Source organism: Natrinema salsiterrestre (assembly GCF_029502005.1).
Lineage (GTDB): Archaea > Halobacteriota > Halobacteria > Halobacteriales > Natrialbaceae > Natrinema > Natrinema salsiterrestre.
In genome coordinates this window covers 57672-113620 of sequence record NZ_JAMQOT010000001.1, presented here as the reverse complement: position 1 = coordinate 113620, position 55949 = coordinate 57672, and the positions used below count along the sequence as shown (strand labels likewise).

Annotated in this window: 55 protein-coding genes and 2 pseudogenes (2 of these 57 cut by a window edge); 26 read left to right on the top strand and 31 right to left on the bottom strand. The window is 65.5% G+C overall.

The features are described from left to right. Positions 1-99, top strand: partial view of a DUF7282 domain-containing protein gene (locus tag NDI89_RS00505; RefSeq protein ID WP_277519511.1) — the 3' end only. The gene continues 4266 nt to the left of window position 1, outside the view; the window shows 99 of its 4365 coding nt (coding positions 4267-4365); its start codon lies off the left edge, out of view; the stop codon is at positions 97-99. 106 nt (positions 100-205) lie between these two features. Here the strand turns inward: NDI89_RS00505 and NDI89_RS00500 are convergent, their stop codons facing one another. Beyond that, positions 206-496, bottom strand: coding sequence for a DUF7545 family protein (locus NDI89_RS00500; RefSeq protein WP_226007560.1), 291 nt, complete (start codon positions 494-496; stop codon positions 206-208). Between the two features lie 124 nt (positions 497-620). Between NDI89_RS00500 and NDI89_RS00495 the strand changes: the two genes are divergently transcribed. After that, complete coding sequence (locus tag NDI89_RS00495) at positions 621-764, top strand: DUF7557 family protein (protein WP_277519509.1); 144 nt, start codon at positions 621-623, stop codon at positions 762-764. Positions 765-770: 6 nt separating this feature from the next. Here the strand turns inward: NDI89_RS00495 and NDI89_RS00490 are convergent, their stop codons facing one another. After that, the gene (locus tag NDI89_RS00490) at positions 771-1232 is read right to left on the bottom strand and encodes a DUF5799 family protein (RefSeq protein ID WP_277519508.1); all 462 of its coding nucleotides are present in this window, start codon (positions 1230-1232) and stop codon (positions 771-773) included. Between the two features lie 188 nt (positions 1233-1420). Between NDI89_RS00490 and NDI89_RS00485 the strand changes: the two genes are divergently transcribed. Continuing rightward, positions 1421-1897 (top strand): universal stress protein, encoded by a 477-nt coding sequence (locus tag NDI89_RS00485; RefSeq protein ID WP_277520487.1) that lies wholly within the window; start codon positions 1421-1423, stop codon positions 1895-1897. A gap of 169 nt (positions 1898-2066) precedes the next feature. On the opposite strand, the gene NDI89_RS00480 is transcribed toward NDI89_RS00485, so the two are convergent. Then, a complete protein-coding gene (locus tag NDI89_RS00480) occupies positions 2067-2561 on the bottom strand; it encodes a DUF7529 family protein (protein ID WP_277519507.1) in 495 nt (164 codons plus the stop codon). Positions 2562-2642: 81 nt separating this feature from the next. Between NDI89_RS00480 and NDI89_RS00470 the strand changes: the two genes are divergently transcribed. From NDI89_RS00470 to NDI89_RS00450, 5 genes are all read left to right on the top strand, one after another. Beyond that, on the top strand, positions 2643-5369 hold the full coding sequence (locus NDI89_RS00470) for an ABC transporter ATP-binding protein (protein WP_345781960.1): 2727 nt from the start codon (positions 2643-2645) through the stop codon (positions 5367-5369). Positions 5370-5587: 218 nt separating this feature from the next. Then, the gene (locus tag NDI89_RS00465) at positions 5588-7228 is read left to right on the top strand and encodes an ABC transporter substrate-binding protein (RefSeq protein ID WP_277519506.1); all 1641 of its coding nucleotides are present in this window, start codon (positions 5588-5590) and stop codon (positions 7226-7228) included. 52 nt (positions 7229-7280) lie between these two features. Then, positions 7281-8294 carry an ABC transporter permease gene (locus tag NDI89_RS00460; protein ID WP_277519505.1) on the top strand — a complete coding sequence of 338 codons (1014 nt, stop codon included), beginning with the start codon at positions 7281-7283 and terminating at the stop codon, positions 8292-8294. Further along, positions 8291-9208 (top strand): ABC transporter permease, encoded by a 918-nt coding sequence (locus NDI89_RS00455; RefSeq protein WP_277519504.1) that lies wholly within the window; start codon positions 8291-8293, stop codon positions 9206-9208. The genes NDI89_RS00460 and NDI89_RS00455 overlap by 4 nt, the downstream gene beginning before the upstream one ends. Further along, complete coding sequence (locus NDI89_RS00450; RefSeq protein ID WP_277519503.1) at positions 9195-9575, top strand: DUF7268 family protein; 381 nt, start codon at positions 9195-9197, stop codon at positions 9573-9575. The genes NDI89_RS00455 and NDI89_RS00450 overlap by 14 nt, the downstream gene beginning before the upstream one ends. A 61-nt stretch (positions 9576-9636) precedes the next feature. On the opposite strand, the gene NDI89_RS00445 is transcribed toward NDI89_RS00450, so the two are convergent. Then, complete coding sequence (locus NDI89_RS00445; protein ID WP_277519502.1) at positions 9637-10575, bottom strand: biotin--[acetyl-CoA-carboxylase] ligase; 939 nt, start codon at positions 10573-10575, stop codon at positions 9637-9639. A gap of 157 nt (positions 10576-10732) precedes the next feature. Between NDI89_RS00445 and NDI89_RS00440 the strand changes: the two genes are divergently transcribed. Continuing rightward, entirely contained in the window at positions 10733-10903 is a 171-nt protein-coding gene (locus NDI89_RS00440; protein WP_277519501.1) for a hypothetical protein, read from the top strand. A 25-nt stretch (positions 10904-10928) separates the two neighbouring features. On the opposite strand, the gene NDI89_RS00435 is transcribed toward NDI89_RS00440, so the two are convergent. The 5 genes from NDI89_RS00435 to NDI89_RS00415 all read right to left on the bottom strand — a co-directional run bounded on the left by NDI89_RS00435 (position 10929) and on the right by NDI89_RS00415 (position 14662). Next, complete coding sequence (locus tag NDI89_RS00435; protein WP_277519500.1) at positions 10929-12068, bottom strand: acyl-CoA dehydrogenase family protein; 1140 nt, start codon at positions 12066-12068, stop codon at positions 10929-10931. Positions 12069-12158: 90 nt separating this feature from the next. Continuing rightward, complete coding sequence (locus NDI89_RS00430; protein ID WP_277519499.1) at positions 12159-13139, bottom strand: tyrosine--tRNA ligase; 981 nt, start codon at positions 13137-13139, stop codon at positions 12159-12161. Positions 13140-13220: 81 nt separating this feature from the next. Then, positions 13221-13418, bottom strand: a complete 198-nt coding sequence (locus tag NDI89_RS00425) for a hypothetical protein (protein WP_277519498.1) — start codon at positions 13416-13418, stop codon at positions 13221-13223. A gap of 83 nt (positions 13419-13501) precedes the next feature. After that, the gene (locus NDI89_RS00420; protein ID WP_277519497.1) at positions 13502-13789 is read right to left on the bottom strand and encodes a HalOD1 output domain-containing protein; all 288 of its coding nucleotides are present in this window, start codon (positions 13787-13789) and stop codon (positions 13502-13504) included. Between the two features lie 93 nt (positions 13790-13882). After that, complete coding sequence (locus tag NDI89_RS00415) at positions 13883-14662, bottom strand: 4-phosphopantoate--beta-alanine ligase (protein WP_277519496.1); 780 nt, start codon at positions 14660-14662, stop codon at positions 13883-13885. Between the two features lie 201 nt (positions 14663-14863). On the opposite strand from NDI89_RS00415, the gene NDI89_RS00410 reads away from it, so the two are divergent. Then, complete coding sequence (locus tag NDI89_RS00410) at positions 14864-15556, top strand: class I SAM-dependent methyltransferase (RefSeq protein ID WP_277519494.1); 693 nt, start codon at positions 14864-14866, stop codon at positions 15554-15556. Positions 15557-15563: 7 nt separating this feature from the next. Here NDI89_RS00410 and NDI89_RS00405 read toward each other — a convergent pair whose 3' ends face one another. From NDI89_RS00405 to NDI89_RS00395, 3 genes are all read right to left on the bottom strand, one after another. Then, on the bottom strand, positions 15564-16211 hold the full coding sequence (locus NDI89_RS00405) for a helix-turn-helix domain-containing protein (RefSeq protein WP_277519492.1): 648 nt from the start codon (positions 16209-16211) through the stop codon (positions 15564-15566). A gap of 220 nt (positions 16212-16431) precedes the next feature. Beyond that, positions 16432-19338, bottom strand: a complete 2907-nt coding sequence (locus NDI89_RS00400) for a DUF1508 domain-containing protein (RefSeq protein ID WP_277519490.1) — start codon at positions 19336-19338, stop codon at positions 16432-16434. A gap of 326 nt (positions 19339-19664) precedes the next feature. After that, a complete protein-coding gene (locus NDI89_RS00395) occupies positions 19665-20492 on the bottom strand; it encodes a pantoate kinase (protein ID WP_277519487.1) in 828 nt (275 codons plus the stop codon). A 297-nt stretch (positions 20493-20789) separates the two neighbouring features. Here NDI89_RS00395 and NDI89_RS00390 point away from each other — a divergent pair, with 297 nt between their 5' ends. Both NDI89_RS00390 and NDI89_RS00385 read left to right on the top strand, forming a co-directional pair. Continuing rightward, positions 20790-21620 carry an esterase/lipase family protein gene (locus NDI89_RS00390; RefSeq protein ID WP_277519486.1) on the top strand — a complete coding sequence of 277 codons (831 nt, stop codon included), beginning with the start codon at positions 20790-20792 and terminating at the stop codon, positions 21618-21620. A 252-nt stretch (positions 21621-21872) separates the two neighbouring features. Next, a complete protein-coding gene (locus NDI89_RS00385; protein ID WP_277519485.1) occupies positions 21873-24119 on the top strand; it encodes a methyl-accepting chemotaxis protein in 2247 nt (748 codons plus the stop codon). A 189-nt stretch (positions 24120-24308) separates the two neighbouring features. Here the strand turns inward: NDI89_RS00385 and aspS are convergent, their stop codons facing one another. Both aspS and NDI89_RS00375 read right to left on the bottom strand, forming a co-directional pair. Then, the gene (aspS, locus tag NDI89_RS00380; RefSeq protein ID WP_277519484.1) at positions 24309-25613 is read right to left on the bottom strand and encodes an aspartate--tRNA(Asn) ligase; all 1305 of its coding nucleotides are present in this window, start codon (positions 25611-25613) and stop codon (positions 24309-24311) included. Between the two features lie 69 nt (positions 25614-25682). Then, positions 25683-25829 (bottom strand): hypothetical protein, encoded by a 147-nt coding sequence (locus NDI89_RS00375; protein ID WP_277519482.1) that lies wholly within the window; start codon positions 25827-25829, stop codon positions 25683-25685. A gap of 59 nt (positions 25830-25888) precedes the next feature. Here NDI89_RS00375 and NDI89_RS00370 point away from each other — a divergent pair, with 59 nt between their 5' ends. Further along, entirely contained in the window at positions 25889-26674 is a 786-nt protein-coding gene (locus NDI89_RS00370) for an SIR2 family NAD-dependent protein deacylase (RefSeq protein WP_277519480.1), read from the top strand. A gap of 139 nt (positions 26675-26813) precedes the next feature. Here NDI89_RS00370 and NDI89_RS00365 read toward each other — a convergent pair whose 3' ends face one another. From NDI89_RS00365 to NDI89_RS00345, 5 genes are all read right to left on the bottom strand, one after another. Beyond that, positions 26814-27515 (bottom strand): phosphoglycerol geranylgeranyltransferase, encoded by a 702-nt coding sequence (locus NDI89_RS00365; RefSeq protein ID WP_277519479.1) that lies wholly within the window; start codon positions 27513-27515, stop codon positions 26814-26816. A gap of 202 nt (positions 27516-27717) precedes the next feature. Beyond that, complete coding sequence (locus NDI89_RS00360) at positions 27718-27891, bottom strand: hypothetical protein (RefSeq protein ID WP_277519478.1); 174 nt, start codon at positions 27889-27891, stop codon at positions 27718-27720. Positions 27892-28065: 174 nt separating this feature from the next. Then, complete coding sequence (locus NDI89_RS00355; RefSeq protein ID WP_277519477.1) at positions 28066-29256, bottom strand: threonine synthase; 1191 nt, start codon at positions 29254-29256, stop codon at positions 28066-28068. Between the two features lie 140 nt (positions 29257-29396). Next, positions 29397-29573 carry a 50S ribosomal protein L37e gene (locus tag NDI89_RS00350; RefSeq protein ID WP_006179941.1) on the bottom strand — a complete coding sequence of 59 codons (177 nt, stop codon included), beginning with the start codon at positions 29571-29573 and terminating at the stop codon, positions 29397-29399. After that, entirely contained in the window at positions 29570-29797 is a 228-nt protein-coding gene (locus NDI89_RS00345) for an LSM domain-containing protein (protein WP_277519473.1), read from the bottom strand. The genes NDI89_RS00350 and NDI89_RS00345 overlap by 4 nt, the downstream gene beginning before the upstream one ends. A gap of 233 nt (positions 29798-30030) precedes the next feature. Here NDI89_RS00345 and NDI89_RS00340 point away from each other — a divergent pair, with 233 nt between their 5' ends. Next, entirely contained in the window at positions 30031-30345 is a 315-nt protein-coding gene (locus tag NDI89_RS00340) for a hypothetical protein (protein WP_277519472.1), read from the top strand. Positions 30346-30420: 75 nt separating this feature from the next. Continuing rightward, a complete protein-coding gene (locus tag NDI89_RS00335) occupies positions 30421-31377 on the top strand; it encodes a zinc-dependent metalloprotease (protein ID WP_277519471.1) in 957 nt (318 codons plus the stop codon). A 23-nt stretch (positions 31378-31400) separates the two neighbouring features. Here the strand turns inward: NDI89_RS00335 and NDI89_RS00330 are convergent, their stop codons facing one another. From NDI89_RS00330 to NDI89_RS00320, 3 genes are all read right to left on the bottom strand, one after another. Further along, complete coding sequence (locus NDI89_RS00330) at positions 31401-31610, bottom strand: hypothetical protein (RefSeq protein WP_277519470.1); 210 nt, start codon at positions 31608-31610, stop codon at positions 31401-31403. Beyond that, positions 31607-32011, bottom strand: coding sequence for a nuclear transport factor 2 family protein (locus NDI89_RS00325; protein WP_277519469.1), 405 nt, complete (start codon positions 32009-32011; stop codon positions 31607-31609). The genes NDI89_RS00330 and NDI89_RS00325 overlap by 4 nt, the downstream gene beginning before the upstream one ends. Before the next feature lie 87 nt (positions 32012-32098). After that, positions 32099-32650, bottom strand: a complete 552-nt coding sequence (locus NDI89_RS00320; protein ID WP_277519468.1) for a hypothetical protein — start codon at positions 32648-32650, stop codon at positions 32099-32101. 145 nt (positions 32651-32795) lie between these two features. Here NDI89_RS00320 and NDI89_RS00315 point away from each other — a divergent pair, with 145 nt between their 5' ends. Further along, positions 32796-33050: a hypothetical protein gene (locus NDI89_RS00315; protein ID WP_277519467.1), complete on the top strand. Its 255-nt coding sequence runs from the start codon at positions 32796-32798 to the stop codon at positions 33048-33050. On the opposite strand, the gene NDI89_RS00310 is transcribed toward NDI89_RS00315, so the two are convergent. After that, positions 33047-33616 carry an SPW repeat protein gene (locus NDI89_RS00310; protein WP_277519466.1) on the bottom strand — a complete coding sequence of 190 codons (570 nt, stop codon included), beginning with the start codon at positions 33614-33616 and terminating at the stop codon, positions 33047-33049. The two genes, NDI89_RS00315 and NDI89_RS00310, sit on opposite strands and share 4 nt — an antisense overlap. Positions 33617-33835: 219 nt before the next feature. On the opposite strand from NDI89_RS00310, the gene NDI89_RS00305 reads away from it, so the two are divergent. Together NDI89_RS00305 and NDI89_RS00300 are read left to right on the top strand one after the other, a co-directional pair. Then, positions 33836-36571, top strand: a complete 2736-nt coding sequence (locus tag NDI89_RS00305) for an AAA domain-containing protein (RefSeq protein ID WP_277519465.1) — start codon at positions 33836-33838, stop codon at positions 36569-36571. A 163-nt stretch (positions 36572-36734) separates the two neighbouring features. Next, the gene (locus NDI89_RS00300) at positions 36735-37049 is read left to right on the top strand and encodes a HalOD1 output domain-containing protein (RefSeq protein WP_277519464.1); all 315 of its coding nucleotides are present in this window, start codon (positions 36735-36737) and stop codon (positions 37047-37049) included. A 43-nt stretch (positions 37050-37092) separates the two neighbouring features. Here the strand turns inward: NDI89_RS00300 and NDI89_RS00295 are convergent, their stop codons facing one another. From NDI89_RS00295 to NDI89_RS00285, 3 genes are all read right to left on the bottom strand, one after another. Continuing rightward, positions 37093-37806, bottom strand: coding sequence for a helix-turn-helix domain-containing protein (locus tag NDI89_RS00295; RefSeq protein ID WP_277519463.1), 714 nt, complete (start codon positions 37804-37806; stop codon positions 37093-37095). Positions 37807-37940: 134 nt separating this feature from the next. Then, entirely contained in the window at positions 37941-38963 is a 1023-nt protein-coding gene (locus tag NDI89_RS00290) for an AIR synthase family protein (RefSeq protein WP_277519462.1), read from the bottom strand. Between the two features lie 197 nt (positions 38964-39160). Continuing rightward, positions 39161-40162: a TIGR04024 family LLM class F420-dependent oxidoreductase gene (locus NDI89_RS00285; RefSeq protein WP_277519460.1), complete on the bottom strand. Its 1002-nt coding sequence runs from the start codon at positions 40160-40162 to the stop codon at positions 39161-39163. A gap of 293 nt (positions 40163-40455) precedes the next feature. Between NDI89_RS00285 and NDI89_RS00280 the strand changes: the two genes are divergently transcribed. After that, positions 40456-40860, top strand: coding sequence for a carboxymuconolactone decarboxylase family protein (locus tag NDI89_RS00280; RefSeq protein WP_277519458.1), 405 nt, complete (start codon positions 40456-40458; stop codon positions 40858-40860). Positions 40861-41349: 489 nt separating this feature from the next. Here the strand turns inward: NDI89_RS00280 and NDI89_RS00275 are convergent, their stop codons facing one another. Beyond that, a complete protein-coding gene (locus tag NDI89_RS00275; RefSeq protein WP_277519457.1) occupies positions 41350-42126 on the bottom strand; it encodes an SDR family NAD(P)-dependent oxidoreductase in 777 nt (258 codons plus the stop codon). Positions 42127-42305: 179 nt separating this feature from the next. Here NDI89_RS00275 and NDI89_RS00270 point away from each other — a divergent pair, with 179 nt between their 5' ends. The 6 genes from NDI89_RS00270 to NDI89_RS00245 all read left to right on the top strand — a co-directional run bounded on the left by NDI89_RS00270 (position 42306) and on the right by NDI89_RS00245 (position 48878). Further along, entirely contained in the window at positions 42306-43511 is a 1206-nt protein-coding gene (locus NDI89_RS00270; RefSeq protein WP_277519456.1) for an alpha-hydroxy-acid oxidizing protein, read from the top strand. Further along, positions 43508-44230, top strand: coding sequence for an HAD family hydrolase (locus NDI89_RS00265; RefSeq protein WP_277519455.1), 723 nt, complete (start codon positions 43508-43510; stop codon positions 44228-44230). The genes NDI89_RS00270 and NDI89_RS00265 overlap by 4 nt, the downstream gene beginning before the upstream one ends. Before the next feature lie 232 nt (positions 44231-44462). Then, positions 44463-45524 (top strand): phosphotransferase family protein, encoded by a 1062-nt coding sequence (locus NDI89_RS00260; protein WP_277519454.1) that lies wholly within the window; start codon positions 44463-44465, stop codon positions 45522-45524. A gap of 504 nt (positions 45525-46028) precedes the next feature. Continuing rightward, positions 46029-47981 (top strand): 3-hydroxyacyl-CoA dehydrogenase/enoyl-CoA hydratase family protein, encoded by a 1953-nt coding sequence (locus NDI89_RS00255; protein ID WP_277519453.1) that lies wholly within the window; start codon positions 46029-46031, stop codon positions 47979-47981. A gap of 1 nt (position 47982) precedes the next feature. Then, complete coding sequence (locus NDI89_RS00250) at positions 47983-48438, top strand: PaaI family thioesterase (protein WP_226007514.1); 456 nt, start codon at positions 47983-47985, stop codon at positions 48436-48438. Further along, entirely contained in the window at positions 48435-48878 is a 444-nt protein-coding gene (locus NDI89_RS00245) for a MaoC/PaaZ C-terminal domain-containing protein (RefSeq protein ID WP_425607739.1), read from the top strand. The genes NDI89_RS00250 and NDI89_RS00245 overlap by 4 nt, the downstream gene beginning before the upstream one ends. Positions 48879-48897: 19 nt before the next feature. On the opposite strand, the gene NDI89_RS00240 is transcribed toward NDI89_RS00245, so the two are convergent. From NDI89_RS00240 to NDI89_RS24025, 4 genes and pseudogenes are all read right to left on the bottom strand, one after another. Further along, complete coding sequence (locus NDI89_RS00240) at positions 48898-49422, bottom strand: Lrp/AsnC family transcriptional regulator (protein WP_277519450.1); 525 nt, start codon at positions 49420-49422, stop codon at positions 48898-48900. 30 nt (positions 49423-49452) lie between these two features. Next, the gene (locus tag NDI89_RS00235; protein WP_277519449.1) at positions 49453-50307 is read right to left on the bottom strand and encodes an alpha/beta fold hydrolase; all 855 of its coding nucleotides are present in this window, start codon (positions 50305-50307) and stop codon (positions 49453-49455) included. Positions 50308-50567: 260 nt separating this feature from the next. Next, positions 50568-53213, bottom strand: a pseudogene (locus tag NDI89_RS24030) (ATP-dependent helicase); the annotation flags it as partial. A gap of 12 nt (positions 53214-53225) precedes the next feature. Next, positions 53226-55154, bottom strand: a pseudogene (locus tag NDI89_RS24025) (ATP-dependent helicase); the annotation flags it as partial. A 173-nt stretch (positions 55155-55327) separates the two neighbouring features. Between NDI89_RS24025 and NDI89_RS00225 the strand changes: the two are divergent. Beyond that, positions 55328-55949, top strand: the 5' portion of a protein-coding gene (locus NDI89_RS00225) for a zinc metalloprotease (protein WP_277519447.1). It continues 536 nt past the right edge of the window; only the first 622 of its 1158 coding nucleotides appear in the window; the start codon lies at positions 55328-55330; its stop codon lies off the right edge, out of view.

Genomic DNA, 55949 nt, shown 5'->3' with positions numbered 1-55949 from the left:
GAACAGCCCGAACAGCCCGAACAGCCCAATCAGTCAGGTGCGGCCGACGAAAACGGCGAATCGCCACCGGGCGTCTCGACCGGTGGCGCTGGTGAATAACCGGTACCGATGCACTGGGTACCGGTCGCTCGCCGGTTCGCGTTCCCTGCTCTCGCTCGGTGGATCGGCGACGAAAAATTCCGGCCGTATCGGTGTGCCGGAGTCGTCAGTGCTGGTGGCCGGTCGCTTCGCCGAACGTGACGCCGAAGCGCTCCTCGAAGAGGTCCATTACTTGCTCTTCCTGAGCCTCGAGTTCCTCGTCGGCGTCTTCGCCGTGGTGGACGATGTGGTGTGCGCGGCTGGCGAAGGACAGCAGCATGACGTCGCCGACCGTTTCGGCGTCGGTCTGGTCGCCCTCGGCGACGAGGTCGACGAGGCCGGAGGGAATCGTGATGTCGTCGGTCGCGCCGTCTTCGGAGCTGATCGAGAACGTCGTCGTCTGGACTTCGTCGGACATACTCCTACGGTCGGGAACCGTCCGTAAAGATGCTGTGGCTTGCACCGGGCGGACGCTCGCCGCCGGATCACGTCGGGACGAACCTCCCGTGGTGCTTTTGCTGATCGGCGACGTACTATCGCGTATGCCATCCGTCGAACTCGAGCAAGAGACGATCGAGCGGCTGGATGCACTGCGCGTCGAGGACGAGTCCTACGACGAGCTCGTCACCGAGCTGATCAACATCTACGAGACGAGCGAGTACACGCTCTTTCACGCCGGCGATTGAACGCTCTCACTCGTCGCCGGCAGTGCGTCGGACCGTCTCCCACTTCCCCTTCGACTCGAGATGTGACTGGAGTTCGTCCGCGTACTCCTGCGTGAGCCGCTCGGCGGCCTCGCGCTGGTCTTTCTCGGAGGGGCCGCTGCTCCCGCCCATGCCGAGTGCGCCCATGATCGAATCGAAAATCCCGCCGCCCGAGGAGCTCGAGCCGCCGCCCCCTCCCTGCCCGGCCATCGCTCCCATGCCGGCGTCGACGTTCTCGAGTTCGGGGATGATGCCGTCGATCTTGTCCGTGTTGGCGACGATCCGCGCCCGGTCGGGGTCGTCGGAATGTTCGATCTCGAACTCCGTGGCGGTCATGATCAGACTCCACTGCTGGTTCGAAAATTCGGATCCCTCGATTCGCGTCGCGAACTCCTGATCGACGGTCATTCGCTCCCCGACGATCCGGTCCGTCCACGGGTTGTCGCTCATGGCCGCCGGTTGGGCCGGTGGCTGTATCAGCGTTTCCCCTCTCCGTCCCGGAACTCGGCAGTTCTGGCTCTCCGTCCCGACGGGCTGGTGCCAGTGGATCGCCCCGGGAAACCGTCAGCCCGATTGACGGTCTCCCGCGTCTGGAAAACGCTCATATAGGTGTTCGATGTATGGTAACACGTATCGCAATGTACGACTGCATCCTCGTCCCGACCGACGGCTCGCGGGAAGTCGAACGCGCACTCGAGCACGCGTTCGACCTCGCGCGCATGCATAACGCGACGATCCGTGCCCTCTACGTCGTCAACGCAGCGGGCTACGGCGGGCTCCCGATGGAAGCAGCGCTTGAAGGCGTCAGCGATGCGCTTCGCGACGAGGGCCGGTCGGCGGTCGGTCGAGTCGAGGAGCTCGCACCGGACGACGTGACGGTCGAAACGGCGGTTCTCGAGGGATCACCGAGTCAGGTGATCGTCGACGAGGCCGATCCGACCGAGTGCGATCTGATCGTGATGGGAACGCACGGCCGCGGCGGGATCGATCGGCTGTTGCTCGGCAGCGTCACGGAGCGGGTCGTTCGACGGGCTTCGGTGCCCGTGCTGACGGTGCAAGTCGATCCCGACGAGGTCGACGAGCGGTCCGACGAACGACAGCTCGCGGCCGAGTGACGGAACCGGGGTCGGCTGTGAGAGCGGCGGCGGCAGGCGTTGGTAACGGAGTCCGGCATTGATTTTCCGGATAGCGGGTGTCGAAATCGGGAGTCGCGGGATATCGATCCGATCGACTCGGCTGAGAGACGACCGGTCGCGACACGGTGGGCGGATCGACCGTCGACACCTACCCGTCGCCCCGCATCGCTTCGGGGAGGAACGGGGCGACGTCGTCGTGGGCGAACTCGACGTAGTCGTCGTCGAGGCGCCTGCAGAACAATCGGAAGTCGCCGTCCGACCGGATGGACTCGAGTTTCGACTGGCCGGACCCGGGGTCGTAGTAGGCGGGAACCAGGACGGCCGTCTCGCTGTCCGGATCCGCCTCGACGACGAGGAGGTAGATCATGTTGGCCGTCTCCGCGCGGAACACGTCTACGTCTACGAACGCACAGTCCTCGGTCAGCGATTCGAGGTCCTCGTACTCTGGCCCCGGGAGGACCACGTCGAGACCCGTGCGCCTCTCGGAGTCCACGAGCACGGAGTCTCCGGGGTGGAGTTCGAGAGCCGTCCAGCCGCGCTCGCGGTACTCGTCGGCGGTCGCCGCCATGTCGTCGATGACGGACTGCCATCCAGATTGGGCTGGATCACCGCTCGATGTACCGTCTGGTGGGTTCTCGCTCATGTCTCCACCCCGTGCACCGCCGGAGATAAATGTTCTCAAGTCACGTAAGGTATTTTATGACTGCGGCGAGAACTGTCGCCGGTGACCGACTTCCTGTCCCTCTCCGGGCTCCGCACGCAGTTCGACACCACCCGCGGTGCGGTGAAGGCCGTCGACGGTATCGACCTCACTATCGAGGAGGGCGAGACCGTCGGTCTGGTCGGCGAGTCCGGGTCCGGCAAGAGCGTGACCGCACTCTCAGCAATGGACCTCGTAGACGACCCCGGCGACGTCGTCGACGGGCGCGTGTCCGTTCGAAGCGCGGCGCTCGCCGCGGATCTCGCGGCCGAGTTCGACGGTGCCGTCGCCGCGTACCCCTTCGAGCTCGTGGACGCGGTCGAGGAGGTCATCGCGGACCTCCGCGCGGGCGACGGGGTCGGCTCGGTCACGGCCGAGCTGCGGGGCATGGCCGCCGACCTCGCCGATCGCGACGATCCCGCAGCCCTCGAGTCGGCGCTCCGAGACGCGGCCGACCGACTCGAGGACGGAGCGACCCCGCTCGTGGTCGCCGACGCGCTGGCCGAGGCACTGGCGGACGCCGACGACGGGTTCGTCTATCTCGACGAGGCCGCGCGAAAGCGATTCGAGAGCGGTGCAGCCGTCGAATCGATCGCCGTCGAGGACGGCGTCGTCGACCTGACGGCCGCGCCGGAAGAGGCGATGCGGAAGGTCCGCGGCAGCGAGATGGGGATGATCTTCCAGGATCCGATGACGTCCCTGAACCCGGCCGTGACCGTCGGCGAGCAGGTCGCGGAATCGCTGCGACTCCACCGGTACGGCGAACGGAAACGGGACACGTGGCTGAACGCCGTCCGGGAAATCCTCCCGAAAATTGGCGGCCGCGAGCACGACGAGGAAGTCGTGGACGACGTCGTCGAGATCCTCACGGAGGTCGGAATTCCGGAGGCGACCACGCGGCTCGAGGAGTACCCCCACGAGTTCTCCGGCGGCATGCGCCAGCGCGTGCTCATCGCCATCGCGCTCGCCTGTCGGCCGAGCCTCCTCATCGCCGACGAACCGACGACCGCCCTCGACGTGACCATTCAGGCCCAGATACTCGACCTCATCGACGATCTCCAGGCGGAGTTCGGGATGTCGGTACTGATGATCACCCACGACCTCGGCGTGGTCGCGGAGACGTGCGATCGGGTCGCGGTGATGTACGCCGGCGAAATCGTCGAAGAGGGGCCCGTAGAGGAGATTTTCGACAATCCGAGCCATCCCTACACGTACACGCTCCTCGAGTCCATCCCGACGGAGGAGAAGGACCGACTGACGCCCATCGAGGGCAACGTCCCCGACCTCATCGACATGCCCGAGGGGTGCCACTTCGCGGATCGGTGTCCGTGGGCCCGGCCCGAGTGTCGCGACGGCGAGATCCAGTTCCGCCAGCACGGGCCGGAGGACGTCGATCACCGATCGAAATGCGTCCTCGAATCCTTCGACGAGGCGGAGTACGGCAGTGAGGGCGTGGCAGTCGACCGGGAGCACGAGGTCGGCGACCCGCTCGTCGAGATCGACGGGATGCGGAAGTACTACGAGCAGGAGGACGGGATCCTCGATCGATTCGTCGGCGAGCAGCCCAGCGTGAAGGCCGTCGACGGCGTGAGTTTCGACGTTCACGAGGGCGAGACGCTCGGGCTGGTCGGCGAGTCCGGCTGTGGCAAGTCGACGGCCGGTCGCGCCATCCTCCACCTCAATCCGCCGACGGACGGCACGGTGGTCTTCGCCGGTGAGGATCTCGGGGAGCTCTCGAAGACGGAACTCCGAGAAAAGCGCAAGGACATGCAGATGGTGTTTCAGGACCCGATGTCGAGTCTCGATCCCCGAATGACCGTCGGGCAGACCGTCATGGAGCCGCTGAAGATTCACGACCTCGCGCAGGGGAACCGCCGGCAGCGGGTCCTCGAGCTCCTCGAGGAGGTCGGCCTCGACGAGAGCCAGTACGGCCGCTACCCCCACGAACTCTCGGGCGGGCAGCGCCAGCGCGTCGGCATCGCCCGCGCGCTCGCGGTGGATCCCGACTTCATCGTCGCCGACGAGCCGGTGTCGGCGCTGGACGTCTCCGTGCAAGCGCAGATCATCAACCTCATGGAGGACCTGCAAGACGAGTTCGGGCTGACGTACCTGTTCATCGCCCACGACCTCTCGGTCGTCCGCCACATCTCGGACCGCGTCGCAGTGATGTACCTCGGCGAAATCGTCGAAGTCGCGGACACCGACGACCTGTTCGCGGACCCGAAACATCCCTACACGAACGCCTTGCTGTCGGCGATTCCCGAGCCGGACCCCTTCGCGGACACCGCCGACCGGACTATCCTGAAAGGTGACGTGCCGTCTCCGATCGATCCGCCCTCGGGCTGTCACTTCCGGACCCGGTGCCCGTCGATCATCCCGCCCGAAGAGCTGGACATCGACCAGGAGCGCTACCGCGAGGTCATGTTCTACCGACAGCGCGTGGAATCCCGCGACATCGATCTCGAGGCGGTCAGAGAGGAAGCCGTCGGCGACGCGACGGAAGCCCGCGCGGTCGCGGACGGCGGCAGCGACCTCGCCGCCGGGCTCGACGCGCAGTTCTTCGACGGACCGCTGTCGGGTCGCGCTCGCGAGGCCGTCGACGAGTCCTACCGGCACCTCGAGGACGGCGACTGGGCCGCCGCCGAGGAGGTCCTCGCGGACGCGTTCGAGAGCGTCTGTGAGCGGGAGGATCCGCAACTCGACGACGGCGATCACCCGACCGCCTGTCACATTTTCACGGACGACCAGTAGGGACACCGTCCGACGCTGTGACGACCGACCGTGCGACGCTGACCCGGTATCGGCCCATCGCCGGTGTGTTTCCGGCCACTTTCGGGCGCATTTCAACAGGTTTCCGCTGTTATTTGGGCCAAAAGAGTGCAATCGAAACCCACAGCGCGCAGTCGATCGGTATCCGTTCCGATATTTCGTCCGATAGTATTATTTATGTTGGCGAAAGGGATAGTCCTATGAACGATAATGACAGTACGGTTTCCAGGCGAAGCTTCCTGAAATCCGCTGGCAGTGCTACCGTCGTCGCGACTGCGGCGGGTTCCGTTTCCGGATGCCTCGGCGGCGGCGGTGGCGGCGGCAGTACGCTCCGCTACGGTCGCAGCTCGCACTCGGACACGCTCGACCCGCAGAACACGACCAGCGGCGAAGTCGCGAAGGTAACGAACCAGATCTACGACGGTCTCATCGACTTCCAGCCCGGCGAGGCGACCATCACCGAGAGCCTCGCGACGGACTGGTCGATGGACGGCGAAGAGGTCACGCTCCAGCTCCGCGAGGACGCGCAGTTCGACGACGGCACCGACTTTACCGCGGACGACTTCGTCGCGACCTACCGGCGGTTCGTCGACGACGAATACGAGTACCACTTCGAGGAGGCGTCCGCGTACGGGCCGTTCACGCTCGGTAACTGGATCGACTCCGTCTCGGCCGACGGCGACTACACCCTGAACGTCACGCTCACGCAGCCGTACGCGCCGTTCCTGCGCAACCTCGCGATGTTCGCCGCCGTCGTCCTTCCACAGGACGGCATCGAGGGCGACCTCGACTTCAATTCGGACGCCAACGGCACCGGCCCGTTCCAGCTCGAGGAACTCGACGACTCGAACGGCCGCATCCTGCTCACTCCCAACGACAACTACTGGGGCGACGGCCCGAACGTGGACGAGCTCCTGTTCATCGAGCGCGGACAGAACTCCACGCGCACCCAGGCCCTCGTCGAAGGGGAACTCGAAATCATCGACAACCTCGCACCGACCAATATCGAGTCCGTCGAGGAGGAAGACGGCGTCGCAATCGAGTCCGGACAGGGTATCAACATCGGGTATATGTCGTTCAACATGTCCCGCGTGGAGGCGTTCCGTGACGCCCGGGTCCGGCAAGCGATCAGTCACGCAATCGATACCGAATCGATCGTCAACGAGGTCTACTCCGGTATCGCGGAGCAGGCCGACCAGCCGTGTCCGCCGGCGCTCTTCGGACACAACGACGATCTCAGTCCGTACGCGTACGACCCGGAGGAGGCTCAGTCTCTGCTGGACGAAACCGAGTACAGTGACGGCTTCTCGTTCGAACTGACGACCTTCCAGAACGCCCGCGGCTACAACCCGGCGCCGCTTCCGACGGCGGAGACCATCCGGACGAACCTCGAGGAGATCGGCATCGAGGTCACTATCGACGAGCGGCAGTTCTCGGACTACCTCACCTACACCTCCGAGGGGAGACACGACGCGTCCCTGGCCGGCTGGTACACGGACAACGCCGACCCGGACAACTTCTACTACGTCCTCCTCCACCCGCAGGTCGACTCCCCCGACGGACAGGACTGGGTCGACTGGGGCACTGAGGGATTCAATACGTCCAACCGGAGCGCGTGGGCGAACCAGGAGTACATGGACCTCGTCGAGGAGGCACAGCGGACGGCAGATGAAGACGAGCGTGCCAGTATTTATGCCGAGGCAGCACAGATCGCCCACGACGAAGCGCCGTGGGTTTACATCGACTACGCCGACGAGATCCGCGGCGTCCGCAACAACGTCAGTAACTACACCGTCTCCGCTATCGGTGGCCCGCACCTCCACCTGGTTGACGTCGAGTAACGCCTCGGATAGATAGAACGGTATTTGGATCTCGAATTTCCACCTTCGAATAATGATATCAAAGCGGTTCGTGGCCAAACGCCTGCTGTTGCTCGGTCCGGTGCTGTTCGGAGTGGCGACAGTGGTCTTCGGTATCCTCCACCTCTCGCCGGGGGACCCTGCGATCGCCATCGCGGGTGACCGCGCGAGTCAGGAGTTCATCGATCAGGTTCGACGCGATCTCGGCCTCGACGACCCGTTGTGGCAACAGTACCTCCGATTCCTCCGGGACACTGCGACGCTCGAGTTCGGACAGTCCTACCAGGTCCGGCGGGGGACCGACGTCAGCGCGATCCTCGCCGACCGACTCCCAATCACGATCGAACTCGCCATTCTCGGGCAGATAGCGGGCCTGCTGTTCGGGCTGCCACTCGGCATCCTGAGTGCCGTCAAGAAGGATACGCTAACCGATCACTTCTCCCGAATCGGGGCGCTCACTGGCATCAGCATCCCGATCTACTGGAGCGGGCCGCTCCTCATCCTGCTGTTCGCACAGATCCTGGGCGTTCTCCCGACGAGCGGCCGTATCGGCTCCTCGCACTTCATCGACTCGAGGACCGGATTCATCCTCGTCGACACCCTGCTCGCCGGTGACATGGCGGCGTTTCAGTCCGCGGTCCGACACCTGTTCATGCCCGTCGTCGTGCTCGGCGTCTACTCGATGGCGTTCATCTCCAGGATGATGCGATCGTCGATGCTGGAGGTCGTCAGACAGGACTACATGCGGACGGCCCGCGCGAAAGGGCAGGGCGCGAAGACGACGATCATGAAACACGGGCTCCGGAACGCGTTCATTCCCGTTATTACGATCATCGGGATTCAGTTCGGCTCGATGCTCGGCGGCACCGTGCTGACCGAGACCGTCTTCGAGATCAACGGGATCGGGACGCTGCTCGTCTCCGCTATCAACCAGAGCGACTACCCGGTCGTGCAGGCGACCGTCCTCGTCTTCGCGTTCATGTACACGCTTGTAAACCTCTTCGTCGACATCACGTACTCCATCCTTGACCCACGGATCGAACAATGAGCACGGAAACGAAATCTACGGACGTCGAGCGCGGTATCACCGAGCGCATCCGCGCCAGCCCGTTCCTCACGGAGCTGCTGTCGAATCGTATCGCCGTCATCGGGCTCAGCATCATCGCCGGAATGGTTCTCGTCGCCGTCTACGCTCGAGTCGCGTACGATCTCGGCGCCATCGTCGCCACCCAGTTCGGGACCAACCCGACCGAGGCGGCTCCGAGCGCCGCGTTCTGGTTCGGAACGGACGGACAGGCCCGCGACATCTTCCCGCGCGTCCTGTACGGCGCGTGGTACGCGCTGAAGTTCGGGACCGCGACGGTCCTCGCGTCCACGGTCCTCGGTATCGCCGCCGGCATCGTCGCGGCGTACTACGGGGACCTCACGGACAACGTGATCATGCGGACGATGGACGTGCTCCTCTCGTTCCCGTCGCTGTTGCTGGCGCTCGCGCTCGTCACCGTCTTCCCCGAGTCGCTCGGGCTGTGGCGCGCGGTCGCCGCGCTCACCCTCGTCTACACGCCGCGGTTCGCCCGCGTCGTCCGCGGCGCGGCGCTGAAAGTCCTCGAGGACGAGTACATCGAGGCGACGCGGGCGCTCGGCGCGACCGATCCGCGGCTGTTGATTCGCCACGTCCTGCCGAACTGTCTGGCACCGATCACCGTCCAGTCGACGCTGAACTACGGGCTGGCGATCATCGACATCGCGGCGCTGTCGTTCCTCGGGTTCGGTGCGAGCCCCGGCGACCCGTCGTGGGGAATGATGCTCGCCGAGGGCGTCGAGCGCGGCCTGTTCTCGGGGTCGTGGTGGTGGTCGTTCTTCCCCGGCCTGTTCCTCGCGCTCACCGTGCTCGGATTCAACCTCCTCGGCGACGGGATGCGAGACGCCCTCGATCCGCGGATGCGAGATGCCGTCGACTGATCGTCCTGTCGCCGTCTCGAAGACCCGGCTCGAGCGGACTCAGCGACTCGTGGCCGCCGCCGCTCGCTGGGCGGCCGTCGGAGCCGTGCTCGGGACGGCCGTCTCGCTGGGGCTACTGACGGTCTGGTCGGCTCGAGGCGCGACCGATACGGCGTTCGCGCTCGGGGCGCTCGTGCTCGGGTTCGGCGTCACCGCGTGGTCGACGGCGGTCGGCCTCGGACGGACCATCGAGGGGATGCAGGACCGCCTCGACGTGAGTTCCGGGTGGACGGAAGCCAGCGCTCGCGAGGCGTTTTTCGTGATCTCGTGGACGGGCGCGGGGTGGGTCGTCGCCGCGGCCGCCTGCTCTATCCTGCTGGGCGTCTGAGAGGGGCGCTCCGCGGGCGAATGCGGGGCTCTGTCCGCGACCCGCTCGAAATCGACTCGGATCAGACGGGGCGCAGGTGCTCGCAGTCGCCCGCCGAAACCGTCACCCGGCCGTCGTCGGTTTCGACCACGAGGGCACCGGACTCCGTGACGTCGACCGCTTCGCCGACGATCTCGCCCGCGGGGCGGTCGACGCGTACGCGCTGCCCGATGGTCAACGCCAGCTCGCGCCACGCGGGGACGACGGAATCGAGGTCGGTCCGGTAGCGATCGAACTCCTCGAGGAGCCGCTGGACGAAGCGGCGACGGTCGACGTCGTCGGCCTCGTCGCGGACGCTGGTCGCACCCTCTGGGAGCCCGTCGGAATCGAGGTTCGCGTTGACGCCGATGCCGGCGACGAGCCAGTCCACTCGATCGGTCTGGCCCTCCATCTCGGTGAGAATCCCGGCGAGTTTTCGGTACGCTCCGTCGTCGCCGACCGGGACGACCACGTCGTTCGGCCACTTGATCCGGGCGTCGACGCCGGCTTCTCGCGCGACCGTCGCGGTCGCGACCGACGCCGCGAGCGTGTACAGCGGTGCCTCCGCGGGTGTGATCGTCGGCCGCGTTACGAGGCTTACCCAGACGCCGCCCGCGGGCGCAGACCACTCGCGCTCGAGGCGGCCGCGACCGCCCGTCTGTTCGTCCGCGACGACGGCGACGTCCGTTTCTCCGTCGGTCGCGAGCTCGCGCGCTCGGTCGTTCGTACTTCCCAGGGAGTCGTGATACTCGATCGAGAACGGGGCCTCGAGTCCGAACTCGATCGCGGGGGCGTTGTACGCGTCGACGCCGGCGAGTTCGTAGCCGTTGGACCCGCTCTCGATCTCGAAGTCGGCCGCCCGAAGCCCGTCGATGTGCTTCCAGACCGCCGCCCGCGAGATACCGAGCTCGTCGGCCAGCGCCGGCCCGGAGACCGGTCCCTCGGCGAGGGCCTCGAGGATCGCTCGTCGCGTTTCGTTCATGGCCCGGTAAGGTGTCCGCTCGTACTTCAATCGGCCGGATCCGTCGATCTCGACCCCGTTTGTTACCACCGTGACGTATCGGTTCGACTGCCGGTCCCTAGGCTTTTGCCGGTCGTGCTCGGACGTTCGTACGGGGTGAAAAGCGCTAGCACAACCCATGAAAATCGGCGAGCGCTGTACGGTCTGCGAAACGCGCATCGGCGAGGGGGAGATTCAGCACTGCGAGACGTGCGGTCGGGGAGTCCACGATCCGTGTGAGGAGTACGAGACGACGTTCGAATGTCGCCACTGCGGGGACGAGACGTGGATCGGGACGGTCGAGTTCTGACCGGGTCGGCCGTATTTCGACGCGTCTAGAGCAACCGATCGGCGATGATGTTCTTCTGAATCTCGCTCGTCCCGTCGTAGATCTTCGTGATCCTGGCGTCACGGTAGAAGCGCTCGACCGGGTGATCCGAGACGTAGCCCGCACCCCCGTGGACCTGTAGCGCCTCGTCGGTGACGTCGACGGCCCGCTCGCTCGCGAACAGTTTCGCCATCGACGCCAGTCTCGTCGCGCGGCCGTCGGCGCCCGACTCGAGTGCGGCCCCCGCGCGATAGGCGAGCGAGCGCGCCGCTTCGACGTTCGTCGCCATCTCGGCGATCTTGTGCCGGATCGCCTGAAACTCCGAAATCTTCCGGTCGAACTGTTCGCGCTCGGTCGCGTAGGCGATGGCTTCCTCGAGCGCGGCCTGTGCCACGCCGGTCGCCTGGGCGGCGACGTCGGCGCGGGCGGGTGCGAAAAAGCCCATGAGCTGGTAGAACCCCTCGTCGACCTCGCCGACGACGTTCTCCTCGGGGACGCGGAGGTCGTCGAGAACGATTTCCGCGGTGTCCTGTGCCCTGATCCCGAGCTTGTTCGTGATCGCCGTGGCCTCGTAGCCGTCGACGTCCGTCGGCGTGAGGAACGCGGTGATGCCGTTGTGGCCTTTTTTTGGCGAGGTTTTCGCCATGACGATCGCGACGTCGGCGACGGTGCCGTTGGTGATCCACATCTTCTGGCCGTCGATCACCCACTCGCTCCCGTCTTTCTCCGCACGTGTTTCCATTCCCGCGACGTTCGACCCGTGTGCGGGCTCGGAGATCCCGGTCGCGATCGGCGTTTCCCCCGCGGTGACCCGCGGGAGCCACTCCTCGCACATCCACTCGTCGCCGTACTCGACGAGCATCCCGGTACCGAAATCCGCCGCGGAGATCGACCCGCCGACCCCGGGATCGGCGCGCCAGAGTTCTTCGGTGACGATGATCGTCGAAATCGGGTCCATTCCCGCGCCGCCGTACGCTTCGGGAACGTGGGGCGCGACGAGGTCGAGATCGGCCGCCGCCGCGAGCAGTTCGGACGGATAGCGGTGGTCGGCTTCGTACTCCGCCGCGACCGGCCGGATCTCGGCGTCCCCGAACTCCCGGACCGCGTCGCGGATCGCCTGCTGCTCCGCAGTGAGCTGAAACGACATACCACGACCTCGAGCGGACGGATCGTCAAACCATCGGCTCCGCCCGAGAAACGTGTGACTCGAGACCTCGTCGGGGAATAGCGTCGGCGTCTACGATCGAAGTTCGCGAAGCTTCTCGCGGCCCGGCGCGATCAGTTCGTCGAGGTAGCTCGCGAGCGTCCCCTTCGCGTCGGCGGGGTGGAGTTCGCCCGAGTCGAGGTCTTCGGCGAGGTCCTCGTAGCCCTCGTAGGTCAGATCGCCGCCGTACTTGTCGGGCCGCTCGACGACGACTTCCTCGAACCGCGGGAAGACGTGGTACTCGAACAGCTCGAGGACGGGGTTCTCGAGGTCGTCCTCCGGCTCCCGCGTCGGCGGACAGAACGCCGAGTTGACCTTCTCTTCGAGCTCCTCGGTCGAGTCCTCCATCGAGATGCTGATCCCCTCGCTCGAGGACATCTTGCCTTCGCCGCTGGTGAGGTCGGCGACGATGGGCGTGTGGATCGCCGGCCGGACGTCGTAGTCGAGTTCCGGCAGCTTCTCGCGGGCGAGCATGTGGACCTTCCGCTGGTCCAACCCGCCGACGGCCAGATCGAGGTCGAGGTACTCGATGTCCAGCGTCTGCATCAGCGGGTAGACGAGGTGGCTCACCTTGGCCGTCTCGTCGCCCTGGATCTCCGCCATCGCGCGCTGGGCGCGGTTCATCGTCGTCTCGCGCTCGAGGTGGTGGAGATCGAGGGTGTACTCTTCCTCGAGCTGGAACTCGGAGCCGTAGACGAACTCCGTCTGTGCCTCGTCGAGCCCGTAGGCGAGGAACTGGGCTTTCATCTGCTCGGCGGTGTCCCGGATCTCCTCGAACGTCCCCTTCTCGTTGAGGTAGGCGTGGACGTCCGCGAGCAGGACGACGACCTCCATGCCCGCGTCCTGGAGATCGATGAGTTTGTTCGCGGTCAGGAGGTGGCCGAGGTGGAGCACGCCCGAGGGCTCGTAGCCGACGTAGGCGCGTTTCCCCGCCGGATCCTCGGCGAGGTCGCGGACCTCCTCGTCGGTGACGACCTCCTCGGCGTTGCGCGTCAGCAGCTCGTAGGCGTCCATGTGGGAGGGAAACCGGAGGAGGAATTTATACCTCCTGAAAAGCGCTCGCTCCGACTCGAGCGAGCGGTCGAACCGGGGCGCTCAGAACGGCTTCAGGACGTTTTCGACGCGATCGCGCGCCGTGCCGGCCAGGTAGCCGGTCGCCGCGCCGACGCCGGCTCCGACGGCACCGCCCGCCGGGCCGGCGACGCCGCCGACTTTGCCGCCGAGTTTCGCTCCCTCGGCCGCGCCGCGGGAGGCGTGCTCCGATCGTAGACACGGTGGCTCGAGCGATGGCATCGGTCGACTGTTCGAACCAGTGATAGATAATAGTTGGTCTCGCGTTACCGACAGCGATGCGACCCCGTCTCGGAACGAGGCCGCTACGCGGAGACCTCGTGAACGGTCGTTCTGCCGTCCCGTTTTATACGGATCCGGTATCCACGATAGGAAAATGCGAGGGTGGCGTCGCCGCGAGACGGCGGTTGCGACCCGAAAAAGTTGGAGACGAGGCTATCGATATCGCGATAGATGGGCGAGAGTTCCGTCGGCTCGACGTCGTCGATATCGGCGATGAGTTCGACGAGCTGAACCATCTGATCGCCCTGATCGGTGTCCAATTGCCGTTGTAGCACGACGTCTTCGTTCGTGGCATCGATCGGCTCGCTCATCAGTGGTGGAGACATCGGACCCAGGGCGCATAACGATTGTACTGGCCCGTGCGTGTCACGCGCCCGCATGGAACACGAGTCGGATACTGCCAGTCAGAGATCGCCCGATCGAATCCGTTCCTCGGCCGCCTCGAGCGCCCGTTCCCGGTCGAAGTCGTCGATGATCGCCTGGAGCTCGTCGTCGTCCGCGTCGGCCAGTTCCCGCGCGTGCTCGGTGATGGCCGGCACGGCGCGAATGATGTTATCGACGATCGGCACGTCGGCCACCTGCGGCGATCGCGACAGCGGGTTGAGGTCGATCACGATCTCGGTCTTTCCCATCTCGTCTAAGGCTTCGGCCCGGTCGCCGTCCTCGAGCGGGACGAGCACGACGTCGGCCTCGTAGATCCCCTCGGCGTCGACTTTCGACCGCTTGTGATCCAGGTTCGGGATCCGCGCGTCGGCCTCGAGTCCCTTCACGTCGTCCGCACCGTGTTCGCGGAGGTGTTCGGCGATGGCCGTGAGTCGCTCCGGCGTGCGGTTGAAGAGGTTGACCTCGAGGTCCGCGCCCGTGGCATCGGCGAGGGCGACCATCTCGGCGGGGACCAGCGCCGCGACGTTGCCGTTGATCGAGAGGACGGGATGATCGGCGAGCAGGAGCTGGGCCGCGGCCGCCCGTTCCGCGTCGTTCGCGCTCGGGATCGTCTCCTCACCGAGCAGGTAGTCGAACGCGCTGCCTCGTCCCTCGGCGTGCATCCCCTGGAGGTGCGTGATTCCCTTCTCGACGCCCTTCTCGATCCGATGGCGGGTGATCAAGTCCTGGTATCTGGGGTGATCCTCCGGGATCTCCTCCTCGTGCTCGACCTCGGCGGAGACGGTGTCGTAATCGCTCACGATCGACCACTGGATTGGGGCGATAAAAAACGGCCCGATCGGTCGCGGAGAAACCGCTCGGCCGACCGACCGCTCGATCGGGATCCGCTGGCTTGGTGACTCTGCCGACCACGAGCTGCCGCACCGGTCGCGATCGTTACAATATAAGTACCCGATAGGTTTCGGGAACAGAGACTCGGCCGAGTCGCACCACGTACCGGTATGGCCACGGAACAGCGGGACCGGACTGCGACCGGGACGTCTCGTTCGGACGGCCAGTACGAGGCGCACCTCGAGCGCAGTCGAACGGTCTGGAACCGATGGAGCGACTACTACGGGCAGAGCGAGCGGGATTTCGAGCCGATTCGCGAGGCGGCCATCGACCGGCTGACCCTCGAACCGGTCGATCGCGTGCTCGAGGTCGGCTGTGGCCCGGGCGTCAACTTCGAGCGGATCCGCGAGGAGATCGGCGCGGACGGCGAACTCGTCGCCGTCGATTACAGCCCGGGCATGGTGGCGAACGCGCGCGAGCGCATCGAGGCCCACGGCTGGGAGAACGTCAGCGTGCGGCAGGCCGACGCGACGGTCGTCGCGTTCGACAAGCCCTTCGACGCGGCGCTCGCATCGCTTTCGCTGTCCGTAATGCCTGACGTCCGACGCGCCGTGGAGAACGTCTACCGCTCACTCGTCCCCGGTGCACGCCTCGCAGTCGTCGACGTTCGGCCGGCTCCGAGCGGCCCCCTTCGGGTACTGAATCCGCTCATCCGGCGGTTCTTCCGCTGGTACGCGAACTGGAATCCCGACGGCGACGTCGCGGGGTCGCTCGAGGCCGTCTTCGATACGTGCGAACTCGCGGACACGCACTTCGCCGGCACCGCGTACACGGCACTCTGCGCGAAACGAGCGGCCGACTGATCGGTGCCTACGGTCCCGCATCGAGCACGCGGTCGACCGCGGTGGCCTCGGCTCGACGGAGGAGTTCCGACGCCGTCGAGACGGCACACTCGAGTTCGTCGGCGACCGCTTCGATTCCGCCCGTTCGCGGAATTTCGTAGTAGCCGACGTCGCGGGCCGCGCGGAGCGCTGCCAGTTGTCGATCGGTCACGGACGGTTCGGTGACCGTTACGTCTTCGCTCACCCAGCGGACGTCCAGTGTCAGTCTCTCTGGGACTTCGTCGAGGACGGCCGTCAGCGCCTTCGAGTGGCCGACGACCGTCAGTCGGATCGTCCGATCGGCTCGAATTTCGATCGGCGGAACGACCACGACGGTCTCTTTGGAAAGCGCGTTCAGCAGCGAGACGCCTTCAGAGTCGAGCTCTCGGCGGAGGTAGCAGAAGAACCCGCCGTCGGCCGGCGTGATATCGTACTCCAAGACGGTTTCCAGGTCGGCCAGTCGCGACTCGTAGGCCTCGGCATCGCCGTAGACGAACGACGTGATCGTCTCGACGCCGTCGACCGCCTGCCCGCCCACGATAACCTCTCGCTCGATGCGGGGCGACTCGCAGATCACCTCGTGGAGCGGTGAAACCGCTTCCGGCGCGTACTCCAGTTCGACGCGCATCGATTTCATGGCTCGAGTATGTCGACCGAAGCAGATAAACCCCGATAGCTATCGGATGAGTTTCCACGTCTCGTCGCGGTAGACACCGATCTGTGCCGACGTTCCGTCCGGCGATAGTTCCGGTACGGATCGATCCCCGAGATTCGAGTTGCCCCGCCTCGAGCGAATGAACCGATCGAAGAAATCAGAAAAGCGGTCAGTCAGCGAGCGATTCGAACCGTTGTCGCGATCACTCCGTGAACGTGATCCAGCCGTCGGGGGCCTGCGCTTTCACGTCGTTCATCGCTTCGCGGGCGGCGGTCCGCGTCTCGTAGGTCTGCGTGCTCTCGGCCATCGTCGTCCCGTACTCGTCGATGAGCTGCCAGACCCAGCCGTCCTCCGCGATGTGGAGTTCGAAGGAGACGCTGTCGATCTCGAGGATGCTCGCCGCCTCGATGAGATCGCGAACGTCCTCGAGGGCCTCGCGGGCGTCTTCGGTCGTCTCGTAGGTCTCGGACCCGGTCGCGACGGTCCGTCCGTCCTCGTCGATGAGCCGCCAGTGCCAGCGGTCGTCCTCGTTGGCGACGAGTTCGAAGGACGCGACGTCGAAGTCGACGCGGCCGGCCTTCGGCGCGAGCTGACGGACTGTGTCGACGTCGTCCATGAGGTCGTCTTTGGTCTCGGCGGTGCCGACCCCGTTGGCCAGCACGTCGCGCTCGCGGTCGACGAGGTCCCAGGACCAGCCGTCCTCCTCGTCGAGCCGGATCGCGGCCTCTTCGATCGCGAAGATCGGTGCGTCGGTCGCGTGTCGCTGGAGATCCTCGACGCCGGCCGTCGCCGCGTCGCGGTCGGCGTAGGAGACGTCCGAGTCGGCGATCTCTTCGCGGTCGCGGTCGAGCAGGCGGAACTGCCAGTCGCCGTTTCCGTAGAGCTGGACCGACACGTTGCCGATCGTGTACTGACGGGCCGACGCGGCGGCCTCGCGCACGTCGTCGAGGCCGTCGACCAGCTCGTCGCGGGTCGGATGGGCCTCGTCGCCGAGCGCGACGGTTTCGCCGTCCGGCATGACGAACCGCCAGTGCCAGTCCTCGGTCGCGTACGTCTGGAAGATCGCATTGTCCATCGTCCGCACGTCGGACTCGAGGTGTTCGAGCAGTCGGTTCATCGCTTCGCGAGCGGCGTCGCGGGTCGGGTGGGTGTTGGGGTCCTCGGCGACGAGCTTCCCGCCCTCGTCGATGAGCCGCCAGCCCCACTCGTCGTCCTCGTTGACGAAGAGCTCGAACGCCGCGGTCTCGATCTCGAGCAGTTCGGCCTCGGGAGCCTGCTCTTTCAGCGTCATCATCGCCTGGGACGCCTCGTTACGGGACGTGTGCTCCGCGCCGCTGTCCGCGAGGACGTTGCCGTCCTCGTCGATGAGCCGCCAGCGCCACTCGCCGGAGTCGGCTTCGTAGACCTGGAACGCCGCGTTCTCGAACTCGATGAGGTCGGCCTCGTTGGCCTGCTGACGGACCCGCTCGATCGCTTCCGTGGCCGAATCGGCGTCGGTGTGGGGTTCCGTACTCGCGGCGATGATGTCGCGGTCGTCCGTCACGAGCCGCCAGTGCCACGGGTCCTCGCCGTCCGGCACCGCGTCGGCGCTCGTCGTTCCACCGTCGGCCGCCGGTTCGGGTTCGTCGATCGTCTCGGCGAGCGTCCCGTCCGACGTAGAGGCCGCGCTTCCGGCGGCGCTTCCGTCGTCGGCCTGGAAGACCTCGTACTCCGCGGGTTCGATCTCGACGACGTCCGCCTCGGCGGCGTTGTCACCGAACTGCCGGGCCCACTGCTCGGAGCTCCCCTTGTCGGCGGTTCCGTCGGGACCGCGCGCGATGACGTGTTCGGCTTCGTCGACGAGTCGGTAGTGCCACTCCTCGTCCGATTCGTAGAGTTCGTAGGTCGGCTCGCCGGAGACGGTGATCGACGCCGACTCGAGGTCGGGCAGGAGCGATTCGGCGGCTTCCTCGGCCGAGCGCCGGGAGCTGAACTCGTGGGTACTGGTCGCGAGGACGTCGTCGGCCGCGTCGACGAACCGCCAGGTCCAGCCGTTCGCCTGCTCGCAGAGTTCCACGCCGATGGTGTCGATGTCGAGGACCCGCGCCTGATCGAACTTTTCGGCGAACTCCCGAGCGTCCTCCTCGGCTGTTTCCTGGGTCGAATGGCCGGACTCGCTCGCGGCGAGCGGGTTTCGATTGTCGTCGACCAGTTGCCAGTGCCACTGATCGCGCCGCTCCTCGTAGGTGAACGCTGCCCCTTCGATCTCGATCACGTCCGCGTCGGGACCGCGGTCTTTCAGGAAGCTCACCGATTCCTCGGCACCGTCGCGCTGGTCGAACTCGCCGGCACAGGAGCCGACGATGGAACCGTCGTCGCGGGCGAGCGTCCACTGCCAGGTGCCGTCGCGGTCCTCGTAGAGTCGGAACGCCGACGTCGTCAGCTCCATCAGCCCCGCGGAGCTGATCTGGGATTTGACGCGCTCGATCCCTTCAGAGGCGTCCGGTCGCGTCACGGCACTCTCGTTGCTCTGGGCCAGCGCCTCGAGGTGGAGGACGTGCCACTTCCAGTCACCGTTCTCGTCGCGGAAGACGGCGAACTGAGCGCCTTCCATCGCGTCGCCCGTCATGATCGGCGGATCTTCGCTCGTCCCTTCCTCTTCGACGAACATCCCCTTTCGTCCCGTCAGGATGGGAACGAGGGCAGTGACCCCCGCGATGATCCCGATACCGACCGTGTAAACCGTAATCACCTGAACGCTGTAGTCGACGCCGAGTTCCCGCCAGTTGTTCGGATACGCCCACCCGAAGAAACCGACGCCCCCCAGCGCGACGAGGAGTCCGACGACACTGGCCTGAATCCCGCGTCGCCGTACCGGTAGCATGAGCACGATACCGAACAGACAGAAGGCGAGTCCCGTCGCGGCCGTCACCCCCGCGATCCTGATCACCGTATAGTTGTACCCCTCACCCGCGTATCCGATTACGAACGTTGCCACCCCGGCAGCGCCGATAATATACCCGACGATGAACAGCCAGTACCCGTAAACGTCTTTGCTCGAGTCGGGTTCGCCGACGTACCGTTCGTACAGCCGAAACAGTCTGTGGTGTATGTCAGTGCGTGAAGCCATTGCCAAACTTGAACGGATAACTTGAACGAATCATAATAAAGTTCTGGCTTCCTATTGTGTTTTTGTCACATATAATCGGCAATATTTTCGGGCTCTTCGTCCGTAAAACGATTGTCGAGAAACAAGAACCGATCCGTGACTCTCTGGACCGAGAACGGTTATCGATAGAACGGTTCCACAGGTCAAACTGACGAACGCGCTTCAGCGATGACGGACGGATGGCGCTTTCGTCAGTGGAGCGGCCATCGAATCACTGTTCACCCCCCGCCGTCTGGTGATCTATTGCTGAGATATCTTCTAATCGACCATATTTCGAACGAATGTGATCACTTGAGCACCGCGCCCGCAGGATGTGTCGTACAGACGGACGGCTCGTAGCCGGCGTCGGAAAGGCCGGTCCCCAGCGCGAAGACGGTTTCGCCGAGCATGGCCATCGACGCCTGTCCCTCCGCGGCCGAGACGTCAGCGATGGTTTCGATGACCCGTTCGGTGAGCAACTCGGCGTCGCGCGCGAACAACCGCGAGGCGTACATGAACGACAGCAGCGTCGGCTCTTCGACGACCCGAGAAAGTGCCTCCTTGCCGGCCGCCGTCAGCTGGTCGGTGTCGCCCGAAAGCACGTCGGCGGTCGAGAGTTCGCCGAATGAGACGTACTCGATGCGCGCCCGCGTCGGGATCGCGTCGAGCTTGTTGTCCTGTGGCCCGCCCGGCTCGAGGCGAATCGGGACGCCCCCGTGGGCCTGCGCCACTACGTCACCGAGCCCGGTGCCGGCCTGTACCTCGGCACCGTGAGCGATGGTGACCAGTTCGTTCATCGAGAGCTTGCGTTCGAACACGCGGTTCACCGCGAGCGCTGTGCCCAGTGTTAGCGCCCCCGAAACACCGAACCCGGCACCGATCGGGAGATCGGAATCGGCCTCAACGCGGGCGCTCGCGTCGAGCGTCTCGAGCACGGTCGTCACCGGATCGACCTCGATTTCCTCCCCGTCGAGCACGATAGTTGACTCCGTCGCCGGTTCGATCGTTACTTCGACACCGTCCGTGAGCGTCAGTCCCGCACCTCGTGAGCCGGCTTTCGTCGGATCCTCGTCCGGGTGAGTGCTGAAAAACCCCGTGACATGTCCGGGAACGAACGCCGTCGCCTCCTCGCGCATTACGACCCCGCTTTCGGCCCGAGCGATATAATCTTGAAGGTTCCGCTCCGGTCCGTCGATCGCTCGATTGCGGGTCCGGTTCGGGCCGGTGATGCGTTTCTCGAGACAGGTGGCGGGGCGATCGATAGCGTTCACGAAAAGGGAACGACCCGGTTCGCGGTCGAGTATCTGCCGAGGATGCGGAGACGGTCTCCCGCTCGCGTCGAGTATCGTGCGGTTCGCTTCGTTCACTTATAAATGTACTTCGTATGGAGAAAGAAACGTCAATGATCGGTACGTGTTTGCATGGGTTGCAGTATGATAACTAACGGCACGCCCGGCGACGGGCCGGCAACGGACGAATCGACGACGAACCGACGAACGCTCCTGAAAGCGACCGGGACGGCGATCGTCGGCGGGACGGGACTGGCGGCAGCGTCCACCTCGGCGTCAGCACAGTGGGGCGGCCCCGACGTGATCTCGGTCGACGACGGCTGGTTCGGCTGGAGCGCCGACGGCAGTCTTCCGGTCACGGACGAACTGCTCGTCTTCATCCACGGCTGGTTCGGCGATACCACCGTCTCGAGCCAGGCCACCGACGTGCTCGACTCGCTCGAGGCGGGCGGCTATTCGCCGAACGCGACCGCCGCGATCGAGTGGCCGGCGACGAATTTCAATTTCTACGGTGCCGAAAGCGACACCGAAGACGTCGGCGAGGTCGTCGCCGGACTCGTCGAAGACTTCTACGACGACGGCGGCGGGAACGTCCGTCTCGTCGGGCACTCGCTCGGCGGTCGATGCGTCCTGTGGACGGCGACGAAACTGAGCTCGGGATACGAGATCGAGACCGTCGCGCCCCTGGGCGCGGCCGCCGACGGGTCGGAAGTCTGTGGCGATCCGTGGAACCCCGGGCTCAGCAACGCCTGCGAGGTCCGAAACTATCACTCACAGAACGACTCGACGGTCGGCTCGGCCTACGGTGGCTTCGGCGACACCGCCCTCGGGACCGAGGGCGCGGGTTGTAACCCGGCCGCGAACTACACCGACGTCGACGTGACCGGCAGCGTCGGGGGCCACCTCGAGTACCTCGGCGACGGAGCGGTCGGCGCGGACCTCGCCGCGGCGATCAACAGCGGTAGCTGCGACTGATCGCCCGCCACGTCAGTCGTGGGCGTTCGCGCGGTTTCCGTGACATACCGACACCGCGGGTATCGTTCTGTGGACCGACGCCGAATCGGAGTATCGTATCCGGAATCTCGAGATACAATTATCGCGACGGCGAAGATAACTGATACCCGTACACGGTTTCAGTTACGGTCGATGCATCAATCATCATGACCCAATGATTTTTATACATATAATGGTTCGAGTGGATATACCATGGGGAATCCGGCCACTATATTGGGGGACCGAATTCGGAGTAGCTATGCGCTGAAGCTTCTTCTCGCACTGTTCGTCGTCGTCGCCGCGGTCGCTGCTATCGGATTCGTGATTTACGTCCAGACGGGGACGAGTCTCGCGGACGAGACGGAGTCGACGATGGTTCAGTCCACCGAACTGCAGTCGGAGTCCGTCGCGGAATGGATCGACCACCGGCGGGGACAAACGAGATTCCTGGCGTCCTCGGACGCAGTGCGGAGCGGCGATACGGATCGCATCCGATCGACGTTCGACGCGGAATACGAGCGAATGGACCCCGCCGTTACGGGCGTTCACTACGTCGACGCGGCCGACTACGAAGTGCTCGCGAGCACGCAGGGAGACGCCGAGGGCAGCAGTCTGGCCGACGCACCGTGGGCGAGTAGCGACCGCAGCGGCGGGGAACCGACGCTCTTCGGTCCGTACGAGTCGGAGACCGCTGACGGACCCGTGGCCGGATTCGTCACCGAAGCTGCCGGCGACGACGATCGGCTCGTCGTCCTCGAGTTCGACCTGGTGACGGTGTCGAACTCCCTCGAGCAGCCGGCGAACGTGAGCGGCTCGTTCACCCACGTGGTCGACTCGAGCGGGACCGTCGTGCTGAGCCACCACAACGACCGCGTCGGGGAGCCGAACGTCGATTCGTCCGGCGAACCCGAATCGATGGCCGTCAAGCGAGGCCTCGACGGCGAGGTCGACTACGTCGAAATGGAGATGGGCGGCGAAACCATGTCGATGGGCTTCGCGCCGGTCGAGGGGACCGACTGGGTCATCATGACGCACATCCCGACCGCTCAGGCGTTCGCCCTGCAACAGGAGATCACGCAGTCGGTGATCGCGCTCGTGCTCGTCTCGCTGGTCGGACTCGGTGTCATCGGCGTCGTCGTCGGCCGATCGACGAGTAACTCGCTCGGTACGCTCGCTGAGAAAGCAGGCGAACTCGAGAAGGGGAACCTCGAGACGGAACTCGAGAGCGATCGACGCGACGAGATCGGGCGACTCTACGATGCGTTCGCGGAGATGCGCGATTCGGTTCGAGAGAACCTCCGGAAGTCCGAGAAGGCCCGGAACCGAGCCGAACGGAAGGGTCGGGAACTGGCGGCGCTCGCGGACCACCTCGAGGCGAAAGCGACCGAGTTCCGCGACGTGATGGAGCAGGCCGCCGACGGCGATCTGACGCGCCGGATGGACGCGGACAGTCAGAACGAAGCGATGAGCGATATCGCGACCGAGTACAACGAGATGATGGCCGAACTCGAGCGAACGACCGACGGCGTCAAACGGTTCGCAGACGAGGTCGCGGCGCACGGCCAGCAAGTCACCGCCAGCGCCGAAGAGGTCCAGCAGGCCGGCGGCGAAGTGAGTCAGGCCGTCCAGCGCATCTCCGACAGTACCGAGCGCCAGCACGAGACGTTCCGCGCCGTCGCCGACGGAATGGAGGAGATTTCGGCGTCGACCGAGGAGATCTCGTCGCTGTCCAACGAAGTGACGACGATCGCCGAGCGGACGGCGGAAGCCGGCCAGGAGGGAACGACCGCAGCGACCGCAGCGATCGAGGCGATGGACGAGATCGACGAGGACGCGGAAGCCGCCGTCGGCGAGATCGAACAGCTCCAGGCGCAGGTCGACCGCGTCGACGAGATCACGGAGTTCATCCAGAAAGTCGCCGAGCAAACGAACATGCTGGCGATGAACGCCAACATCGAGGCCTCCCGTAACGGATCGGACATGGAGGGGTTCACGGCCGTCGCGACCGAGGTCAAGGAGCTCGCAGCCGAGACGAAGGCGTCGGCCGACGAGATCGACCAGCTCGTCGACGACATCACGTCGCAGACGGACACGACCGCGACCGAAGTGCGAAAGACCCGTCAGGGGATCGCCTCGAGCGCCGAGACGGTCGAGCGAGCGGTCGATGCGCTCGACGAGATCGCCGGCTACGCCAAACAGACCTACGACGGGACGAAGGAGATCAAGAACGCCAGCGAGCAACAGGCCGCGTCAACGCAGGAAATCGTCACGATGGTCGACGAGGCGGAGTCCCTCAGCGAGCACGTCGCCGAGGAGGCGAGTACCGCCGCCGCCGCCGCCGAAGAACAGACGTCCGCACTCGCGGAAGTGACCGAGAGCGCGACGCAACTGGCCGAACGAGCGAACAACCTGCAGCGGCACCTCGACGAGTTCGAGACCGGTGGATCATCGACGGCAACGGCGCAGTCGGTAGACGACTGAGCGGTCGGACCGACGGCCGCGTTGCGCGGTAGCCACCCGCTCCGTCTCTGTGCATGAATTCGTGGACTGTTCTGATCGCACCTGTACGCGCTCGAGGACGCTCTTGGCACCGTTCAGCGTCGGGAGAGCTGTCACTGTCCCCTCGATGCGAAAAATGAAAATCGTCTCGTTGGCTCTCAGGTCTGTCGCCTACGGCGACAGACGCTGACGATCCCGCGGGAACAGCACCGCTTCTCGGATGTTGTCGAGTCCGAGGATCGTCATGATGAGCCGTTCGCCGCCGAGGCCGAAGCCGGCGTGGGGCGGCATGCCGTACTTGAACATCTTGGTGTAGTACTCGAACTGGTCGGGATCGAGGCCCTGCTGTTCGAAGCCCTCGATGAGCTTCTCGTGGCGGTGTTCGCGCTGGCCGCCCGAGACCAGTTCCATCCGCGGGTGCATGAGGTCGAAGCCGGTCGAGAGTTCGGGATCGTCGTCGTGATCCTTGATGTAGAACGGCTTGATCTCGCTCGGCCAGTCCGTGATGAAGTAGTGACCGCCGACGTCCCGACCGAGGGCTTCCTCGGCCGGCGTCGGGAGGTCGTCGCCCCAGACGAGTTGCTCGTCGAGCTCGCCCGTCGCGTTGATGCGCTCGATGGCCTCCTCGTAGCTGATACGGGGGAACTCACCCTCCGGGACCTCGAAGTCCTCGGCGAGGTCGAGCACCTCGAGTTCGTCGCCGAAATTCTCCTGCACTGCCTCGTAGGACGCTTTGACGATGCCTTCGGCGACGTCCATGGCGTCGGTGTGATCGCAGAACGCGCCCTCGAAGTCGATCGAAGTGGCCTCGTTCAGGTGCCGGGGCGTGTTGTGTTCCTCGGCGCGGAAGATCGGACCGATCTCGAAGACGCGCTCGACGTTCGAGCCCGCGATCAGCTGCTTGAACAGCTGCGGCGACTGGTTCATGAAGGCCTCCTCGCCGAAGTACGTGATCGGGAAGAGTTCGGTGCCGCCCTCCGTCCCGGTCGCGACGATCTTCGGCGTGTTGATCTCCGTACAGTCGAACTCGCGGAACTGGTCGCGGACGGCCCGCAGCACGTCCGAGCGAATCTCGAAAATCGTCTGAACGTCGTCCTTTCGGAGGTCGAGGGTGCGGTTGTCCAGTCGCGTCGAGAGGTCGGCATCGACCTTCTCCGAGGGATCGAGCGGCAGTTCGGGGTCGGCGGGCGCGATGACCTCGACGGCGTCGGGCGTGACTTCGACGCCCGTCGGCGCGCGCGGCTCTTCCTCGACAGCGCCGGAAACTTTGACGACGCTCTCGCGCGAGGCGTCGAGCCCCGTTTCGACGAGCTCGTCGTCCATCTCGTCCTTTTCGAACTTGATCTGGATCTTGCCCGAGGTGTCCCGGAGAATCAGGAATGCGATGCCCCCGAGATCGCGGATCTCGTGGACCCAGCCGGCGACCGTCACGTGGTCTCCCGGCTCGGCGTCGGCAGTGTAGGTTCTATCCTGCATACCACTCGATTCACGCAGGCGGAACTTAAACGCAGTCGTTCGGAGTCGCGTTCGTCTCGCCGATCGGATTCACTCCCTCTGCTCGAGCGCTCTGGCAGTCCGTTCGCACTCTTCGTCGACGGACCGACGAAACTGCTGCGCTCGCTCTCGGCAGTTCGCGACACGCTCGTCGTCGAGTAGTCCGACGAGCTCGACCAGTGGATCCCGATCAGTCATCGGTGGAAGAACCGTCCTCGTCCTTCGTATTTTTGTCGCCCGATACACTGCTGGGATGTATGAACGACCTCGAGCGACTCGCCGACGACGTCCGACGCGCAGACACGGTCGTCGCCTTCACCGGGGCCGGTATCTCGGCACCCTCGGGCGTGCCGACGTTTCGCGGCGACGACGGCGTCTGGGACAAATTCGACGAAGGACAGTTCGCCTACGGCCGATTCCAGCGCGATCCCGAGGGGTTCTGGGCCGATCGCCTCGAGTTACAGCGGGAGATGTTCGACGGCGAGTTCGAGCCGAACGCGGCCCACGAAGCGCTGGCCGCGATGGGACGGAACGAGAATCTCGAAGCAATTCTGACTCAGAACACCGACGGGTTACACGGCGAGGCGGCGCCGGCCAGTGACGGAACGGGCGGCCCGGATACCGACGACGAGACGACTATCCTCGAACTCCACGGCAATTCCCAGCGGGTTCGCTGTACCGACTGTGGAAAGCGCAGGGACGGCGATCCGATCTTCGAGCGCGCGGCCGGCGGCGAACTGCCGCCGACCTGCGACTGCGGGGGCGTCTTCAAACCGGACGTCGTCCTCTTCGGCGAACAGCTGCCGGGAGCCGTCATTCAACGCGCTCGATCGCTCGCCCGCGAGAGCGACGTCTTCCTCGCGATCGGGTCGTCGCTCGTCGTCGAGCCCGCCGCCTCGCTGCCACGACTCGCCGCGTCGTCGGGCGCGACGGTCGGGATCGTCAATCTCGAGTCGACGCCGTGTGACGGTATCGCGGACGTCGTCTATCGCGAGGACGTGACGGACGCCCTTCCTCGGTTGCGGGACCTCGTCCTCGAGTAACGGGGAATCGGACAGTCGCTTCGCTATCGATGGTGACGACGAGACTCGTGTACTCCCGTAGGAAACGGATCGACAGATCAGTCGAGACCAGTTGAAGCGAGTGGTACCCGGTCGAACGGCCACTGAAGCGGTCAGGACGTCAGACGTCGTTGGCCGCCTCGACCGTTTCCCGAACTGCATCGATGCCCTCGTCGTGTGCGAGGTCCCCGACGACGATGACGTCGGCGTACTGGGCCATCGAGTACGCCGAGTCGTAGTCGTGGATCCCGCCGCCGTAGAACAGCGTCGACTCGTCGGTGGCCTCGGCGGCGGCTTCGACGACCCCTTCGTCGCCGAGCATGCCGGAGTACTCGACGTAGACGATCTCCTGCCCGAACATGTGTTCGGCGACCGTCGCGTACGCGGCGACGTCGTCGGCACCGAGGTCGCAGTCGGCCTCCGTCAGCGTCGCGACGTCGGCCTCCGGGTTCATCACGATGTACGCCTCCGTCGTCGTTCGCTCCCAGTCGAGGTCCCCCTCGAGTCGGACCCACTCCTTGTGGGCTTCGGTGATCCAGAACGGCGAGCCGGCGTTGAACACGGTCGGGATGAGGTAGCCGTCCAGCGCGTCGTCCTCGAGGACGACGTCGGGATTCGACGGTTCCTGATAGAGGGCGACGTCGTGTTCGGCGCAGGCGTCGATGACGGCGCTCATGTTCTCTTCGGTGATACCCATCGTCCCGCCGACTTCGATCGCGTCGGTGCCCGTTGCACAGAGATCACCGTAGGTAACGCCCTCGGGTAACTCCTTGTCCGGGTCGATCTTGAGAATGTGGTTCCAGTCGTCCCACGGGGTAGTCATACCGCGTCGTTTCCCGACAACCAGCAAAAGCGCTACGGAACGACCCCGCCTCGAGGATCGCGTCGTTCAGTTGCTATCAGCCACGGCCTGCCGGTTCGATCGAGTGTCGACCTGATCCGAGCGTATTCGGTCGCGACCACCGGCGCACCGCGCCACGATACACCGGCGGCCTCTGAGAGAGTGTTCGACGAGCTCGCCCGAACTACAATTGTTCGGCGCTGACGGCTCGCATGGAGCTGTCGTTTTCGACTTCCCAGATTCGCAGCACGAGGTGTGCTTTACAGTAGTATTCGGCAGTCTCGAGCCCAGTCTGCCCGTTCTCGAGGACGAGCTGGCACGAGGCCCCGTTCGAACACTCTGGTGAATGTTCACACATTGATGCTCACTCGGTCTACTCGTCTCCCGAACAAGGCTTTGTCGGTGAAAGAGTTCGGGTTCGTCGGCGGCCTGGTCCCTGCTACCGGTTCGTATGGTTCCCCCTCGTTTCCGCCTCGAAGTGCTCTACCCTGCGATATTCCTCGGTATTACACGAATCGAGGTGGAACCGACGCTAGACTCCCTGACTCATCAGGTGGCTGCGCAACACGTCGGCCTCCTTGTTGCCGGAGCCGGTGTTGACGACGACGACCGTCTCGTCGCCGTCGAACGTTCCGCGCTCTGCGAGCTCCCACGCGCCGCTCGCGGCCGCCGCGGCGCTCGGGATGAGTTCGAGTCCGGTCGTCTGGGCTACCTGCACGGCGGCCTCGAGGATGTCCGGGTCCTCCGTCGCGACCGCGCCGCCGTCGGTCTCGCGGATCGCCTCGAGGACGCGCCCTCCGGCCGCGGGATCCGGAATCTCGAGTTCGCCGCAGATGGTGTCGGGGTGTTCGACGGGGTCGTGGTCGTCGCGGCCGTCGTCGAACGCCTCGACGATCGGCGCACAGCCCGATGCCTGGGCGGCGTAGAGGGCGGGCAGGTCGTCGATCAGCCCGAGGTCGCGGTACTCCGTCGCGGCCTTGCCGAGCCCGACGAGACCGGTCCCCGTCCCTGTGGGATAGCAGATCGCGTCGGGAACGGTCCACTCGAGTTGCTCGACGAGTTCGTAGAACAGCGTCTTCGCGCCCTCGTGGCGGTAGGGCGTGTCGAACGACCGCAGGGAGTACCAGTCGTCGTGTTCCTCGAGTCCCTCCTCGAACGCGCCGACGGCATCGCCGAACCGGCCGCCGACGACGTTCATGTCGCCGCCGTGGACGTTGACCATGGCCTTGTTCGTGAAGCCGGATCGCGAGGGGAGATACGCGTGCGACTCGAGTCCCGCGCGGCCGGCGTAGGCCGCGACGGCCTGCCCGCCGTTGCCCGTCGAGGGGAGCGCGACGTCGGTCGCGCCGTGGTGGGCCGCCGCGGTGACGGCGACGGACGCACCGCGGTCCTTGCTCGTTCCCGTCGGATTCCGGCCCTCGTCTTTGATGAGTACCCGTTCGACGCCGAGCTCGTCCGCCAGATCGGGACAGTCGACCAGCGGCGTCGCCCCCTCGTTCGTCGTGACCGCCGACTCGCGGGCGAACGGTAACAGTTCGTCGTAGCGCCACTGCGAGTCCAGCGGCCGCGATCCGAGGGTCTCCCGGTCGAGATCGATCGCGTCGTACTCGTAGGTCGGGTCGAGCGACCCGCCGCAGTCCGGACACCGGTGGGACTCGGTCGCGCCGACGGTGGCTCCGCAGTCGACACACTCGAGGCCGGCGAAGGCGTCTGTCGTCTCCATACGACTCCCTTCGGGGCTCCGAACTAAGGGTTGTTCATCGGCGACCCGGGCAACGGGCGATGGTCGGTCCTCGTATCGAAATTCCCGTCGCTACGTGGTAACTCGAGAACCGGACAGAATCGAAGGGGAGAACGGAGAGATCAGTTGTCGCCGGATTTCGACTGCCACTCGTATCCGCGGCGTTTGGCGGATTTGCCGAAGCCACAGGACGAGCACTCCTTCTTCTTCGTGTGATACGATTTCTCTCCGCAGCGACGACACTTCGTGTGGGTCGTCTTGTTCTTCTTTCCTTGGCTCGGGGTTCCTGCACCAGTCATGGAGTGATCGAAACGACGTTATCGCCGCGTATAATGGTTGTGTCTTCGACCGGCGCTTCCTCCTCGAGCCCGTCGGGGCCGGGAATCGTCACGTCGTCGAGGACGAGGTTCATGTGTTGGTCGTAGCCAGCGAGGTCACCGACGTACTCGTCGCCACTCTTGAGTCGCACTGTCACGCGGTCGCCGAGCGACGCCTCGAGGACGTCCAGCGGTCGTCCACTCATACGCAACACCGCAGGTGATGGACACTTAATCGTACCGGTCCGGATTCCGATTAGGGGCGGACGAACGACGGTATCGGAGAGCGCGGTGGTGGCACGGGACAGCGTACTGACGGAGGGGGTTCGGACCGCTGAACCGATCGGACGGGGACGACTGCTGTCCGACGCCGTACGGCAGGCATCAATAGGATAGACCTAACCAAACGGCTAAGTGAACTCTCGTTGACCGTCCACGTATGAGTGACAAGAAATTCACCCTCATCGAGTTGCACTTCGACGGCGAACCACAGTTCGGCCTCGGTTCGATCGGCAAAGCGCTGCCGATCGGTGGTATCGAGTCGACGTCGGAGGCCGAATCCGAACCCGCGGCCGAAACCGACGAGGACGCGTCGACCGACGAGGAATCCGGCGGTGCGGGCAAGAGCGCCGTCGGCGCACTAGTCGCGCTCGTCGTCCTCGTCGCCATCGCCGCGGCCGCGAAGAAGTTCCGCGGCGGTGAGGAGGAACCGGACCTCGAGACCGAAGAAGAACCGGACGTCATCGTCAACTGATCGGCTGCCGGCGGTCCGCTCGCCGCCCTCGGACCGAGCCGAACGCTTTTGCGCGTCCTCGCCGTACGGACAGTCGTGAATCTCTATCGTAGCGCCCGGGCGGTTGCCGGGGCGTCCGGTGACGACGCGATCGACTGGCGGTCGGCCGCCGACGCCGCCAAAGCGGCGACGGATCCCGGATCGATCGATCTCGAGCCCGGCGAGAGCGAGGCCTACGCTCGCGACGTCCGGGATGCGAGGGCTGCCGTGCGAACCGTCTCCGGCGTCGAGTTCGACGTCCCGGAGACCGTCGAGATCCAGAACCGCCACCACTGGATCGACGCCAACGTCGCCACCTTCGAGCGCGTCATGAGCACGCTCGAGACCCACACCGGTGCGTTCCCCGCGGTCGCGCGGACGATCAACACGGGGACCATGACGGTTCTGCTCTCCTTCCTCGGCCGGAACGTCCTCGGCCAGTACGATCCCCTCCTGCTGGCCGACGCGCCGACGGACGAGCACGCGCTGTACTTCGTCCGGCCGAACATCCTCAACGCCGCCGACAAACTCGACGTCGACGCCGACCGGTTCCGCCGCTGGATCGCCTTCCACGAGGTGACCCACGCCGCCGAGTTCGGGGCCGCGCCGTGGCTCTCCGACCACCTCGAGACCCGGATGGAAGACGGGATCGCGAAGCTCTCGGAGGGCTCGTTCGACCGGGACGCGTTCCGGGATCTCGACGCGGCGATGACCGTCGTCGAGGGGTACGCCGAACTCCTGATGGACCACGCGTTTGACGAGGAGTACGAGGACCTGCGGCGCAAACTCGACGAGCGCCGGCAGGGGCGAGGCCCCCTCCAGAAGCTCTTCCGTCGCCTGCTCGGCCTCGGGCTCAAGGAACGTCAGTACGAGCGCGGCAAGAACTTCTTCGAACACGTCGTCGCCGTCCGCGACCTCGAGACGGCGAGCCTGGTCTGGGACGGGCCGGAGTACCTCCCCAGCCACGACGAACTCGACGCGCCGGGGACGTGGATCCAGCGCGTCGACCGCTGAGCGACACCGCGTCCCGATTCGAATTACGTCGTGATCCAGATCAGATACCAGAGCAACGCGCCACCCGCGACGATACCGCCGAGTATCGCCGCGGCGATCACCGGCAACGAGGCGTCGCTCTGGACGGCGATCAGGCCGCCGGAGAGGCCGACCAGCAGGACGAAGGCGGCCTTGAGCTGGCCGGCAGCGTCGGTCAGGGTGCCCGAGCGCGGGGATCCACGCCCCCGACTCATAGCTCGCGGGGTGCGCTGACGTGCATCGAGACGAACCCCCAGTCGCCCGCGCTCGAGTCGTCCGTCTCCCGTTTCACTAACGCGGCGCTCCAGCGGCTCTCGAACCGGTGTCGTTCTCCTGTCGTCGCGTCCGTCCAGGCCATCGTCACCTCGTCGGCGACCGTCGCGAACCCGTCCCGTTCGGTCGCGACGAGATTGTGGCTTTCGACGCGCCACTCCGCAGTCGTCTCCGTCTGTTCCTCGAGGGCCGCGGCGACCTCGTCGCCGCCGAACAGCGACTCGCTGATACCGAACTTGACGGTCGACTCGTCCGCGAGAAAGTACGGGGTCAGAGGGTCGCCGTCGCGGAGCGCGTCGTAATAGTCGCGGACCACGGCCTCGGGGCTCGTGCTCGGTGACATGGCTCTACGCTCGCAGGCCGATCCCAAAGAGCCACCGGACGCAGACGCAGGCGGCGGCCGCGTGCGCGGCTGTCGATTCCGACGGGCTCACATGAAGCCGCGATCGACCTTGTCCGTTTCGATCAGGTCCTCGAGCTCCGAGTTCAGCAGTTCGTCGGCCTCCTCGAACCGGTCGGCGAGGTCCTCGAGCTCGTCGGGCCGATCGTATTGGTCGTACTCCATCGGCCCGAACGCGGGACTCTCGAGGGCCTCCATGACGTCGTCGAAGAGGTCCTGCGGTCGGGTCGGCGCGTCCGCGTGGGTCTCGAGGACCGTCTCGAGGCGCTTCCCCACCGTCTCGGCCTGATCCTCGTCGTCGGGCGGCGACTGGACCGCGAAACGGCCGCCCGAGTCGCGCTCGGGCATGAACGATCCGATCTCGTCGTCGAGGTTACGGGCGACCCGCGTGCCGACGCCGCGGACCTCGTAGGGGTTCTTCGCGTACGTTTTCAGGAAGAAGACGCCGGCCCGGGGATGCGCGAGGTACATGTCTTCGCCGACGCCGCCGGCGCGGTCACCGGCGACTGCACGCCAGTCCTCCGGATCGACGCTTCGTTCGGTGACGTCCTCGAGCACGTCCTGCCACTCGCGAATCCGCATACGCGGCGGTTGGCGCGCCGGCAGAATGAACGTATCGATTACGACGAAAGTCGCCACGTGACGGTTGTGTGGGGGTGTACGACCCGATTCGAACCAAAAGGGATACGGTGGTTCCCCCGAAGTGACCGTAACCACTGGTTTCCCAATGTCCGGCCGCCACTCACTCTCGATCGTCGAACTGTTTCGCGCTACGCCGGCCACGAGCTCGCTGTTGACGGTGGCACCGTTCGCGCTGGCGCTCGGTCAGGTATTCAATAGTTACGTCAACGGCGTCTCCCCGGCGGTCTCGATCACCTTCGCCGTCGTCATGATCGGGTTCTCGATCGTCGCGATGGGCCACCACGCCGCCGAACACCGCGTCGACCGGCTCGAGACGGAGTACGGCCCGGAGCAGGTCTAAGATTCCACTCCGGAGTCGGTCGCGACCGCCCGCGCTTCGCGGGCCTCGTAGGCGTTGTATCCTGCCACCCCAGCGATCAGGAGGCCGGTCGCGAGCGTGCTCCAGAAGAGGCCCCCCGTCATCCCGAACAGCGCGGCCGAGACGATCAGCCAGATACCGAGGACGGCGACGAGAGTCGCGATACCGGTACTGAGCGGGACGTCGTTGGTCACTCGGTAGTAGTTGTAGCCGGCGGCGAGGGCGACGACGAGTCCGACGAGGACGTCGTTCCAGAGCGGAGCCGCTGTGGTCTCGAAGACGAGCACCGAGAGGGCGACCCACGCGCCGAGGACGGCGACGAGCAGGCTCAGGACCGAAATCTTGCGCCGCCGTTCTTCGGTTGCGACTCGTGTCGGTTCGCCGCGCGGATCGCGGCTGCCGGAGCGCTCGCCGTCTCCGACCCCGGTGCCGGAGTCGATATCGGCCGCCGCCCGTTCAGGTCGGTCGGTCGGTCCGTCGGTCCCGGTATCGGCTCCGGTTTCGGACTCGTCGCTCGTCCGACGGTCGTCGCCGTTCGGGTCACTCATGGCACCGAGCGTACGGTTCCGGATTGCAAAAGCGCCCCGCCCGTTCCAGTGGCCGCGGCGATCCAACGAGTCCGAGACCGTCGGTAACTCGATGTTACCGGGATCGAAGCCGGAACGGAACGATCCTCCCGGCGGACGAAACGGGCCGAAACGAACGCGGCACTCTCGGCCGTACGCCGACCGATAGCGTTTTTGATCGCTCGACCGTTGACGATAGCTGTGCACGTACGCGGAACCGTCGCGGGCGAGGTCGACGTGCGGTCGGTATCGACGAGTTACGGCGAGAGCGATCTCGCGGAAGTGCCGCTTCGGCCGGCCGACGACGCCCCGAACGGCGACGCAGCCGCGACTCGAGGCGACGGCGGAACGGCGACGATCGCGGACGGTCGCGAGACGACGACGGTGACGCTGTGGAACAAGTGGACCGAGTCGGCCGAGCTACTCGAGCCGGGGATGGAGTTGCTCGTGACGAACGCGAAAGAAGAGGAGTACCAGGGCGAGACGCAGTACGCGACGACGGGGGAGTCCTACGTCGTCGTCGAGCCCTCGTTCCTCGTGAGCGTGACGTCGATCCGCAACTGGGTCGAGTGTCCCCGGCTGTACTACCTGAACAAGCTCTCCGGGGTGCCGCTGAACTACCCCGTCGTGAAGGGGACGCTCGTCCACGAGGTCTTCGGCGACCTGCTGCGCGGGCGCGACCTCGAGGAGGCGATCGACGCTCGCGTCGAAGAACGAGGTCTCCAACTGGGACTGCTCGGGGAGACGGCCGACGCCGTCGCCGAGGACGTTCGGGAGAACGCGACGGCGATCGAGGGCTGGCTCCAGCAGGGCCGGTTGGACGAGGCGGAGGACGTGTGGCGCTCGGAACAGTTGCTCATCAGCGAGACGTTCGGCATCCGCGGGCGGGCCGACGCCGTCCGGCGCGGGGCACCGGTCGAACTCAAGACCGGGAAGAACCTGAAGAAAGAGCCCCGATTCAAGGACAAGGTGCAGGCGGCGTGCTACGCCCTCCTGCTCGAGGAACACGGCGGCGACGTCGATATCGGAACGCTGCTCTACACCAAGAATTCGGTGCTGGATCGCAACGAGGAGACCGGCGATCTCGATCCGGCGAAGGAGTTCACGATGGGAGAGGGGTTACTGAAGTACGTCGTTCGGCTGCGCAACGAGATCGCGGCGAAAGAGACGTCGGGCGACATCCCGACGGGCTACGAGGCCGACGCGAAGTGCGAGTACTGCTTCGAGCAGGACACCTGCATGGTCGTCTCCGGGCGGCTGGATCAGGAGTCGAAAGCCGGACAGATCGGGCAACCGCTGCCCGACGAGGAACTCGAGTACTTCGACCGGTTTTACCGGGCGATCGAAGAGGAGCGCCGGGAGGTCCACCGCGAGTACGCCAAGCTCTGGGAACAGACGGCCGAAGAGCGGGCGGACGACGACCGCGCGCTGATCGACCTCGAGTTCGTCGAGAAACGGCCGCTCGACGAGGGTCGCTGGGAGCTCAGGGCGCGCAACACGGGCGGTGCGAACTCGAAACTCAGGGAAGGAGATCTGGTGCTCGCGAGCGACGGCGATCCGGTTCGCGGCGACTCCGAACTCGCTCGGATCGAACGGTTGGACGACGAAATCGTGATCACGGCGGACGAACCGGTCGAGGTCACGCGACTCGACGTCTATCCCTCCGAGCTGACGACCGACCGGCTGCTCGTCGCGATGCACGACGCGCTCCTGAAAGGAAACGAGCGACGCAAGGACGTCCTGTTCGGCCGCGCCGATCCCGAATTTGCGGAGATCGGAGAGGAGTTTATCGACAATAACGACCGCCAGAACGAGGCCGTGACGAAGGCCGTCGGCGCGGAGGACTGCGCACTGATCCACGGACCGCCGGGCACGGGGAAGACCTACACCATCGCCCGCGCCATCCGCGCGATGGTCGAGCGCGGCGAACGAGTCCTGCTCTCGGCCTTCACCAACCGCGCCGTGGACAACGCGCTCGAGGCCCTGCTCGAGCAACTCGAGGACGTAATCGACGAGGATCGGGTCGTCCGCGTCGGCTCTGAGAGCGGCATCCGCGACGACATGGAACCGTACCGGCTCGAGCGGGCGGGCGATCCCGACGATCGCGTCGAGAAACTGCAGAACGCGCAGGTGGTCGCCGCGACGACGTCGACCTGCGGCTCGCGGGTGATGAAAGAGCAGGCGTTCGACGTCGCGCTGGTCGACGAGGCCGCCCAGCTCACCGAACCCGGGACCTGCGCGGCGATCAACCTGGCCGAGCGGTTCGTCCTCGTCGGCGACCACGAACAACTTCCGCCCGTCGTCCGTGCCGAGAACGACCTCACCGAGTCGCTGTTCGAACGGCTCGTCGACCGCTATCCCGAGGCCGGCGTGATGCTCGACCGCCAGTACCGGATGAACCAGCGCATTCAGGTCTTCGCCTCGAACGAGTTCTACGACGGCCGACTTCGGCCTGCGACGCCCGAAGTAGCGGCTCGGAACCTGGACGATCTCGATGGCGTCTCCCGCGACGCGCTGCCAGAGAACCTGCGGGACCCGGTCTCGTTCGTCGACGTCGAGGGCGACCGGAGCCAGTACACAGACAGCGAGGAGGCCGCGCGAATCGCGGAGCTCGTCGAGCGCTACGAGGCCGCGGGCGTCGAGCGCACCGACATCGGCGTCATCGCCCCCTTCCGTGCCCAGGTCTCGGAGATCTCGACGCACGTCCCCGACGACGTCGCCGTCGACACCGTCGATCGCTTCCAGGGCTCGAGTCAGGAGGTCATCATCGTCTCCTTCACGGCGACCGGGTCGCTCGAGGGGCCGATCTTCGAGGACTACCGCCGGATCAACGTGGCACTGACGCGACCGAAACGCGCGCTGGTGCTGGTCGGCGACTCCCAGGCGCTCGCGACCGACCCCGTCTACGAGCGGATGCTCGAGTGGGCGCGTGGGTGAGCCGAATCCGTGACCGGTAGCCGCGTAGCCGACCACCGTCGCTTCCGCTCGCGGGTCGATATCATCCGGTCGCCCTCTTCTTCGGACCCGGCCCTCGAGTTGTAGGGATGCAAGCTAACCCGGTAGCCAGTCTCGGACTCACACGTTGCGAGAGAGATTTGTTGTGACACGCAAAGACACGACGGCGAATGCGGGTTCGCCAGCCGACGATCCCGAGGACGAGGTGTACACTGCGCGGCACGATTGGACCGCGAGCGACGTGCCGACGCCGGCTATCGTTCGGGGGGTCGCGGCAGTAACGGGGACGGATCCGATGGAGATGCGACCCCTGTACGACGTCCTCGACCCGGAGGCCGTGAATCAGTTCGTCACCCATGCGAGTGGTCGAGGCCGACCGACTCGGCTCTCGTTTCGGTTCGAGGACTGTGCCGTCGCCGTCCACGCGGACGGCCGCGTCGTCGTCACTCCGTGCGAGTGAAAACGGACTCTCAGACCGTCGCGTCGCCGTCTTCAGCGCTTCGTCACGTCTCGTCTCGGCTCCGCGATTCCTCGAACACCATCGTGAGGAGTTTGCGCTCGGCGGCGTGAATGTGTTCGGAAAACGTCGGCGAAGTGATTCCGAGTTCGGCCGCGACCGCCTCGCCCGAACAGTCGCGGGGCCACTCGTAGTAGCCGGCCTCTAACGCCGCCTCGAGCACTTCGCGCTGTCGCTCGGTCAGCCTCGCGCGCAGTTCCCGTCGGAATCCGGTTTGACTGAACGGCGTCGTGAGCGAGTTAATCTCGCGCTTTGCGGTGAAATCCGCTTCCGGAACGCGGTCGATGAACGAGTCGGTGATCGCGACGGCATCGCATTGAGACGGGACTTCGGCGACGATGCGGCCGGTTCCGCCCTCGGCACGAACGACCTGCGGAAGCGCCCCGAGTTCGGCGAGCGTTACTGCGGGGCACGCCTCGGAAACCCGGAATTCGAGAAACGCACCGCTTTCGCCCCCGCTGAGCAGCCGCGTATCGACGCTCTCGTGAGTCCGGGCGATATCGGCGATCCTCTCCGGTTCGCCGTCGGTGACCGTAAAAAACTCGGCGTACTCTCCGTCACCGCGCGGAAGCATCTCCGCGAGATCGATCCGACAGTCGAGTCGGTTCGACGCGGAGACGAACGGATACGCCGATTCGCTGATCTCGAACTCGATCTCTCGTACCGAAGCCGATCGTTCGCCGCGTTGGGTATCTGTCATTGGAGGGTTCGTGTGACCGTCCTGTTCGTCTGGACCGCGTTCTCAAAATCGTTCCCCAAAAAACCATCCCGAACGGCCGCTAATAAAGCCGGTCGAGAGCGACCGAACGGACTCCGACGGCCGACCGACGATTGTCACTCCTCGCCGTCGGCCTGCGCCCAGAGCGGGTAGAGGTCGTCCTCGATCGGTTCAGTGATCGCCTCACCGTCGAGAACCAGTTCGGGTACACCGCCATCGAGGCCCCGTACAGTCCCGATTTCGGCTGCCTCCAGCCCCGCGTCCTCGAGTGCTGCGAGGCACTTCTCGACCGCGTCGGTCGGGACGGTCGCGAGCAACGCGCCGGAGCCGAAGATCCGCAATGGATCGACGCCGGCGGCCTCGCACAGGGCCGCGGTCTCCGCTCGGATCGGGACGGCGTCCCGGTCCACCTCGAGTCGGACGTTCGACGCGCGTGCGACCTCGAGCAGGCCCGCCGCGACGCCGCCCTCCGTCGGGTCGTGCATCGCCGTCGCGTACTCGCGGACGATTCGGGCATCGGGGACGACGCTGATTTCCTCGAGGAAGGCTTCGGCGCGCTCGCGAACGTCGGGGTCGATATCGAACTCGTCGCCGAAGTCGGCCGCGAGGATGGCGGTTCCCTCGATCCCCGTCGCTTTGGTGAGAACGACGGCATCGCCGGGGTCCGCGCCGCCGGTCGGAACGAACCGGTCAGTCGCGCCCATCGCCGTCAGGGAGAGGATCGGGCGCTCGAGCTGGTCGACGTACTCCGAGTGGCCGCCGACGATCGACGCGCCGATCTCGCGGGCCGCCGCGTCGAGGTCGTGGGAAATCTCCTCGAGGAGCGACCCATCGGCGGTGTCGTCGCCGCCGTCGGCGTCGCCGGGGAGCAAGACGACGGCCGTCAGCCAGCGGGGGTCCGCGCCCGAGACGGCAACGTCGTTCGACGCGACGTACACGCCGAGTTCGCCGACCTGCGAGGCCGCCAGCGAGATGGGGTCGGAGCTCACTACGAGCGTCCCGTCGCCGTCGGGCCAGTCGATCGCGGCGGCGTCCTCGCCGTCCGCAGGGCCCTGTACTATCGTCTCGTCCGTCGCGGCCGCCCCCGTCCGCTCGAAGACGAACGCGAGGAGATCGTCCGGACTCACCTTGCCGGGCATACCACGAACTGGGTGGATGGACGGTTTGTAGCTGTCGGAGAAGCGTTACTCGGAGGAAACGGAGGAACTGTCCACAGCAATACCCTGAAAGCCCCGACGCTCCTTTCGTTCTCGCCCGAATGTGGTTTGACGGGGTTGTTTTCGCTACCGAAATCGTTCACGACCGGGATGAAAACCGATCAACGTTCGAGGTCCCGTCAGGCGTCGGGCGCGACCGCTTCCATCGTCTGCCGAACCTGCTCCTCGCTGGCGCCCCGCGGGAAGCTCACCGCGATGGCGTCGAGGTCGTCGACCGCTTCGTAGCGCTCGAGTTGCTCGCGAGCCGTTTCGGCGTCGCCCACCGCGCAGAGGTCGTCGAGGATGTTCTCCTCGACCAGCTCGAGGGCGTGCTCGCGGTCGCCGTCTTGCCAGGAATCGTAGATCTCCGTGGCCTCGTCGTACCCCTGTCGCTCGAGGGCGTCGCGGTAGAACGTTCCCATGCCGCCGATGTAGAAGCCGATGTGCTGGCGGGTGAGTCGGCGGGCTTCCTCGGGATCGTCGAGGACGCAGCAGGTGACGCCGGTCGTGACCTGTATCTCGTCGGGATCGCGGTCGCCGAGTTCGGCACCGCGTTCGATGTCTTCGATGCGCTCGTCCATCCCGTCGGGCGTGAGCATGATGCCGTGCCAGCCGTCGGCGAACCGGCCCGCGAGTTCGACCGCCTTCGGGCCCATGCCGGTGACCTCGATCGGCGGCGGCGTCTCCGGCGGGTCACAGCGCAGCCGGAAGCCCGAAAGCTCGAAGTCGTCGCCGTCGTAGTCGACGGTCTCCCCCGACAGCACCTGCCGGACGATTTCGACCGTCTCCCGGGTTCGCTTGAGCGGGTTGCCGTACTCGACCCCGTGCCAGTTCTCGATCACGACCGGACCGCTCGGGCCGAGTCCGAGCCGGAACCGGCCGTCGGAGAGCTCCTGCAGCGTCGCCGCCGTCTGTCCCAGCACGGCCGGCGTCCGCGAGTAGGTGTTGAGAATGCTCGAGCCGACGTCGATCGTCTCCGTTCGTTCGGCCATCGCGGCCAGAACGGTGACGCCGTCCCGACCCCAGGTTTCGGGGAGCCAGGCGCAGTCGTAGCCGCCGTCCTCGGCGGTCTGTGCGTAGTCGACGATCGAGTCGATCGTCGGCTGTGCGGCGACGGGAAGGTGGACATCTCTGTCAGTCATCGTCAGACACAGACGAAGCGGGGCCTTTTGGGTGTATGGGAACCGGTGGCGTGAGGTAGACCGTTTATGCTCGACACCGAGTACGGACGAATTCCCGCCGTCGAAGAGTCACTGCCCGTCGAACCTTCACGCTCGGTATCGGAGACGACGGTAAATATCCGTACCGTGGTATCAGATCCCAGTGTGATAGGTTCATTTATGCCTGCGGCGTGAGAGACTGTGGGTTTCCCGTCGGTCTCTCGGCAGTCGCGACTGGGCCGAACACCGAACGGGGGATCCACAGGGGGATCAAGATGGTATCGACTGAAACGAAAGCGGAGATGGAGGAGTATCTCGGACGAGTTCCGAGCTGGATCGACGGGCTTCCGGAGCCGGCCGCGGACCACAGCTGGCGGATCGTCCGCGATTTCGAGTTAGGGGAGACCGAACTCGAGCAGCGAGAGAAGGCGCTCATCGGCCTCGGAGCGGCGGCGGCGCTCCAGTGTCCGTACTGCGTCCGCTTCCACAAAGCGGAAGCGAAGCTTGAGGAGGCGACGGACGAGCAGGTGTCGGAGGCGGTCGGCATCGCGAGCGGCGTGCGATACTTCTCGACGGTGCTCCACGGCGCCGAAATCGGTCACGAGGAGTTCGCCGCCGAGACCGAAGAGATGATCGACCACGTCAGGAATCAGCAAGCGGCGCCGTCGGACGACGACTGAATGACTGGGGACTCGGTCGCGGTATTTTTTCGGAGACACGGTCGAGCGGCGGAATTAGGGCTCGTCAGTTCACGGATGAACGGCCCACTGGCAGGCCGGCCGGAGCTTCGGAAAATCGACGACGGACCATCAAGTGTATTCCAGAAACGGGACGGACGGGTGACGGAGCCCTTACGCTCCAAACGGCGCACTCGGGATGATCGACGATGCGATAATCGTGTCGGCGATACGGAGGACGAACGCGAATCCGCCGTCGAATTCGTGCTCTTCTGTTGTGATCGATGCGTAGACGTACGCAGCCAGGGCCAGGACCAGATTATTGTGGTATTCTTTCGAGAAATAAATACGTCGATGGGCGCAGGTGTGTAATAGGACTTCGAGTGTCCATCGGCGGCCACCGGTTCCCGAGAAAGGCGGGTTAGAACCCGTCGACGACCGGGACCGCTCGAGAGCGTTGTACGACGGAGTCGGTCGACCGGTTACGGTCGATCAGACCTCGTGCTCTTCGTCGATCTGCGGGACGCCCTGCGCCGTGATGGTCTCACCGACCAGGTACGAGGAGGCGGGACTGGCGAGGAACTGCGTCACGTCGGCGATCTCCTCGACGGTGCCGATCCGGCGAGCGACGTCGTCGCGGTCGATGTTCTCGGCCGACACGCCCATCTGGCTCTCGACGCCCGGCGTCGCGACGAAGCCCGGCGCGATGCAGTTGACGCGGACGTCGTCGTGAGCCCACTCGTAGGAGAGCGTCGTCGTCAGGTTGATCACCGCCGCCTTGGCCGCGCCGTAGGGGCTCATCAGCGGCGACCCGCGCTGGCCCGCGACGCTGGCGAGGTTGATCACCGAGCCGCCGCCGTCTTTCAGGTACTCCGCGGCGGCGTGGGTGCAGTGATAGGTGCCGTTGATGTTGATGTCGATGATGGTCTTCCAGCCGTTCGGCGAGATGTCGTCGAAGTCGGCCATGAAGGACGCGCCGGCGTTGTTGACCAGCACGTCGAGCCCGCCGAACTCCTCGACAGTGGCCTCGACGAGCGCGTCGACGGCATCGCGGTCGGTGACGTCACACTCGACCGCCAGCGCTCGTCCGGGACTGTCGCTGTCGTTGATCGCCTCGGCTACCGGGTCGACGTTATCCTGCTCGCGCGAGCAGACGACGACGTCGACGCCGTCCTCGGCGAAGCGCTCCGCGATCGATTTCCCGATTCCGCTCGAGGAGCCCGTAATAATGGCCGTCTCACCGTCGACGCTGAACCGGTCGGTACTCATGCGTGATCACTCACGACCGCAGCTCGGCTGTGTTCTGTTACCATTGTTAGATCCACTCGATCATTTGAAGCAACTGTTAATAAATATGGGGATGAATACCGTACCGTTAAGTGAGTGGCAATCCCTGTCACAGATATCCACGCGACGGCGACGGACTCGCCGTCACCGACACACCACTCATGACACCGGACACCCCCGACTACGGACCGGATCGACAGGCCGAGGTCTATCTCAGCGGCATGCTCGAGGACGAACCCCCCGAGTTTCCCGTCTCCTACGAGGACCTCGAGGAACGCGCCCGCGAGGAACTGAGCGACGAGGCGTTCGCCTACGTTGCGGGCGGCGCGGGCTCGGAGTCGACGGTCGAAGCGAACGACCGCGCGTTCGAGAAGTGGCAGATCGTCCCCCGAATCATGCGGGACGTCTCCGACCGCGATCTCTCGGTCGAACTCTTCGGCCGGGAGTACCCGTCCCCCGTCCTGCTCGCGCCCGTCGGCGTCCAGTCGATCCTCCACGAGGAAGCCGAACTGGCCGTCGCCCGCGCGGCGCGCGAGCTCGACGTCCCCATGATCTGTAGCTCCGTCTCCTCGTATTCCTTCGAGGAAGTCAGCGACGAACTCGGCGAGAGCCCGGGCTGGTTCCAGCTCTACTGGAGTTCCGATCGATCGGTCGCGGCCAGCTTCCTCGAGCGCGCCGAGGAAGCCGGCTACGAGGCCGTCGTCGTCACGCTCGACACGCCCAAGATGGGGTGGCGAGAGCGGGACATCGAACTCGGCTACCTGCCCTTCCTCGAGGCACAAGGTCTGAAGAACTACTTCGAAGACCCGGCCTTCCGCGAGCGGCTCGACGGGGCCGATCCGTGGGAGAACCAGGAGGACGCGATCGCGTCCTGGCAGGCGTGTTTCGGCGACGCCTCGCTGACCTGGGACGACCTCGAGTGGCTCGAGGACCAGACCGACCTCCCGATCGTCATCAAAGGCGTACTCCACCCCGACGACGCGCGCGAGGCGATCGAGCGCGGCGTCGACGGCATGGTCGTCTCGAATCACGGCGGCAGACAGGTCGACGGCGCGATTCCGGCGCTGGACGCGCTCCCCGAGGTCGTCGACGCGGTCGACGACGCGACCGATGCCGACCGCGACGTTCCCGTCCTCTTCGACAGCGGCATCCGGCGGGGGAGCGACGTCGTCCGGGCGGTCGCACTGGGTGCTGATGCGGTCCTGCTGGGACGGCCCTACGCGTACGGGCTCGGTATCGGTGGCGAAGACGGCGTCAGCGCCGTCCTCGAGAACCTGCTCGCCGATCTCGACCTGACGGTCGGGCTCTCGGGGTGTGCGAGCATCGACGACGTCGACCGATCGACGATCCGGAGGGCCGACCGATGAGCGGCGACGAGGAAGCTCCCGACAGTCCCGACGAGTGGGAGGCCGTCTTCTGGGACATCGGCGGCGTCATCCTCGCGCTCGATTCCGTGCAGGAGGCCCACACCGAGTTCGTCGCGGATCTCTGCGAGCGCGACGGCGTCGACGCGACGGTCGAGGAGGCCATCGACACGTGGCGGACGACCGTCGGGGACTACTTCCGCGAGCGAGACGGCACGGCGTTCCGGTCCGCGCGCGACGGCTATCACCTGGGCGTCGAAGCCATCGTCGGCGAAGAGATTCCGCGGGACGAGTGGGAACCCCACTTCGACGGCGTCGTCCAGGACTCCATCGAGCCGATTGCGGGCGCTCCCGAGACGATCGAACGCCTCGCCGGCAGGGACATCCACGTCGGCGTCATCAGCGACGTCGACGACGCGGAGGGCCGGGCGATGCTCGAGCGGTTCGGCGTCCGCGAGCACTTCGACTCGATCACCACGTCCGAGGAAGTCGGGCGCACCAAGCCCGATCCGGCGATGTTCGAAACGGCGCTCGAGAAGGCCGGCGTCGCGCCCGAGCGGTCCCTGATGATCGGCGATCGCTACGATCACGACGTCAGGGGGGCCGCCGACATGGGGATGCACGGCGTCGCGTTCGGTGCCGACGACGGCCCCGCAGTGGCCTATCGGATCGAATCGCCCGCGGAGGTTCTCGAGATCGTCGACGGGACGCGAGACGAGTAAGGACGTCGGACCGAGACGGGAACTCGACCGCTCGAGTATCAGGAGGTCTCGGGACGTGTTCGGGCCGTTCGATAGCTTGCAGCGCCCAAACATTGTAAAAGAGAGTTTACGGCGTAACTATTTTCGTTAAGGGGGAGAGATAGTAGCACACGACAATGCCCACCGAGAACCGAACTGCAAGCGACGACACCGTACCGACCCGCGACGCCGGAACTACCGATTCCCACCTCCCATGAGCGAGAACTACTACGAGCGCCTCGTCGACGAGGACGCACTGGTCGCGTATCTGGAAGACCACCTCGGTTCGGTCGACGACTACGAGATCGAACGCCACCAGGAGGGCCACTCGAACGAGACGCTGTTCGTCTCCTGGGGCGACCGCGAACTCGTCATTCGGCGGCCGCCGCCGGGCGAAACGGCCGACACGGCACACGACGTCCTCCGCGAGTACCGCGTGACGAACGCGGTCGCCGACACCGACGTCCCGGTGGCGAAACCGATCCTCGCCTGCGAGGACCACGACGTCATCGGCAGCGACTTCTACGTGATGGACCAGCTCGAGGGCGACGTCCTGCGAGAGGGCGAACCCGAGCGGTTCGCAGACCCCGACCACCGCCGTCGGATCGGCGAGGAACTCGTGGACAACCTGGCGAAGATCCACGATCTCGACTACGAGGCGATCGGGCTCGGCGAGTTCGGCCGCCCCGCGGGCTACACGCAGCGGCAGGTCGATCGCTGGGGGAAACAGCTCTCGTGGGCGTTCGAGGTCACCGAGGACGAGCGGGAAATTCCGGACCTCCACGAGGTCGGCGACTGGCTCCGGGACAACGTTCCCGAGGAGCACCCCCACACCCTCGTCCACGGGGACTACAAGCTCGACAACGTCATGTTCGGTCCCGGGACGCCGCCGGAACTCGTCGGCGTCTTCGACTGGGAGATGGCCACCCTCGGCGACCCGCGTGCCGATCTGGGCTGGATGCTCTCCTACTGGCGCGATTCCAAGGATCCCGACCCGGAGATCCCGGAACTGGTCACCCGCTTCATGGAACAGGAGGGGTATCCGACCCGCCGCGAACTGGTCGACCGCTGGGAGGACCGAACCGGCTACGAGTTCGAACACGAGCGCTTCTACCGCGCGCTGGCCGTCTACAAACTCGCCGGCCTCGGCGAGATGTTCTTCCGTCGCTACCTCGAGGGCAACAGCGACGACCCGATGTACCCGAAGATGGAAGACCGCGTCCCGGCACTGGCCGCGCGAGCGAAGCGCATCATCGAGGGCGACGAGCCGCTGTAGCGGGGCTCGAGTCGCGGTTTCGTTTTCGTGCCGGACACCCGTCTAGCGGCTGGACTGGACACTGCCGGCGCGCTGAACCGCGACGGAGTCGCGGTTCGATCGCCGCGAGGGATGAGTGAGCGAACGGAGTGAGCGAGCGAATCGGCTGGGGAGGGCGTGGCGATTCAGTGCCGCCGGCATGTCGGGCTTTCTCGACAGGCATCGCGCGACAACGTAGCGGATCTCTCCGTGGGGCGTCCGGGCGACTGTGGACCGTCCGAATGGCTGCCCGAGCAGCGGTCTCTCGAGACCGGACCCCGACCGCGATCACGTCCCGTCGAAATCGACCCGTCGTCGCCTCGGCGGCTGCCATCGACCGACCGGCGTGTCACGAAATCGAGTCACTATTACCGCCGTTCATTCCACGCCCGAATCGGTGTACGTGCTGAACAACGGCAGACAACCGGCTTAACATTGCTAATCTGGTTCGGTGGTATTAAGATGTCCCCGATAGACAACACGACCATGTCACTCGAAACCATTGACCGCGTTGCGGTTCTCGGCGCGGGGAACATGGGGCACGGTATCACCGAAGTAACGGCCATGGCCGGCTACGACGTCACGATGCGGGACATCAAAGACGAGTTCGTCGACGACGGCTACGAGTCGATCGAATGGAGTCTGCGGAAACTCGAGGAGAAGGAGATGATCGACGAATCGGCCGACGAGATTCTCTCCCGGATCGACACGACGACGGATCTCGAGGAGGCCGTCGCCGACGCCGACCTCGTCATCGAGGCCGCACCCGAGGACCTCGACCTGAAACACGAGATCTTCACCGACCTCGAGGAGTACACCAGCGGCGACACGCTGCTGGCGACGAACACCTCGAGCCTGCCGATCTCGGACATCGCGGAGGCCGTCGACACGCCCGAGCGCGTGCTCGGCCTGCACTTCTTCAACCCGCCGGTGAAGATGGACCTCGTCGAGGTCATCTACGGCGAGGACACGAGCGACGAGGCCGCCGAGGCCGGCTACGAGTGGGTCGAGTCGATCGGCAAGACGCCGATCTACGTCCGCAAGGACGTCCGCGGCTTCGTCGTCAACACCATCGTCGGACCCTTCGGCGGCGAACCCGCCTTCATGGTCTCGAACGGCGAGGCGACGATCCGCGAGGCCGACGCGACGATGGCCCACGAGCGGGGCTACCCGATGGGGCCGTTCGAACTCGGCGACCTCACCGGCATCGACGTCGGCTACCACGTCCGCAAGGAGGGCGGCAGCCCGATCCCGCCGATCACGGAAGAGAAGGTCGAGGCCGGCGACCTCGGCCAGAAGACCGGCAAAGGGTTCTACGACTACGAGGACGGCGACGGCGCCGACTACGAGCCCGAGGACGCGGGCGACTTCGACTGGCTCCGCGTCGAGGCCCGCATGATAAATCGCGCGGCCTTCCTCGTCGGCGAGGACGTCGCGACCCCCGAGGAAGTCGACACGGGCGTCCAGCTCGGGCTGGGCTTCCCCGAGGGCATCTGCCGACGCGGCGACAAGATCGGTCTCGACAAGGTCCTCGAGAAGCTCGAGACGCTCTACGAGGAGACCGGCGAGGATCGGTTCGAGCCACATCCCTACCTCGAGCAACTCGTCGCGGAGGGCAAGACCGGCGAGGCGGCCGGTGCCGGCTTCTACGACTACGGTGACGACGAGCTCGGCCCCTACCACGACCTGAACTACGAGCTCGAGGACGGCGTTCTCGCGGTCGAGCTCGATCGGCCGTCCCGGATGAACGCGCTCTCGGAGGACCTGCTCGGGGAGATCGACGACCTGTTCTCCTCGGTCGACACCGACGACGTTCGGGTCGCGACGATCGAGGGATCGGGCGACCGCGCGTTCAGCGCCGGTGCGGACATCTCCGGCTTCGCCGACACGGCCCCGACCGATATGATGGACGTCACGCCCGGGTTCGAGACGGTCAACGACTTCCCGCGGCCCGTCGTCGCGAAGATCGACGGCTTCTGTCTCGGCGGCGGCCTCGAACTCGCGCTGGCCGCCGACCTGCGGATCGCGACCGAGCGCTCGTCCTTCGGCGCGCCCGAAATCGGTCTCGGCCTGATTCCCGGCGGCGGCGGCACCCAGCGACTCACCCGCATCCTCGGGGAGACCCGCGCGAAGGAACTGGTCTTCCGCGGCAACCACATCGACGCCGACCGCGCCGAGGACTGGGGCCTGATCAATCGCTCCGTCGAGCGGGATGACTTCGACGACACCGTCGAGGAGTTCCTCGACGATCTCCGCAACGGCCCGCCGATCGGTCTCAAGGTCGCCAAGAAGGTCATGAACCAGGGGCAGGACGCCAGCCTCGACGCCGCACTCGCCATGGAGAGCCAGGGCTTCGGCCTCCTCTCGAGCACGGACGACGTGCTGGAGGGCACCGCCGCGTTCGCGGAGGACCGCGAGCCCGAGTTCGAGGGCGAGTGAGATGAGCGACGGACCGGTCGATGCGTCGGGTTGGCCGGAATGGGAGTCGTTCGTCCAGCGCCACGGCTACCTCTCGTGGCTCGACGTCGAGGTCGACCACCTCGAGGACGGACGCGCGGTCCTGGTGATCGAGCGGAACGAGGACTTCGAGAACCCGGTCGGCAACGACGGCCACGATCCGGTCCACGGCGGCATCGTCGCGACGCTGATCGACACCTCGAGCGCGTTCGCCCTGCGGACGACGTTCGAAAAGCCCAGCGAGGCCTTCCTGACGACGACCGATCTCAACGTCTCGTATCTGCGGCCGGCGACCGGCGACCTGCGAGCCGAAGCCGAGGTGCTCAGGGCGGGCGGCTCGACCGGCGTCACCGAGGTGTCCGTCACGGGTGCCGACGGTGAAGCCGCCGTCGGCCGTACCACGTATCGATTGTTCCGCGACGGCATGGGGGGCGAGTGACCGTGTCGCTCCGATTCGCGGACCTCGAGGTCGGTCACGAAGTGATCACCCACTCCCGGACGATCACCGAGGCGGACGTGCGCAACTTCGCGGGCGTCAGCGGCGACTTCAACCCGTTACACCTGAGCGAGGAACACACCGCGGACACCGATTTCGGCGAGCCGATCGCCCACGGAGCCCTGCTGTTCGCGGTCACCTCCGGGTTGCTCTGGCAGTACCGCCACGAGCGCCCCGACGTGGTCGCGTTCTACGGCGTCGACTCGCTCCGGTTTACCAGCCCCGTCACGATGGGGACCTCGGTCCACGCGGAGTCGACCCTGGTCGAGAAGACGCCGAAGGATCATCCGGTCGGGAACGGCGTCGTCCGTTACGAAACGCAGCTCCTGACGGACGACGGCGAGGTCGCGCTCTCGTGTGAGATGCTGACCTTAGTCGAGTGAACGGGCTCCCGGCGGGCGGTCACCGCTCGTTGCGTTCGTCGGCGAGTTCCTCGAAGATCCGCGGATCCGTCTGGAACTTGAGGACGTTGTGGACCGCCGAGTTCCGAATGTTCGCGATGACTTCCCCGTAGTCCCGATAGCAGTCGTGGATCCACTGCGAGATCTCCTGTCGGTCGCGGAACATCATCACCGTTTTCCACTGATACTCCCCGTCCGAGAGGAAGAAGAACAGGGTGTGTTTGTCGGCCTTGATGTACTCCATCGCCTCGCGCCAGTGGTCCGCGAAGTGTTCGGGATTGAATTTGAACTCGAACAGCGCGAAGATGTAGTACTCCTCGTTCGGAATGATCGCCTCGCGGAAGACCCCCTCGTCGCGCATCCGCCGGATCGACTCGCTGACGGTGACGTGCGAGACGTCGATGCCGTAGTCGCGTTCGAGCACCTGCGTCAGCTCACGGGAAGACAGCTGCGGATCGTTCGAGAGTTCGCTGAGGATCGCGATATCGCGATCCTTGAACTCCCAGTTCGGTGGTTCGTCACTCATGGTATCACGGCAGTCGTGACTGTCATACTGTTACGCCTGTGCCTCGCCGAGGAACTCGCGGAGGCGGTCGGCGTACGCGTCCGATCGGTCCTCGGGAACCCAGTGGTAGGCGTCAGACAGCGGCGCGAGTTCGGCGTCCGCGATGTCTCCGGCCAGTCGCTCGGCGTAGCCGTACGGCTGCATAACGTCGTCTTCGCCCCACAGCAGGAGCGTCTCCGCGGTGATCGCGCCGTAATCGATTTCCGTCGTGTGGTTCGTGTTCGTCGAGACGGCGTTGCGAACGAGCGACAGGTGACCCTCGTCGGTCAGCCACGGGGCTTTCATTCCGTCGACGAACTCGGGATCGGCCTCGCCGTAGGCCCCCTCGACGAACGCCGCGTCGAGGCGACCCTCGAGTTCCTCCCGCTCGAGATCGGCGGTCGACGGGAGGCCCAGGTTCGAGACGAACTCGACCGGCCAGGAGTCGTAACAGACGGCGTTCGAGAGGACGAGCTGGTCGACCATCTCGGGATTGTGCGCCGCGAATCGCAACGCGACGCCGCCGCCGATGTCGTGGGCGACCAGTGCGATCTCCTCGACGTCGAGATCGTCGAGCAGCGCCGCGAGCATCTCCTCCTGAGCGCGGATCGACCGGTCGAACCCGTCGCGCATCGCGGAGTTGCCGTAGCCGACCATGTCGGGGGCGATGGTGCGTCGGTCCTCGGCGACCGCGGGAACGATGTCCCGCCAGAGGAACGACCACGTGGGAATGCCGTGGACGAAGACGACCGGCGGCTCGTCGCTCTGGGCCGGGCCATCGTTGTGATAGGCGACCTCGAGGTCGTGTCCGTCGACCGAGACCGTCGTCGACGCCTGCTCCTCGCTCCAGGTTTCGTGATCGACCATTCAGTTCCCCCCGTCTACCGACGCCGCTGTTGAGACCCGGTTCGTGTCGTCGATTCGTCGAGACTGGCTCGCACGGCCGGACGATGTGAATTGCTCTCGCACCATAATTGGTGACACACCGCCAATTCAGTTTCCAACATAAAGTCAGTTTGGGAGAGGACTACCGCTGTTAACCGATCCGGTGTTCCGAAACCGGGACGACGAGTGACTGATGCGGGCCGCAGTGGCCGAACGCTCGTCGGAACGACACCCGGCGGTTGCTACTCGGGGTCCGAACTCGTCGACAGCCCGTCGAGTGACTCCCCGCCGATCTCCGCGAGGACGTCCTCGTGGAACGACTGGAGCGCGGCGCTCTCGTCCTCGGCGAGGACCACGTCGCTGGCCGACAGCGTCGCGAGGCCGAACGCCCGCGGCGTCGGCGAATCGAGGAGTTGCCGTGACACGTCGAGCCCGCCCGAATCGATCGCATCGACGATGGCCTCGATCTCGGCCACGTTCAGTTTGTCCTCGAGGATCTCGCGGTAGGTCTCCTCGATTACGGCGAAGTTCTCGAGGTCCTCGGCGAAGCCCAGCAGCATCTCGCTGGAGACCTGCTGTTCGCTCGCGGACTTCTCGTAGCCCTTGTAGCGCTTGAGGATCATCAGCGAGCGGGTCGCGTTGATCCGGAAGTACCGCTGGAGCAGGTCGGTGCCCGAGAGCGATGCGCGGAGATCGTCGCGGACCTGCTCGGCCTCGAGGTCCGCGACGATCCCGTCGATGTCGACTTTCCGGTTCAGCGGCATGGAGAGGACGAACCCGTTGTCCGCGACGGCCACGCGGACGTTCGCCGTCGCCTCCTGGGCACAGCGGTAGGCGAGCAGTCGCGAGAGTCCGTCGTTGACCTTGCGGCCGTACGTCGAGTGGACGTAGTAGTGGCGTTCGTACTCGTCGCGATCGCGGACGACTTCGATCGCCAGCCGATCGGTCGTACTCACGCTCTCCGTCCCGGCGTACTGGATCTGGTGGTCGAACAGCCGGGCGATCGCCCGCACGCTGTCGTCGTCGAGCGGGAACTCCCGGAGCCAGGCGCGGACCCGCGGCGGGCCGCCGGCCACGTAGCGCTCGAGGAGGTCGCCCTGAAACGCGAGGATCTCGCGGCCGAGGTCGTACGACAGCGGGAGCCGTTCGGAGTACCACGACGGAACGGTGGGACGGGCGCTCGTGCGGTCGACGTAGACCTTCGAGCCGCGCCGATAGCGGTACTCGAAGCTGTCACCGCCGAGAACGAAGACGTCGCCCTTCTCGAGGGTGTCGAGGTACTCCTCGTCTAACTGGCCGACCCACTCGTCGCTCGCGCGCGTGTTGACGTCGCACGTGAAGGAGTCCGGGATCGTCCCGATGTTGGTCATGTAGATCACCCGCGCGAGCCGACCGCGCTTGCCGATCAGCGGCTCGCCGACCGGGAACGCCTCGTGGTGGTGTTGCCCGTCGGGCGGGTCGTTCTCGTCGCGCCAGACCTTGGCGTAGACGTTCTTCTCCTCGAGCCCGGCGTACTCTGCGGTGAGGTACCGCATGAGCGACTCGTACTCGTCGTCGGTGTAGTTGCGGTAGGGATAGGCCCGGCGGAGCGTCGCCTTCAGGTCGGCCTCGGGCCGAATTTCTGCGATCGCCATGCCGTAGACGTGCTGGGCCGCCACGTCCTGAGCGTTCTCGGGGATCGACACCGAGTCGACGAACCCCTCGGTGGCCTTCTTCAGCATCACCGCACACTCGAGCAGTTCGTCCCGGTCGAGCGCGATCACTCGCCCCGTGACGGTCTGGCCGACGCGGTGGCCCGCGCGCCCGATCCGCTGGAGCAGGGCCGCCACCGACTTGGGCGAGCCGACCTGCACGACGAGGTCGACGTGGGGCATGTCGATCCCCAGCTCGAGGCTGGTCGAGGTGGTGACCACGTCGAGATCGCCCTCTTTCAGTCGGCCCTCGATGTCCTGTCTGACCTCCTTCGAGAGGCTCCCGTGGTGACAGCCCGAGTTGTCCTCGTCGTAGGCGTCGAAGCGCTCCCGAAGGTTGTGGAGGACCCGTTCTGCGCCCGAGCGCGTGTTCGTGAATACCAGCGTGTTCGTGTGCTCTTGGATGTGATCGTGAAGCATCCGGTAGAACCGGTCCTGGACGACCTCGCGGGGCGTGTGGATCAGGTCGTCCGTCGGACACTCGAGTCGCATATCGAACTCGCGGGCGAAGCGCGCGTCGACGATCTCGTAGTCGCGGGGAGCACCATCGGGTTTCTCGCAATCTCGCGGGTCGCTCTGCTCCCCGTCTGCTCGCGGATCTTCGATCCGCTCGCATGGTTCGAGGGACGCGTCTCGTCCCTCGCTACTCGATTCTTCCGAGACGCGTGGCGTCTCGCACCCGACGAGGAACTCCGCCACGCGGGACAGCGGCTCGATCGTCGCGGAACAGCCGATCCGCGTGATGTCGCCCTCGGCCATGGCCTCGAGCCGTTCGAGGCTGACCGAGAGGTGCGTGCCGCGCTTTCCCGCCGCCAGCGAGTGAATCTCGTCGACGATGACGTACTCGACGGTGCGGAGCTTCTCGCGGAACTTGGGCGAGTTGAGCAGGATCGCGAGGGTCTCGGGCGTGGTGTTGAGAATGTGGGGCGTCTCCTCGAGCATCTTCTGGCGGTCGCTCGAGGAGGTGTCGCCGTGGCGGATCGCGTGGCGGATCTCTCCCATCGACTCCTCGCCGTCGCGCTCGGCGACGATCTCCTCGATCCCCTCGAGGGGTACCTCGAGATTGCGGTGAATGTCGTTCGCGAGGGATTTCAGCGGCGAGACGTAGAGGCAGTAGACGGAGTTCTCGAGGCCGTCCTCGGCGCCGCGATCCCGTCGATAGAGGTCGTTGATGATCGAGGTAAAGGACGCAAGCGTATTGTGAAGGTACAGTCCGCCGCGACCACCGACGAAGTTGTGCGTATCCGGAACACTGAGATCGACGATTCGACCGCTATAGCGAGACGTCTCGTTCGATTCGACGGTTACCCAGGCGACGTTCCGACGGCGTATCTCGTCGATTTGCGCCGCAAGTTCACGAGTCGTCTCGTCAGATGGGAGCGACTGGAGTTTCGTAGACAGTTTTCTCAGCGCCCGTTCCGTGAGGTATCCGCTGCGTCTGGCGACTTCGTAAATGTTCCCGAGCTCGGCATTGAACGCTCGGTCGTTCTCGAAGTACTTCGACAGCGTTCGAACGTCTCGATAGTCGAAGGTGTGTCGCCCGATGTGATTACCGTTGCTCTGCCCGGCGGCGTGTGCTTCCAGTTCGTCGATTTTCGGATGGACGATCGAACACTCCGACAGGAGCGTCGACAGATTCTCGGTCCCTCTGACGACGAGAGAGTGATACTCCCGTCTCGTCCGTTCGTCCGTATTCGTCGCGTACTTCACCCGTCGGCCGCGAGCGGGGAGGATCCCGAACGAGAGCAAGAGGTACGACAACTGCTCTATCTTCAACTCGTTGGCCTGTATGAGGCGGACTTCGTTGGATCGCACCTCGCTCTCCAGCGATAGAAACGTCGAGAGGAACGACCGTTTAATCCGTTTCGACGCGTTCAGCACCCAGTTCGGGAGCGGCACGTCGCGGCTCGGTCCCGGTTCGAGATCCAGTAATTCCGAAAAGAACACGGAAAACGCTGCGTCGGAAACGACGTAGTCGATCTCCGACTTTCGATCGAATTCGATACCGAACCGATCCCACATCGTCTCCTTCGCACGTTCGAGAAGTTCGGTCCGGTTCTTCTGGGTTACCTGGACGAAACGGGTCCGATCGTACGCGCCGATCAGGCCCTCCGCGAGGACGAACGCGGCCAGTTCTGCGAGTTCGGAATCGAGCGTCGTCGGATACCGAAAGCGGGACAGACGACCGTTGTCGGTTTTCACGAGTACCTCTCCAGGCTCGAGCGGCGTACACCTCGCTCGAAGCAACGAGAGGAACTCCTCAGCACAGTACTCGGTTTCACCGGTCACTAGTTTCCAGACGGACGAAACGCCGATCGACAGCCGATCCGCTACGTCGGACATCGAGAGCCCAGCGAGCGCAAGTGCGAACCTCCGCTCGGACTCGTCGAACGCCGAAATCGGTGCCTCGTCTTCGAGACGAGCGACGACGCGATCCGATTCCGCCTCGGTCGCGACGAGCGGGAATTCGGATCGAAGTCGATCCAGCGCAGCGCGAACGTCGAGGTCGATGTCCCGCTCGGGGAGTTCGATACGAGTCGGAACGCCGATCCGATCGCCTTCCTCGATCTCTGCCGCCGAGCGCCACTCGGGTCCGGACGGCGTCTCGACGAGGAGCGGATGATCCGGTGTGACGTCGACTTCTCTCCCGTACGACGTTCGGATGCGATGAATGGTCCCGTCGTAGCTCTCCGAGTATACCATCGACCGACGGAGCGTGAGGTCTTCTTCGTCGAGTGAGTACGCGTCGACCGAACTCGTGTACAGTTCTCCGTCCGCATCGACGTCCGCGACCTTTCGGTTCCGCCGTTCGAGAAGCTCCTCCGCTCGAAGGACTGCTGCTTCACCCTCGTCTCGAACGATCATCGGTGTGTCCGGTTTGACGCACTTCCCGCTCCCGGTCGGCGCACAGACCAGCGTGTTCGTCCCGTCGTGTATCTTCGGGATCGCGCCCCGCTGTGGCGGCGTGAAGAACCCCTCGTTCTCGGGGACGAACTCGCCGAACTCCTCGAGCCACCACTCTTGGACCGCGGGCTCGAGCAGCTCGAAGACGTCGCCGTCCTCGATCGCTGCGGCGGCCGGATCGAAGGGGAGGGCATCGTCTGCGACCGGCAACTCGAGGCCCTCGATCCCGTGCATTATCCCCGTTTCGGGGGCCGGCGTGTAAGAGGGTTTGGACAGCGGAGCGGAAGTGAAACGGTCGGGAAGCGGGGCGGTCGCGGCCGGGAGTCCGTCGCGCGAACTCGACGGAGATCCACTGGCCGTCGGCGGGGCCACAATACAGTTATCCCCCCGTTCGAGACTCTCAGGAAATGTTACCGTCGCGGGGCACCGGTATCTTCGTTCTCGTTCTCGTCGCCGGTCTCGTTACGGGCGGGGTCGCCGGCGGCACGACCGTTCTCGATCCCGATTCCGACGGCGTCCCCCCGCTGGTCGAACTGCGCGACGGCACCGCGGTCTTCGATGCGGACACGGACGACGACGGGCTCGAGGACGGTGCAGAAAAGCGATACGGGACCGACCCGACCGCTGCCGATACCGACGACGATGGCCTCGCAGACGGGCGAGAGGTGGCCGAACACGGGACGGATCCGCTCGAGGCGGATACCGACGGGGACGGCCTCTCCGATCCCGACGAAATCGAGGAGTACGGCACCGACCCCACGAGTGCGGATACCGACGGGGACGGGCTCGCTGACGGTACGGAGCTGCTCGAGCACGGAAGCGATCCAACCGTGGCTGATACGGACGATGACGGGCTCGACGACGGCCCGGAGGTCACCGAACACGGGACCGATCCGACGGATTCCGATAGCGACGGCGACGGATTGTCCGACGGTGCCGAGGTTCACCGGCAGGATCTCTTTCCCGACGCCGATCCGCTCAGGACCGATATCTACGTCGAGATCGATACGATGGAGCGGACTCATTTCG

Bases quoted from the DNA above. Each gene is read 5' to 3' on its own strand.
- NDI89_RS00435 (WP_277519500.1), bottom strand. From the start codon at position 12,068: ATGTCGTTTCAGCTCACTGCGGAGCAGCAGGCGATCCGCGACGCGGTC.
- NDI89_RS00370 (WP_277519480.1), top strand. From the start codon at position 25,889: ATGAACGACCTCGAGCGACTCGCCGACGACGTCCGACGCGCAGACACG.
- NDI89_RS00375 (WP_277519482.1), bottom strand. From the start codon at position 25,829: ATGACTGATCGGGATCCACTGGTCGAGCTCGTCGGACTACTCGACGAC.
- NDI89_RS00405 (WP_277519492.1), bottom strand. From the start codon at position 16,211: ATGAAATCGATGCGCGTCGAACTGGAGTACGCGCCGGAAGCGGTTTCA.
- NDI89_RS00425 (WP_277519498.1), bottom strand. From the start codon at position 13,418: ATGCCATCGCTCGAGCCACCGTGTCTACGATCGGAGCACGCCTCCCGC.
- NDI89_RS00460 (WP_277519505.1), top strand. From the start codon at position 7,281: ATGATATCAAAGCGGTTCGTGGCCAAACGCCTGCTGTTGCTCGGTCCG.
- NDI89_RS00360 (WP_277519478.1), bottom strand. From the start codon at position 27,891: ATGTGTGAACATTCACCAGAGTGTTCGAACGGGGCCTCGTGCCAGCTC.
- NDI89_RS00400 (WP_277519490.1), bottom strand. From the start codon at position 19,338: ATGGCTTCACGCACTGACATACACCACAGACTGTTTCGGCTGTACGAA.
- NDI89_RS00345 (WP_277519473.1), bottom strand. From the start codon at position 29,797: ATGAGTGGACGACCGCTGGACGTCCTCGAGGCGTCGCTCGGCGACCGC.
- NDI89_RS00485 (WP_277520487.1), top strand. From the start codon at position 1,421: ATGTACGACTGCATCCTCGTCCCGACCGACGGCTCGCGGGAAGTCGAA.
- NDI89_RS00480 (WP_277519507.1), bottom strand. From the start codon at position 2,561: ATGAGCGAGAACCCACCAGACGGTACATCGAGCGGTGATCCAGCCCAA.
- NDI89_RS00290 (WP_277519462.1), bottom strand. From the start codon at position 38,963: ATGCCCGGCAAGGTGAGTCCGGACGATCTCCTCGCGTTCGTCTTCGAG.
- NDI89_RS00320 (WP_277519468.1), bottom strand. From the start codon at position 32,650: ATGCGGATTCGCGAGTGGCAGGACGTGCTCGAGGACGTCACCGAACGA.
- NDI89_RS00235 (WP_277519449.1), bottom strand. From the start codon at position 50,307: ATGGTCGATCACGAAACCTGGAGCGAGGAGCAGGCGTCGACGACGGTC.
- aspS (WP_277519484.1), bottom strand. From the start codon at position 25,613: ATGCAGGATAGAACCTACACTGCCGACGCCGAGCCGGGAGACCACGTG.
- NDI89_RS00260 (WP_277519454.1), top strand. From the start codon at position 44,463: ATGAGCGAGAACTACTACGAGCGCCTCGTCGACGAGGACGCACTGGTC.
- NDI89_RS00490 (WP_277519508.1), bottom strand. From the start codon at position 1,232: ATGAGCGACAACCCGTGGACGGACCGGATCGTCGGGGAGCGAATGACC.
- NDI89_RS00350 (WP_006179941.1), bottom strand. From the start codon at position 29,573: ATGACTGGTGCAGGAACCCCGAGCCAAGGAAAGAAGAACAAGACGACC.
- NDI89_RS00420 (WP_277519497.1), bottom strand. From the start codon at position 13,789: ATGAGCGAGCCGATCGATGCCACGAACGAAGACGTCGTGCTACAACGG.
- NDI89_RS00255 (WP_277519453.1), top strand. From the start codon at position 46,029: ATGTCACTCGAAACCATTGACCGCGTTGCGGTTCTCGGCGCGGGGAAC.
- NDI89_RS00455 (WP_277519504.1), top strand. From the start codon at position 8,291: ATGAGCACGGAAACGAAATCTACGGACGTCGAGCGCGGTATCACCGAG.
- NDI89_RS00355 (WP_277519477.1), bottom strand. From the start codon at position 29,256: ATGGAGACGACAGACGCCTTCGCCGGCCTCGAGTGTGTCGACTGCGGA.
- NDI89_RS00495 (WP_277519509.1), top strand. From the start codon at position 621: ATGCCATCCGTCGAACTCGAGCAAGAGACGATCGAGCGGCTGGATGCA.
- NDI89_RS00500 (WP_226007560.1), bottom strand. From the start codon at position 496: ATGTCCGACGAAGTCCAGACGACGACGTTCTCGATCAGCTCCGAAGAC.
- NDI89_RS00330 (WP_277519470.1), bottom strand. From the start codon at position 31,610: ATGAGTCGGGGGCGTGGATCCCCGCGCTCGGGCACCCTGACCGACGCT.
- NDI89_RS00270 (WP_277519456.1), top strand. From the start codon at position 42,306: ATGACACCGGACACCCCCGACTACGGACCGGATCGACAGGCCGAGGTC.
- NDI89_RS00395 (WP_277519487.1), bottom strand. From the start codon at position 20,492: ATGCGCGAGGAGGCGACGGCGTTCGTTCCCGGACATGTCACGGGGTTT.
- NDI89_RS00440 (WP_277519501.1), top strand. From the start codon at position 10,733: ATGAAAATCGGCGAGCGCTGTACGGTCTGCGAAACGCGCATCGGCGAG.
- NDI89_RS00275 (WP_277519457.1), bottom strand. From the start codon at position 42,126: ATGAGTACCGACCGGTTCAGCGTCGACGGTGAGACGGCCATTATTACG.
- NDI89_RS00410 (WP_277519494.1), top strand. From the start codon at position 14,864: ATGGCCACGGAACAGCGGGACCGGACTGCGACCGGGACGTCTCGTTCG.
- NDI89_RS00250 (WP_226007514.1), top strand. From the start codon at position 47,983: ATGAGCGACGGACCGGTCGATGCGTCGGGTTGGCCGGAATGGGAGTCG.
- NDI89_RS00265 (WP_277519455.1), top strand. From the start codon at position 43,508: ATGAGCGGCGACGAGGAAGCTCCCGACAGTCCCGACGAGTGGGAGGCC.
- NDI89_RS00465 (WP_277519506.1), top strand. From the start codon at position 5,588: ATGAACGATAATGACAGTACGGTTTCCAGGCGAAGCTTCCTGAAATCC.
- NDI89_RS00365 (WP_277519479.1), bottom strand. From the start codon at position 27,515: ATGACTACCCCGTGGGACGACTGGAACCACATTCTCAAGATCGACCCG.
- NDI89_RS00390 (WP_277519486.1), top strand. From the start codon at position 20,790: ATGATAACTAACGGCACGCCCGGCGACGGGCCGGCAACGGACGAATCG.
- NDI89_RS00315 (WP_277519467.1), top strand. From the start codon at position 32,796: ATGTCCGGCCGCCACTCACTCTCGATCGTCGAACTGTTTCGCGCTACG.
- NDI89_RS00285 (WP_277519460.1), bottom strand. From the start codon at position 40,162: ATGACTGACAGAGATGTCCACCTTCCCGTCGCCGCACAGCCGACGATC.
- NDI89_RS00445 (WP_277519502.1), bottom strand. From the start codon at position 10,575: ATGAACGAAACGCGACGAGCGATCCTCGAGGCCCTCGCCGAGGGACCG.
- NDI89_RS00310 (WP_277519466.1), bottom strand. From the start codon at position 33,616: ATGAGTGACCCGAACGGCGACGACCGTCGGACGAGCGACGAGTCCGAA.
- NDI89_RS00450 (WP_277519503.1), top strand. From the start codon at position 9,195: ATGCCGTCGACTGATCGTCCTGTCGCCGTCTCGAAGACCCGGCTCGAG.
- NDI89_RS00280 (WP_277519458.1), top strand. From the start codon at position 40,456: ATGGTATCGACTGAAACGAAAGCGGAGATGGAGGAGTATCTCGGACGA.
- NDI89_RS00340 (WP_277519472.1), top strand. From the start codon at position 30,031: ATGAGTGACAAGAAATTCACCCTCATCGAGTTGCACTTCGACGGCGAA.
- NDI89_RS00240 (WP_277519450.1), bottom strand. From the start codon at position 49,422: ATGAGTGACGAACCACCGAACTGGGAGTTCAAGGATCGCGATATCGCG.
- NDI89_RS00325 (WP_277519469.1), bottom strand. From the start codon at position 32,011: ATGTCACCGAGCACGAGCCCCGAGGCCGTGGTCCGCGACTATTACGAC.
- NDI89_RS00430 (WP_277519499.1), bottom strand. From the start codon at position 13,139: ATGGACGCCTACGAGCTGCTGACGCGCAACGCCGAGGAGGTCGTCACC.
- NDI89_RS00295 (WP_277519463.1), bottom strand. From the start codon at position 37,806: ATGACAGATACCCAACGCGGCGAACGATCGGCTTCGGTACGAGAGATC.